General features: G+C 64.2%; 55 protein-coding genes. 34 read left to right on the top strand and 21 right to left on the bottom strand.

The window, feature by feature from the left end; genetic code table 11:
• Both CH262_RS14235 and CH262_RS14230 read left to right on the top strand, forming a co-directional pair.
• Window positions 1–3,602 (top strand): condensation domain-containing protein (locus CH262_RS14235; protein WP_179275005.1); only part of this gene is annotated, 3,602 nt, incomplete at its 5' end.
• Between the two features lie 111 nt (window positions 3,603–3,713).
• Window positions 3,714–9,572 (top strand): amino acid adenylation domain-containing protein, encoded by a 5,859-nt coding sequence (locus CH262_RS14230; protein ID WP_080732004.1) that lies wholly within the window; start codon window positions 3,714–3,716, stop codon window positions 9,570–9,572.
• A 70-nt stretch (window positions 9,573–9,642) separates the two neighbouring features.
• Here CH262_RS14230 and CH262_RS14225 read toward each other — a convergent pair whose 3' ends face one another.
• The 8 genes from CH262_RS14225 to CH262_RS14190 all read right to left on the bottom strand — a co-directional run bounded on the left by CH262_RS14225 (window position 9,643) and on the right by CH262_RS14190 (window position 16,882).
• Window positions 9,643–10,578, bottom strand: coding sequence for an esterase/lipase family protein (locus CH262_RS14225; protein ID WP_032365693.1), 936 nt, complete (start codon window positions 10,576–10,578; stop codon window positions 9,643–9,645).
• A gap of 148 nt (window positions 10,579–10,726) precedes the next feature.
• Window positions 10,727–11,581: a glycosyltransferase gene (locus CH262_RS14220; RefSeq protein ID WP_179275004.1), complete on the bottom strand. Its 855-nt coding sequence runs from the start codon at window positions 11,579–11,581 to the stop codon at window positions 10,727–10,729.
• An 81-nt stretch (window positions 11,582–11,662) separates the two neighbouring features.
• On the bottom strand, window positions 11,663–12,517 hold the full coding sequence (locus CH262_RS14215) for an ABC transporter permease (RefSeq protein WP_032365640.1): 855 nt from the start codon (window positions 12,515–12,517) through the stop codon (window positions 11,663–11,665).
• A gap of 10 nt (window positions 12,518–12,527) precedes the next feature.
• On the bottom strand, window positions 12,528–13,385 hold the full coding sequence (locus tag CH262_RS14210) for an ABC transporter permease (RefSeq protein ID WP_032365639.1): 858 nt from the start codon (window positions 13,383–13,385) through the stop codon (window positions 12,528–12,530).
• Window positions 13,382–14,353 carry a daunorubicin resistance protein DrrA family ABC transporter ATP-binding protein gene (locus CH262_RS14205; protein WP_027496305.1) on the bottom strand — a complete coding sequence of 324 codons (972 nt, stop codon included), beginning with the start codon at window positions 14,351–14,353 and terminating at the stop codon, window positions 13,382–13,384. The genes CH262_RS14210 and CH262_RS14205 overlap by 4 nt, the downstream gene beginning before the upstream one ends.
• Window positions 14,354–14,480: 127 nt before the next feature.
• Complete coding sequence (locus tag CH262_RS14200) at window positions 14,481–15,434, bottom strand: AurF N-oxygenase family protein (protein ID WP_032387115.1); 954 nt, start codon at window positions 15,432–15,434, stop codon at window positions 14,481–14,483.
• A 32-nt stretch (window positions 15,435–15,466) separates the two neighbouring features.
• Window positions 15,467–16,375, bottom strand: coding sequence for a prephenate dehydrogenase dimerization domain-containing protein (locus CH262_RS14195; RefSeq protein WP_032386992.1), 909 nt, complete (start codon window positions 16,373–16,375; stop codon window positions 15,467–15,469).
• A gap of 12 nt (window positions 16,376–16,387) precedes the next feature.
• A complete protein-coding gene (locus CH262_RS14190; protein ID WP_032386993.1) occupies window positions 16,388–16,882 on the bottom strand; it encodes a hotdog fold domain-containing protein in 495 nt (164 codons plus the stop codon).
• Between the two features lie 488 nt (window positions 16,883–17,370).
• On the opposite strand from CH262_RS14190, the gene rpsJ reads away from it, so the two are divergent.
• From rpsJ to rpsQ, 11 genes are read left to right on the top strand one after another with little or no spacing between them, the layout of a single operon-like run.
• Entirely contained in the window at window positions 17,371–17,676 is a 306-nt protein-coding gene (rpsJ, locus tag CH262_RS14185; protein WP_003938093.1) for a 30S ribosomal protein S10, read from the top strand.
• 14 nt (window positions 17,677–17,690) lie between these two features.
• A complete protein-coding gene (gene rplC / locus CH262_RS14180; RefSeq protein ID WP_094717865.1) occupies window positions 17,691–18,356 on the top strand; it encodes a 50S ribosomal protein L3 in 666 nt (221 codons plus the stop codon).
• Window positions 18,353–19,030 (top strand): 50S ribosomal protein L4, encoded by a 678-nt coding sequence (gene rplD / locus CH262_RS14175; protein WP_008718317.1) that lies wholly within the window; start codon window positions 18,353–18,355, stop codon window positions 19,028–19,030. The genes rplC and rplD overlap by 4 nt, the downstream gene beginning before the upstream one ends.
• Window positions 19,027–19,332 (top strand): 50S ribosomal protein L23, encoded by a 306-nt coding sequence (rplW, locus tag CH262_RS14170; protein ID WP_027496310.1) that lies wholly within the window; start codon window positions 19,027–19,029, stop codon window positions 19,330–19,332. Before rplD ends, rplW begins: the two co-directional genes overlap by 4 nt.
• Window positions 19,333–19,371: 39 nt before the next feature.
• The gene (rplB, locus tag CH262_RS14165; protein WP_008718311.1) at window positions 19,372–20,208 is read left to right on the top strand and encodes a 50S ribosomal protein L2; all 837 of its coding nucleotides are present in this window, start codon (window positions 19,372–19,374) and stop codon (window positions 20,206–20,208) included.
• Between the two features lie 13 nt (window positions 20,209–20,221).
• Window positions 20,222–20,503, top strand: a complete 282-nt coding sequence (rpsS, locus tag CH262_RS14160) for a 30S ribosomal protein S19 (RefSeq protein ID WP_008718309.1) — start codon at window positions 20,222–20,224, stop codon at window positions 20,501–20,503.
• A complete protein-coding gene (rplV, locus tag CH262_RS14155; protein ID WP_027496311.1) occupies window positions 20,500–20,922 on the top strand; it encodes a 50S ribosomal protein L22 in 423 nt (140 codons plus the stop codon). The genes rpsS and rplV overlap by 4 nt, the downstream gene beginning before the upstream one ends.
• Entirely contained in the window at window positions 20,922–21,731 is an 810-nt protein-coding gene (gene rpsC, locus CH262_RS14150; protein WP_027496312.1) for a 30S ribosomal protein S3, read from the top strand. Before rplV ends, rpsC begins: the two co-directional genes overlap by 1 nt.
• A gap of 3 nt (window positions 21,732–21,734) precedes the next feature.
• Window positions 21,735–22,151 carry a 50S ribosomal protein L16 gene (gene rplP / locus CH262_RS14145; RefSeq protein ID WP_027496313.1) on the top strand — a complete coding sequence of 139 codons (417 nt, stop codon included), beginning with the start codon at window positions 21,735–21,737 and terminating at the stop codon, window positions 22,149–22,151.
• Window positions 22,151–22,396 carry a 50S ribosomal protein L29 gene (gene rpmC, locus CH262_RS14140; protein ID WP_027496314.1) on the top strand — a complete coding sequence of 82 codons (246 nt, stop codon included), beginning with the start codon at window positions 22,151–22,153 and terminating at the stop codon, window positions 22,394–22,396. The genes rplP and rpmC overlap by 1 nt, the downstream gene beginning before the upstream one ends.
• A complete protein-coding gene (gene rpsQ, locus CH262_RS14135; protein WP_027496315.1) occupies window positions 22,393–22,671 on the top strand; it encodes a 30S ribosomal protein S17 in 279 nt (92 codons plus the stop codon). The genes rpmC and rpsQ overlap by 4 nt, the downstream gene beginning before the upstream one ends.
• A 65-nt stretch (window positions 22,672–22,736) precedes the next feature.
• Here rpsQ and CH262_RS14130 read toward each other — a convergent pair whose 3' ends face one another.
• Genes CH262_RS14130 through CH262_RS14115 form a run of 4 tightly spaced genes read right to left on the bottom strand, consistent with a single transcriptional unit; the run spans window position 22,737 to window position 28,919 of the window.
• Window positions 22,737–24,062 (bottom strand): AIM24 family protein, encoded by a 1,326-nt coding sequence (locus tag CH262_RS14130; RefSeq protein ID WP_080729321.1) that lies wholly within the window; start codon window positions 24,060–24,062, stop codon window positions 22,737–22,739.
• 32 nt (window positions 24,063–24,094) lie between these two features.
• The gene (locus tag CH262_RS14125; RefSeq protein ID WP_094717864.1) at window positions 24,095–27,214 is read right to left on the bottom strand and encodes a helicase HerA domain-containing protein; all 3,120 of its coding nucleotides are present in this window, start codon (window positions 27,212–27,214) and stop codon (window positions 24,095–24,097) included.
• A gap of 17 nt (window positions 27,215–27,231) precedes the next feature.
• On the bottom strand, window positions 27,232–27,885 hold the full coding sequence (locus CH262_RS14120; RefSeq protein WP_032386996.1) for a hypothetical protein: 654 nt from the start codon (window positions 27,883–27,885) through the stop codon (window positions 27,232–27,234).
• Window positions 27,882–28,919 (bottom strand): endonuclease domain-containing protein, encoded by a 1,038-nt coding sequence (locus tag CH262_RS14115; RefSeq protein WP_032386997.1) that lies wholly within the window; start codon window positions 28,917–28,919, stop codon window positions 27,882–27,884. Before CH262_RS14115 ends, CH262_RS14120 begins: the two co-directional genes overlap by 4 nt.
• Before the next feature lie 235 nt (window positions 28,920–29,154).
• Between CH262_RS14115 and rplN the strand changes: the two genes are divergently transcribed.
• From rplN to CH262_RS14095, 4 genes are read left to right on the top strand one after another with little or no spacing between them, the layout of a single operon-like run.
• The gene (gene rplN / locus CH262_RS14110) at window positions 29,155–29,523 is read left to right on the top strand and encodes a 50S ribosomal protein L14 (protein WP_027496320.1); all 369 of its coding nucleotides are present in this window, start codon (window positions 29,155–29,157) and stop codon (window positions 29,521–29,523) included.
• On the top strand, window positions 29,524–29,841 hold the full coding sequence (gene rplX / locus CH262_RS14105; protein WP_008718278.1) for a 50S ribosomal protein L24: 318 nt from the start codon (window positions 29,524–29,526) through the stop codon (window positions 29,839–29,841).
• A gap of 1 nt (window position 29,842) precedes the next feature.
• Window positions 29,843–30,415, top strand: a complete 573-nt coding sequence (gene rplE / locus CH262_RS14100; RefSeq protein WP_008718275.1) for a 50S ribosomal protein L5 — start codon at window positions 29,843–29,845, stop codon at window positions 30,413–30,415.
• Window positions 30,416–30,419: 4 nt separating this feature from the next.
• Window positions 30,420–30,605, top strand: coding sequence for a type Z 30S ribosomal protein S14 (locus tag CH262_RS14095; RefSeq protein WP_008718273.1), 186 nt, complete (start codon window positions 30,420–30,422; stop codon window positions 30,603–30,605).
• Between the two features lie 91 nt (window positions 30,606–30,696).
• Here CH262_RS14095 and CH262_RS14090 read toward each other — a convergent pair whose 3' ends face one another.
• From CH262_RS14090 to CH262_RS27595, 8 genes are all read right to left on the bottom strand, one after another.
• Entirely contained in the window at window positions 30,697–31,395 is a 699-nt protein-coding gene (locus CH262_RS14090; protein ID WP_032386998.1) for a DUF6885 family protein, read from the bottom strand.
• A 1-nt stretch (window position 31,396) separates the two neighbouring features.
• Window positions 31,397–32,764 carry a glutamine synthetase family protein gene (locus tag CH262_RS14085; RefSeq protein ID WP_052057189.1) on the bottom strand — a complete coding sequence of 456 codons (1,368 nt, stop codon included), beginning with the start codon at window positions 32,762–32,764 and terminating at the stop codon, window positions 31,397–31,399.
• Between the two features lie 250 nt (window positions 32,765–33,014).
• On the bottom strand, window positions 33,015–33,254 hold the full coding sequence (locus CH262_RS14080) for a DUF7683 domain-containing protein (RefSeq protein WP_032386999.1): 240 nt from the start codon (window positions 33,252–33,254) through the stop codon (window positions 33,015–33,017).
• Window positions 33,255–33,524: 270 nt separating this feature from the next.
• Entirely contained in the window at window positions 33,525–33,770 is a 246-nt protein-coding gene (locus CH262_RS28505) for a DUF7683 domain-containing protein (protein WP_441344382.1), read from the bottom strand.
• A 135-nt stretch (window positions 33,771–33,905) separates the two neighbouring features.
• A complete protein-coding gene (locus CH262_RS14070; protein WP_032387001.1) occupies window positions 33,906–34,145 on the bottom strand; it encodes a DUF7683 domain-containing protein in 240 nt (79 codons plus the stop codon).
• Between the two features lie 107 nt (window positions 34,146–34,252).
• Window positions 34,253–35,455 carry a colicin E3/pyocin S6 family cytotoxin gene (locus tag CH262_RS14065; protein ID WP_218829304.1) on the bottom strand — a complete coding sequence of 401 codons (1,203 nt, stop codon included), beginning with the start codon at window positions 35,453–35,455 and terminating at the stop codon, window positions 34,253–34,255.
• Window positions 35,455–35,742, bottom strand: coding sequence for a WXG100 family type VII secretion target (locus CH262_RS14060; protein ID WP_032387002.1), 288 nt, complete (start codon window positions 35,740–35,742; stop codon window positions 35,455–35,457). The genes CH262_RS14065 and CH262_RS14060 overlap by 1 nt, the downstream gene beginning before the upstream one ends.
• Window positions 35,742–36,047 (bottom strand): WXG100 family type VII secretion target, encoded by a 306-nt coding sequence (locus tag CH262_RS27595; RefSeq protein WP_179275003.1) that lies wholly within the window; start codon window positions 36,045–36,047, stop codon window positions 35,742–35,744. Before CH262_RS27595 ends, CH262_RS14060 begins: the two co-directional genes overlap by 1 nt.
• 506 nt (window positions 36,048–36,553) lie before the next feature.
• Here CH262_RS27595 and rpsH point away from each other — a divergent pair.
• From rpsH to map, 9 genes are all read left to right on the top strand, one after another.
• Complete coding sequence (gene rpsH / locus CH262_RS14050; protein WP_008718266.1) at window positions 36,554–36,952, top strand: 30S ribosomal protein S8; 399 nt, start codon at window positions 36,554–36,556, stop codon at window positions 36,950–36,952.
• 13 nt (window positions 36,953–36,965) lie between these two features.
• Complete coding sequence (gene rplF / locus CH262_RS14045; RefSeq protein ID WP_027496323.1) at window positions 36,966–37,505, top strand: 50S ribosomal protein L6; 540 nt, start codon at window positions 36,966–36,968, stop codon at window positions 37,503–37,505.
• Between the two features lies 1 nt (window position 37,506).
• The gene (rplR, locus tag CH262_RS14040) at window positions 37,507–37,923 is read left to right on the top strand and encodes a 50S ribosomal protein L18 (protein ID WP_032365631.1); all 417 of its coding nucleotides are present in this window, start codon (window positions 37,507–37,509) and stop codon (window positions 37,921–37,923) included.
• 34 nt (window positions 37,924–37,957) lie between these two features.
• Window positions 37,958–38,632 carry a 30S ribosomal protein S5 gene (gene rpsE / locus CH262_RS14035; RefSeq protein ID WP_032365630.1) on the top strand — a complete coding sequence of 225 codons (675 nt, stop codon included), beginning with the start codon at window positions 37,958–37,960 and terminating at the stop codon, window positions 38,630–38,632.
• Window positions 38,632–38,811, top strand: a complete 180-nt coding sequence (rpmD, locus tag CH262_RS14030) for a 50S ribosomal protein L30 (protein WP_008718256.1) — start codon at window positions 38,632–38,634, stop codon at window positions 38,809–38,811. Before rpsE ends, rpmD begins: the two co-directional genes overlap by 1 nt.
• A gap of 2 nt (window positions 38,812–38,813) precedes the next feature.
• Window positions 38,814–39,257 carry a 50S ribosomal protein L15 gene (rplO, locus tag CH262_RS14025; RefSeq protein ID WP_027496326.1) on the top strand — a complete coding sequence of 148 codons (444 nt, stop codon included), beginning with the start codon at window positions 38,814–38,816 and terminating at the stop codon, window positions 39,255–39,257.
• Between the two features lie 314 nt (window positions 39,258–39,571).
• Window positions 39,572–40,894: a preprotein translocase subunit SecY gene (gene secY / locus CH262_RS14020; protein ID WP_027496327.1), complete on the top strand. Its 1,323-nt coding sequence runs from the start codon at window positions 39,572–39,574 to the stop codon at window positions 40,892–40,894.
• Entirely contained in the window at window positions 40,891–41,445 is a 555-nt protein-coding gene (locus CH262_RS14015) for an adenylate kinase (RefSeq protein WP_027496328.1), read from the top strand. The genes secY and CH262_RS14015 overlap by 4 nt, the downstream gene beginning before the upstream one ends.
• Window positions 41,445–42,242 (top strand): type I methionyl aminopeptidase, encoded by a 798-nt coding sequence (gene map, locus CH262_RS14010; RefSeq protein ID WP_027496329.1) that lies wholly within the window; start codon window positions 41,445–41,447, stop codon window positions 42,240–42,242. The genes CH262_RS14015 and map overlap by 1 nt, the downstream gene beginning before the upstream one ends.
• Window positions 42,243–42,259: 17 nt before the next feature.
• Here map and CH262_RS14005 read toward each other — a convergent pair whose 3' ends face one another.
• A complete protein-coding gene (locus CH262_RS14005; protein WP_032387004.1) occupies window positions 42,260–43,147 on the bottom strand; it encodes a glycosyltransferase in 888 nt (295 codons plus the stop codon).
• 298 nt (window positions 43,148–43,445) lie between these two features.
• On the opposite strand from CH262_RS14005, the gene infA reads away from it, so the two are divergent.
• From infA to truA, 8 genes are all read left to right on the top strand, one after another.
• Complete coding sequence (gene infA, locus CH262_RS14000) at window positions 43,446–43,667, top strand: translation initiation factor IF-1 (protein ID WP_005140011.1); 222 nt, start codon at window positions 43,446–43,448, stop codon at window positions 43,665–43,667.
• An 88-nt stretch (window positions 43,668–43,755) separates the two neighbouring features.
• A complete protein-coding gene (rpmJ, locus tag CH262_RS13995) occupies window positions 43,756–43,869 on the top strand; it encodes a 50S ribosomal protein L36 (protein WP_025347279.1) in 114 nt (37 codons plus the stop codon).
• A gap of 204 nt (window positions 43,870–44,073) precedes the next feature.
• Window positions 44,074–44,448: a 30S ribosomal protein S13 gene (rpsM, locus tag CH262_RS13990; protein WP_027496330.1), complete on the top strand. Its 375-nt coding sequence runs from the start codon at window positions 44,074–44,076 to the stop codon at window positions 44,446–44,448.
• On the top strand, window positions 44,448–44,861 hold the full coding sequence (gene rpsK, locus CH262_RS13985; RefSeq protein ID WP_027496331.1) for a 30S ribosomal protein S11: 414 nt from the start codon (window positions 44,448–44,450) through the stop codon (window positions 44,859–44,861). The genes rpsM and rpsK overlap by 1 nt, the downstream gene beginning before the upstream one ends.
• A 21-nt stretch (window positions 44,862–44,882) precedes the next feature.
• The gene (gene rpsD, locus CH262_RS13980) at window positions 44,883–45,488 is read left to right on the top strand and encodes a 30S ribosomal protein S4 (protein WP_008718223.1); all 606 of its coding nucleotides are present in this window, start codon (window positions 44,883–44,885) and stop codon (window positions 45,486–45,488) included.
• Between the two features lie 99 nt (window positions 45,489–45,587).
• Window positions 45,588–46,652, top strand: coding sequence for a DNA-directed RNA polymerase subunit alpha (locus CH262_RS13975; protein ID WP_027496332.1), 1,065 nt, complete (start codon window positions 45,588–45,590; stop codon window positions 46,650–46,652).
• A 34-nt stretch (window positions 46,653–46,686) separates the two neighbouring features.
• Complete coding sequence (gene rplQ / locus CH262_RS13970; protein ID WP_027496333.1) at window positions 46,687–47,274, top strand: 50S ribosomal protein L17; 588 nt, start codon at window positions 46,687–46,689, stop codon at window positions 47,272–47,274.
• A gap of 5 nt (window positions 47,275–47,279) precedes the next feature.
• Window positions 47,280–48,176 carry a tRNA pseudouridine(38-40) synthase TruA gene (truA, locus tag CH262_RS13965; protein ID WP_032365628.1) on the top strand — a complete coding sequence of 299 codons (897 nt, stop codon included), beginning with the start codon at window positions 47,280–47,282 and terminating at the stop codon, window positions 48,174–48,176.
• Window positions 48,177–48,293: the final 117 nt, after the last annotated feature.

Below are 48,293 nucleotides of genomic sequence, written 5' to 3'. Positions count from 1 at the left end.
GGTCGACCGGGCGACCCAAGGGCGTCGCGGTGCCGCACCGCGCGATCGTCAACGAGATGGCGTGGATGATCGACCAGTATTCGCTCGACGAGAACGACGTCTACCTGCAGAAGACGGCGACGACGTTCGACGTGTCACTGTGGGGCTTCTTCCTCCCACTCCAGGTCGGTGCGAGCGTCGTTCTCGCGACCCCCGACGGCCACCGCGACCCGGCGTACGTCGCGGAGCGCATCGCCCGGCACGGCGTCACCGTCACGGACTTCGTGCCGTCGATGCTCACGGTGTTCGCCGCGTACGCCACCGAGGAGCAGTGCCGGTCGTTGCGACACGTCTACGTGGTGGGTGAGGCACTGCCCCCGGAGACGGTGACGGACTTCCGTGCGATCACCTCTGCCGGGATCCACAACCTGTACGGCCCCACCGAAGCCGCAGTGAGTGTGACGTACTGGGAGACGTCTGCCGACGAGGGCGCGACCGTCCCGATCGGTGCACCGGAATGGAACACCCAGGCCTACGTTCTCGACGGCAGGCTGCATCCGGTTGCCGCAGGGACCGCGGGTGAGCTGTATCTGGCGGGAACGCAGCTCGCCGACGGATACCTCGGGCGCGTCGACCTGACGATGGACCGCTTCGTCGCGAACCCGTTCTCGGCTGCCGGCGAGCGCATGTATCGCACCGGAGACCTCGTCCGATGGCGATCGGGGCCGGGCGCTGCAGGAGTCCTGGAGTACATCGGCCGCACCGATTTCCAGGTCAAGTTCCGTGGCCAGCGGATCGAGCTCGGTGAGATCGAGACCGCACTGTTGGCCCATCCCGACGTCAACCAGGCCACGGCCGTGGTGGCGACCACCGGTGCCGGCGACCAGCTCGTCGGATACGTGGTGCCCGCGCCGGGTAGAACGCTGGACCCGGCCGAGGTACGCACCTTCGTCGGCGGCGCGCTGCCGAAGTACATGGTGCCGGCGACGGTGATGGTGCTCGCGGAATTCCCGCTGAACACCAGCGGCAAGCTGGATCGAAAGGCACTGCCGGAGCCGGTGTTCGAGGTTCGCGAGTTCCGTGCTCCCGCAACGCCGGTCGAGGAGATCGTGGCGGAGATCTACGCGGAGCTGCTCGGCGTGCAGCGGGTCGGGTCGGACGACGACTTCTTCGATCTTGGTGGTAACTCGCTGATCGCCACGCGAGTGGCGGCACGGGTGTCGGCTGCGCTCGGGAAGAAGGTCGGTGTCCGAGACCTGTTCGAGGCCTCGACGGTCTCGGCACTCGCCGCGCGTGCCGAATCACGCATCGACGACGCGAACGATATGCCGCTGCGTCGCCGACCGGCCGGACAGACCGTTCCGTTGTCGCTCGCGCAACAGCGCATGTGGGTACTGAACCGACTCGACCCCGAGTCCGGGGCCTACAACATGCCGCTGGCGCTCCGTCTGCGAGGCGAGCTGGATGTCGCGGCACTGCAGAGCGCCGTGTCCAGCACCGTGGAACGCCACGAGGCATTGCGCACGCGCTACCCGGAAGATGCGAACGGTTCGCCGTACCAGGAGTTCGTCGACGCCGGATCGGTCGTACCCGATCTGACTCCCATCGACGCGACCGACGACTCCGACACCGCCGAACGGATTCGCGCACTCGTCTACGAGGGCTTCGACGTCACCGTCGCACCCCCGGTCCGGGGAGCACTGTTCCGCTTCGGCCCGGACGAGTACGTCTTCGTCATCGTGATGCACCACATCAGCGGAGACGGCGCATCGATGGCACCACTGGCCCGTGACGTCATGACTGCGTACCTCGCTGCCGCGTCGGGAACCGACTACACGCCCGAACCGCTGACGGTGCAGTACGCGGACTTCGCGGTATGGCAGCGGCAGGTTCTGGGCTCGGACAGCGACCCCACGTCGATTCTGTCGCAGCAGTTGGCCTTCTGGGCGGACGAGCTCAGCGGGATCACCCCGGTCGTGTCGTTGCCGTGGGATCGGCCGCGAGCGGCTACCGCCAACCTGCGCGGAGCCAGTGTGAGTGTCGAGTTGGACGAGTCGGTACACACCGGGCTCGCGGCGATCGCCCGCGAGAACAACGCGACCCTGTTCATGGTGTTGCACGCCGTACTCGGGGTGCTGTTGTCGCGGATGAGTGGCTCCCGCAGCTTCGCCGTCGGCACGCCCATCGCCGGCCGCGGGCACGAGGCGCTCGACGGACTGGTGGGCATGTTCGTCAACACGTTGGCGCTGCGCACGGACGTGGACCCGGATGCGACGTTCGCAGAGCTGCTGACCGCCCTACGCGAGACCGACCTGCGGGCCTTCGCGAATTCGGACGTCCCGTTCGAGCGGGTCGTCGACACGATCGCACCGGACCGGAACGCCGGGTACACCCCGCTGTTCCAGACGGTTCTGTCGGTGGAGCCCCACGGCGAGGCGCGCTTCGAGCTGCCGAACCTGGTGGTCGAACCCGTCAGCGGCTTCGAGCCGACGGCGAAATTCGACCTGCAGGTCACGGTGGAGACCCAGCACGCCGACGGGAACAGCGGCACCGGAAACCTGAACGTCGAATGGGTGTATGCCGCCGATCTGTTCGACGAGTCCACGGTCGCGTCGCTGGCGGAACGATTCGCACGCATCGCCGGTGCAGTGGCGGCAACACCAGCGGTCGTCGTCGGCGACATCGACGTGCTCGACGCCGCCGAGCGGGCGGCACTGACCGAGACCCCGCAGACCGCTGACTCCACTGCGGCACCGGTTCGGTCGGACCTGACCTTGCCGCAGGTACTCACCTCGACGGTGGACGCAGATCCCGATGCGCCCGCGTTGTCGTCGGACGGTGTCGAGACCACCTACCGTCAGCTCGACGAGCAGTCCTCACGTATGGCTCGGGTACTGATCGAACGTGGCGTCCGAACCGGAGTCGTGGTCGGCGTCTTCGTCACCGACGCTGTTGCAGCAGTCGTGACGCGGTGGGCGGTGGCCAAGGCAGGCGGAGCCGTGGCTCCGGTCGCCCCGTCGAACTCCTCCGACGTTCTGGAGCGGGCAGGCGCATCCGTCCTCGTCCTGGACGGTGACGACGCGCCGAGCTGGGCCGGGTCCGTCACGACCATCAATCTCGGGCATCCGGACGTCGTCGACGCCATCGCCGCGAGTTCTGGGCGGCCGGTGACGTATTCGGACAGAACGGCGGTTCTGGGACCCGACAGCCCAGCGTTGGTCGTGGTCGACGACGGCACCGTGATCGACCACGGAACACTCGCAGCACTGGCGACGAGCGCAGTGGCGGAGTGGGCCGTGGCCTTCGATTCGCGGCTGGCCGTCCCCACCCGGTTCGATTCCGGTGCAGCAGTTCTGGCCGGTGTGGTCGCCGTGACGGCAGGTGCAGCCCTGGTGACCGATCGGGCGGAGTCCGCCGAGGACGCCGCCGATATCGTGTCCGCAGAATGGGTCACCCATGCGTTCCTTGCCACAGCAGACATCGCCGCGGTCGATCGACTGCAACCCGAGGACATCGAGGACCTCGTTGCGATCGTGTCGGTCGACGGTGACGGTGCCGAGATGAGCGGTGTCGACATTCCGGTGCATCGTCTGCCCGGGTCGATAGGAACCGCCGCCCGATAAGGTGAGGCGAACTGCAACGCTCGCCGCGTCGTGGACGATGAACGGTCGGATCGGCCGACGCGTCGTCCACGACCGAGCGCGGGGCAACACTGGTGAGGAGTCATAGTTCAGATGAGTTCGGATGGATCGACCGGCACACCGTCCGAGTCGGGCGGCCGAGTGGGTGGACGGTCGAGCCGCCCCAGGCCTACCCGTGCACGACCCACCCGACAGCGACCGGCCCGTACGGTCGCGCTACCGACTCTGCTCGCCGCGGCGGTGGAAAAGAACCCGGACGGTATAGCGGTGGAGTGCGGCACCCGGTCGCTCACCTATCGGGAGATCGACTCCCGGTCGTCCAGGCTGGCCCGGCTGCTCATCGAACGCGGGGTCGGCCCCGAGGATTTCGTGGCACTGGCACTGACCCGTTCGATCGAATCTGTCACGGCCGTGTGGGCCGTGGCGAAGACCGGTGCTGCATTCGTGCCCATCGACCCCAACTACCCGGCCGCCCGCATCACGCACATGGTGAACGACTCCGGCGTGCGAATGGGTGTCACTGCAACACAATTCGAAGAGGCGATGCCGACGTCCGTGTCGTGGATCAGTCTCGACTCGTCCGACACCGAAGGCGCACTCCAGGGGTTGTCCGACGATCCCGTCGTGGCGGACGATCGACGGGCACCGATTCGCCCGTCCACGCTCGCGTACGTCATTTACACCTCCGGCTCGACCGGTCTGCCGAAGGGCGTCGCCGTCTCCCACGCCGGGCTGGCACCGCTGACCTCCACTCAGGTCGAGATCTACGGGCTGGACTCCGATTCGCGCACACTGCATTTCGCGTCCCCCAGCTTCGATGCGTCCGTGCTGGAGCTACTGATGGCTGTGGGCGCAGGTTCGACGATGGTCATCGTCCCGCCCGGTGTCTACGGCGGTTCCGATCTGGGTGACATGCTCCGCCACCACCGCGTCAGCCATGCGTTCATCACCCCGGCGGCGCTGGCCTCACTCGATCCGGCGGAGGTGCCCGACATGCGAGTGCTCGCGATCGGCGGCGAGGCCTTCACCTCGGAACTGATGTCGAAGTGGGCACCGGGCAGACGTTTTCACAACGTCTACGGCCCCACCGAAGCGTCGATGGTGTGCAACATCTCGCCGCCCTTGAACGCGGGCGAAGCCGTGCTGCTCGGGCCGTCCACCAAGGACATGGGCTACCACGTGCTCGACGACCGGTTGCGGCAGGTGCCCGCCGGGGTGCCGGGGGAGTTGTATCTGACCGGTGCCGGCCTTGCGCGGGGTTACCATCGACGCTTCGCGCTGACCGCGGCGCGTTTCGTCGCCAATCCGTATGCAGCCGAAGGTAACTCGGAACAGAGCCGACTGTACCGCACCGGTGACCTGGTGCGCTGGCGGGAAGTGGCGTCCGGACGGGCCATCGAATACCTGGGCCGCAACGACTTTCAGGTCCAGATCCGAGGCTTCAGAATCGAACTCGGTGAAATCGACGCCGTTCTCACAGCGCAGGACGGGGTCGATTTCGCGGTGACCCTCGGTCACCGCAGTCCCACCGGCGCAACCGTTCTCGCAGCGTACGTACTGCCGGTGGCAGGGACGGACGTCGACCTGGACCGGGTGCTGGACGAGGCCGGGCGGAGTTTGCCTGCGCACATGGTGCCCTCGGTGATCACACGGATCGATTCGATCCCGCTGACTCCCACCGGCAAGCTGGACCGAGACGCACTGCCGGAACCGGTGTTCGAGGCCGCGGAGTTCCGGTCCCCGTCGACCCCTACCGAACATGTGGTGGCCGATATCTTCGTCGAGCTGCTCGGGGTCGAACGGGTCGGCCTGGACGACGACTTCTTCGCGCTCGGGGGTAACTCCCTGATCGCCACACAGCTTGCGGCTCGATTGGGTTCGGCTCTGGGCGTCCATGTTCCGGCGCGCTCGGTGTTCGAGTCCTCCACCGTCGAGGCCTTGGCGCAGGCCGCCGATTCGGCGGACGGTCCGGTTCGAGCTGCGCTGGACACGTCGAGGCAGCGGCCCGAGCGCATCCCGCTCTCGTCCGCACAGCAGCGCATGTGGTTTCTCAACCGCCTCGACACCGACTCCGCCCTCAACAACGTGCCGGTCGCTCTGTTGCTGCGCGGAGAACTCGATGTCGACGCGCTGCAGGCTGCCGTGGGGGACGTGGTCGGTCGACACGAATCGTTGCGCACCGTGTACCCGGAGATCGACGGTGTCGGGTATCAACAGGTGCGGGACGAGGCCGAGACGCACGTCGGGATGGACGTGGTCCGCATCGCTCGTGACGACGCGCTCGCTGCGGTCACACAGTTCTTCACCCGGGGATTCGACGTCACCGTCGAGATCCCGTTTCGTGTCCGGCTGTTCCACATCACCGACCCCGCCGGTGCAGCACCGGAGTACGTGCTGGCCTTCGTTGCCCACCACATCTCGGCGGACGGGCTCTCGATGGCCCCGCTGTCCCGCGACGTCATGACTGCGTACCTCGCGCGGCACGGCGGATCGGCACCGCAGTGGGCACCGCTGCCGGTCCAGTACGTCGACTACACACTCTGGCAACTCGACATGCTCGGCTCCGAATCGGACCCGAAGTCGGTGGCCCGCAAGCAGATCGACTATTGGCGTCGCACGCTCGACGGCCTCCCCGAGCAGTTGGATCTGCCCTCCGACCGCCCGCGCCCGTGGGTCGCATCGGGGCAGGGGGCGGTGACGGCGTTCGAGATCGACGCTGCACTGCACGCCCGCGTACTCGAGTGTGCACGCGCGCACGACGCCACCGCGTTCATGGTGGTGCACGCAGCGTTGGCGGTGCTGCTGGCCACGTTGTCCGGGACGTCCGACATCGCCGTGGGAGCACCTGTGGGTGGTCGCGGCGACGCACGGTTGGACGACCTGGTGGGCATGTTCGTCAACACGGTGGTCCTGCGAACAGAGATCGCTCGAGACGCCTCGTTCGGTGCGGTACTCGATGCCGTACGTACCTCCGACCTGGAGGCATTCGACAATGTGGACGTACCCTTCGAGCGTCTCGTCGAGGTACTCGATCCGGTGCGTTCACAAGGGCGGCATCCGCTGGTCCAGGTAGCGCTGTTCTTCCAGAACTTCTCCCAGGGATCGTTCGAGCTCCCCGATCTGGGCGTCGAGGCATTCGGGTCCGGGGCGGCGTCGGCAAAGTTCGATCTCCAGGTGACGCTCACCGAACTCAACGACGGCGCAGGTCTGGCCGGCGAGCTGATGTACGCGACGGATCTGTTCGACGAGTCGACGGTGGCGTCGTTCGGGCGACGGTTGGTGGCTGTACTCGAAGCGGTGACCGCGCGTCCGGATGTCGTGGTCGGTGATATCGACGTTCTCGATTCGGCCGAGCGTGAACGAATCATGGTGCGCGGCAACGGCGGCGAGGTGGCCATCGAATCCGCCGAGGTGTTGTTGGACGGCTTCGATCGCGTGGTGGCCGACACGCCCGACGCGGTTGCGGTGGTGTTCGGCGAACGGTCGCTGACGTATCGGGAATTCTCGGCTCGGGTGGACGCGACTGCGCAGCTGTTGCAGGCGCACGGTGCCGGGCCCGGTGTTCTGGTGGGGCTCGCGATGCGGCGGTCCGTCGAGTTGGTCGTCGGCATGTATGCGGTGCTGCGATCGGGCGCGGCGTACGTTCCGGTGGACCCGGATCAGCCGACCGAACGTAACGACTACATTCTCGACACGGCCGCCCCGGTGGTCGTGTTGTCCACGGCCAGAGATGGTTTCGTCACGGCGACCGCTGTTCCGGTCGTCGACATCACCGATCCACCGGAGCCGTCCGGGTCGGTGGTGTTTCCGCGCGCCGCCGGGGACGACCTGGCGTACGTGTTGTTCACTTCCGGGTCGACCGGTCGTCCGAAGGGCGTGGCGATCGAACACCGGGCCATCGTCAACCAGATGGCGTGGATGGCGCAGGAATACGGTCTCGATGCGTCGGATGTGTACCTGCAGAAGACGGCGACGACGTTCGATGTCTCGCTGTGGGGTTTCTTCCTGCCGCTGCGAACCGGCGGTCGGTTGATCGTGGCGGCCCCGGGCGCGCAGCGTGACGTCGAGGCGGTCGCCGCCGATATCGCGCGGCACGGGGTGACCGTGACGGACTTCGTGCCGTCGATGCTGACGGTGTTCGTCGAAGCGGTGTCGGCGCAGTCGATCTCGTCGCTGCGGCATGTTTTCGTCATCGGTGAGGCGCTGCCCGCGGGTACCGTCGATGCCTGGCGGGCAGTGTCGGATGCGCGGGTGCACAACCTGTACGGGCCTACCGAGGCGGCGGTCAGCGTCACTTATCGCGATGTCTCCGAGGACGGGGCGGGGTCCGGATCGGCGTCCATCGGTGTGCCCGAGTGGAACACCTCGGTGCACGTGCTGGATTCGCGTCTGCATCCGGTACCGGCGGGCGTTTCGGGGGAGTTGTACTTGGCGGGTGTGCAGTTGGCGCGGGGTTACGTTGCGCGGCCGGACCTGTCGGCGGAGCGGTTCGTGGCGAACCCGTTCGACGGCGTGGGGACGCGGATGTACCGGACCGGTGATCTGGTGCGGTGGTCGATGGATGCCGATCGGCTCGAGTACATCGGTCGCACCGATTTTCAGGTCAAGTTCCGTGGGCAGCGAATCGAGTTGGGAGAGATCGAGACTGCGCTGACGGCGCGGTCGTCGGTGAGTCAGGCTGTCGTCGTGGTGTCGCACTCGGCGGTCGGTGAGTCGTTGGTGGCGTACCTGGTTCCTACTCCCGGTACCGACATCGATGTCGAGCTCGTTCGGGCGGAGGCAATTTCTGCGCTGCCGTCCTACATGGTTCCGTCGGCCTTCGTGGTGCTCGACGCTCTACCGCTCAACGCTGCGGGAAAGCTGGATCGTCGGGCGCTGCCGAGTCCGGAGTTCGAGACCCGCGAGTTCAGGTCGCCGCAGACACCGGTGGAGGAAGCTGTTGCCGGTGTGTTCGCGGACGTTCTGGGAGTCGAACGCGTGGGACTCGACGACGACTTCTTCTCGCTCGGCGGCAACTCGCTGCTGGCCGTCAAGTTGGTCTCCGCGCTGAAGGGGGCCCTCGGTGGTCGGCCTGTTCCTCTGAACTGGTTGTTCGTGGACGCGTCCGTTGCCTCCCTTGCGGCACGGATCACTGCTGCCACGGCATCGGGAGTCGACGGAGCGGAAGCAAGCGGGCTCGAGGTCCTGATACCTCTACGGGTAGGTGGTTCTTCGGCCCCGCTGTTCTGTATCCACCCCATCGTGGGTCTGTCCTGGGCCTTCGGTGCCCTGGCGTCACACATCGGCGACGACCGTCCGATCTACGGATTGCAGTCGCCCGCGCTGTCCGGTGCAGAACCTGTGCCGCAGTCGATAGAACAGTGGGCTGCGGTATTCGTGGACAAAATTCGCGCCGTGCAACCGTCGGGCCCGTATCACTTGCTGGGGTGGTCCATGGGCGGACTGATCGCGCATGCGATGGCCGTGCAACTGCAACGTGAGGGCCACGAGGTCTCGACGTTGGCCATGATGGACTCGTTCGTTGCGGGTGGGTCGGACCACCTCGTCGACAGACCGGTATCGGCGGACGAGATTCTCGGCGGGCTGGGTATCGGTGCGGACGACCACCTCGAGCTCGGTGAACTCACGGTCGACTCCGTGGCCGAACTGTTGAAGTCGATGCCGGCGCCTTTCGACTCGATTTCCCGCGAACGGGTCGCCGGGATACTCGACGGGATCGCACAATCGGCAGAGCTCATCGAAACCTATGTGCCACAGACCTTCACAGGACGGGCGCTGCTGTTCGCATCGGTCACCGACGATCCCACGGGCAACGTGGCGGCGGCGACGTGGCGCGGTGCGCTGAGCGAGGGCATGACGGTCGTCCCGGTCCATTCGACCCACTGGCAGATGGCGTCGTCGCCGGCATCGACCGAGATCGGGCCTGTGCTGGACGCGGAATTGCACCGGTAGTCCGTTCGGCAACGACGAAGGCCTCACGACATCGTGTCGTGAGGCCTTCGTCGTTGCGTGTGGAGAATGTTCAGCAGGGTGCGGGCGTGGTGGTTGCGTAATCGGGATCGAGTGCGGTCTTCACCATGTACAGGGGAGCGGGATCGGCGACGAGACCGACGTGGGACGTCGTCGCCGTGGGGCACACGTCCTGAACCCAGACGTTGTGCACCATCGCAGGGTCGCCGGACTTGAGGAAGGTGTTCGCGGGCGGTGTCGAGACAGTGTCGTTGCGCGTGGCGATGACGGTGTACTCGACCCCTGGTTCGACGTCTCCGCCTTCGTTCAAGCTCGTCAGCGTCGTCGAACCGACGAGTTGCTGGGCACCCGCCATGTTGTATGTCAGGGGGGTGAGTGCGTCGCCGGGCAGGCCGAGAGAGGTGAGCAGTTCGGAGAGCTGCTGCAAACCACCGAAGGTCGTGCCGTGGTTGGTGGCACCCAGTGTGACCAGTGTGTGCACCTTGTTGCGGGCGGGATCCTGCGCATCGGTGCCGCCATCGAACTTCATGTACTGCCGAGTGGCGGTGCCACCCTGCGAATGGCCGACCATGTCGACTTGCTCGGCACCGGTCGCCGCGAGTACTTCGTCGACGAAACGGCCGATCTGACGGCCCGACTCAGCGATGTCGCCGGAGCCCCAGATGGTCGTGCCCGGGTCGAGCAGCAGCGATACTCCGCCGTAGTTGGGTGCGAAGACGCAATAGCCCTCGCTCTTCAGCTGCGGTGCCAGGATCTTCCACGTGGACGCATCCATCTTGGTTCCGTGGACGAGCACGACCGGACGGGGATGGGCCGCGCTGGGAACACAGCCGAAGTCGTTGGCACCCTCGAGCGTAGGCGTGGCGGAAACCGAGGTGCCGGTGGGCGAGGGTGCAGCGACCGCTGTGCCCGTCCCGGTGAAGGACAGGGCACCGGCCACCGCGACAGCAATCGCCGTGGGCAACACTCTCGTGAACTTCTTCGGCATGGCCTCTATCTCGTCCGGGGCGTGGGAATCCGCCGCTGTCACCTGCATCTGCGTCACCGACCGTAACAGCCGGACACACAGGCGTAACAGGCGTGCAGGTCAAGGGTGCCGGTCGGGCAGGCCGGTCGGCGAGCCCGTGTGGTGGACATCACCAACCGATGGCTCCGTATCTGATTCCTGCGCGAAGCTCGCCGACCCGGATGACGAACGCACGCAGCCAATGGCCGCGTGACATCCCGGTCAGCGACGTCGGCAGCAGGGGATTGCGCAGCAGCAGAGCCATCCACCAGGACGCGACTCGGCGCACTTTCAGTGCCGGGCACCCTTGGGGCCGGTAGATTCCGCGAAGCTTGGCGAAGCCGAACCCGAGGCGGAAAGACTGGCGCAGGAGAGGGCGTAGCTCGTCACGCAGTCGATACGCCACTACTGCCTCGGTACTGAACCCCAAGGTGTAACCCGCCAGTTGCGCCCGCCAACTGAACTCGACATCCTGGCTTGCTCGGTAGCGGTTGTCCATGCCGCCGAGATCGCTGTAGACCGATGCCCAGCAGGCCATACTCGCGCCGATCGCGAACGGCAGGAAGTCGGTGCGGCCCTGGTTCTCCGGCGCTGTCGTGGGAGTCCACGACAGCGCCCGGACGCTGTTCAGCGTGTCGGTTTCGACCGCAGTACCGACCACATCGAATGACGACGCCTCCTCTACGAGCGTGGTGAGCCACGACGAGTGCACGACATCGTCCGAGTCGCAGAACGCCAACAGATCGCCGGACGCCTCCCGGGCACCGCAGTTGCGTGCGTAACCCGCTCCGGTCTCGCTGGAAGCATCGACCGACCTGAGCCGCAGCCGCTCTCGCAAAGGATGGGTGAGTACGTATTCGCCGAGGTCCCCGTCTCGCGTGTTGTCCGCAACGAGCACCTCGAACGGAAACCCGACATCCTGATCGGCCAGAGCCTGCAACTGTGCGTCCAAGTGCGGATCGAGGCCGCCGACAGGAATGATCACCGATACCGACGGATGCTCAGGTCGTGCCCGGTCGACCACAACGAATCCCCCAACGTAGAAATGTCGGCCCGGACGACGCGATCAGCCCGACGCAGATGCCTTCTTGTACCCCCGAATCGCAGGGTAGAGGAAGATCACGACCATTCCCAGAGACCACGCGAGAGTTTGGAGAATCGGAGTCATGACGGGCCCTCCGAGTGCCAGCGCGCGCATCGCGGAGACCGCAACCGACATCGGCTGCGCTGCAACCACCGGCTGCAGCCAGAGCGGATACGCGAGGACGGGGACGAACCCCGCATTGAAGAACATCAACAACGTGCAGAAGATCGACACCACTTCGACCAGTGGTGCGTCGCCGGCCACCGTGGCGAGGAACGTGACCATGACTGCGAACCCGATACCGAACACGACAGGAATCAGCAGCAACAGGATGCCGGCCTGAATTCCCTGGGTGAACCTGAACCCCAGCGCTACACCGGCACAGATGATGACCACGGTGGTCACGAGCACCCGAACTGCTTCGGCGATCATCCTGCCCAGTAGGCCGGCCGCACGGTGAGTGGGCGTTGTCCAGAACCGAGCCAACAGACCCGACTTTCGTTCGCCCTTGAGGCCGACGGCGCTGACGATGGACCCGAACATGGCTCCGACCAGAGCGATCATCGGCACCTGGCCGTAGATCGCCGGCGATCCGGTGGCCGCGGAAATCGAGTTCCCGAGCACGACACGGAACATGACCAGCATCAACGCGGGGTACAGCAATGCCTGAATCATCGTCGACGGATCGCGCATCCACCGCATCAAAAGTCGTTTGGCCTGGATCAGGCTGTGTGTCCCGAGCGCACGAATCGACCCTTCTCGCAGGGCCATGTTGGGTTCGGGAAAGGTCAGGTTGGATACGCGTGCAGCGTTCACCGACGCTTCTGTCATCGTCATCTCGGACTCGTCATTCTGGTCTCGAGCTCGCCCAGATGGCGAGCGGGACGAAGAACAGGAGCAGGCCGGCCACCCAGGCGAGGGATGGCCACAACACCTGGAAGCTGACTCCGCCCTCGGCCATGTCGCGCATAGCGAACGAGAACTGCGAAATCGGTTGATTGCGAACGAACGGTCGGATGAGTTCCGGGAAGCCGCTTTCGGGAACGAATCCGCACGAGGCCATGCCGAGGATGAGCTGGGGCAGGGTCAACACCTGGCTGGTCGCTTCGGGGCTCTTCGACAGCGTTCCGATTGCGTCGGCACCGATCGACAACGTGGTGCTGATCAGCATGGCGAGCGCGCAGAACAACAGGGCCTGACCGAATCCTGCAGAGAAGCGAAAGCCGATGACGTAGCCGAAACCGAGTGCGGATACGAGCGATACCAGTGAACGGACGACACCGCTCGAGATTCGCGACACCAGCGGGACGCCGCGTACGACGGGCATCGTCTTCAACCGAGAGTTGAGTCCACTCATCGCCTCCGTCGATGCCCTCTGCGCGGCGGAGATGGCGGTGAACGCCATTGCCTGCAGCACGATGATCGGCATCAGAAACTGTGCGTAGTCGATGCCCTGCAGGCCCATCACGAACTTGAGCGGAAGGTAGAAGCCGATAGTGAAGATCAGCGGAGCGATCACCGCGATCAGCAGCTCACCCTGGGTGAGCATCGTCCACAGTGCACGCCCGGTCAGTGCCTGCCACTGCACGAAGCCGGACGGCCGCGTTCGTGACCGGCGTTTGGGCTGCTGCGTCGTCGACCCGGTGGTTGTCCGAGGAGCGGTGACCGCACGCGTATTCGAGACGCCTCGCGTCGTGGCCGTCACGGCGTGGGGCTCGCTTGCGAATGGCCGGTGAGGGTGAGGAAGACGTCGTCGAGCGAGGGGCGGCGCAACGCGATGTCGGCCAGCACGATGCCACGGGCGTCGATACGGCGGAGGATCTCGGACAAGGTTGCGGCACCGTCGGGGGCAGGCACGGACAGGCGGTCGGATGCGGCAGTGATCTCGGCGTGCACCGCCGGAGGCACCATCTCACCCAGCGCCTCGGCCGCTGCTCGTAGCTGACCTGGATCGAGAGGCACCACTTCGCAGTAGCTACCGCCGGTCATGGCCTTGAGCTGATCGGACGTACCTTCGGCGATGACCGTGCCCTTGTCGATGACGATGATGTTGTCGCTCAGTACGTCTGCCTCTTCGAGATATTGCGTCGTCAGCAACACGGTGATGCCCTGGGCCTTCAGTGCCTCGACCAACGACCACACACCCTGTCGGCTCCGAGGGTCGAGTCCGGTGGTCGGCTCGTCCAGGAACACGACTTCGGGACGCACGACCAGGCCACATGCGATGTCGATACGACGGCGCATGCCGCCGGAGTAGCCGCGGACCGGACGCTTGCCGGTATCGGACAGGTCGAATTCGTCGAGCAGGGCCTTGGCGCGAGCCTTGGCAGCCTTCTTGTCCAGACCCATGAGGCGGCCGAACAATTCGATGTTCTCGCGCCCCGAAAGAGTGTCGTCGAGGGCGGCGTACTGACCCGTCATCATGATCGACCGCCGCACCGCGGGAGCGTCGGCAGCAACATCGTGGCCGGCGACGAAGGCCCGGCCGCTGTCGGGCGCGATCAGCGTCGACAGCACTTTCACAGTCGTGGTCTTGCCCGCACCGTTGGGGCCGAGGATGCCGAGTACGGTTCCCCGCTCGGCCGAGAAGCTGATGCCGCGCAGCGCATGCACATCGCCGAAGGACTTGTGCACGTCCTCCACGTGTACGGCTGCGTGCTGAGCTGACGACATCGGATCTCCGAGCTGTGGGGTGAATGGGGCCGGGGCAGTGCCGGGGCCCGTGGAGGGAGGGCCACTACTTGATACGGGAACTGCCGGGAAATGTTACCTGTGGATTGCAGTCGCAGATGTTCTGCCGTCAGCCCCAATCGATATCGATACTGTCCTCGACGTCCAGCTTTCGGCACAGGGATCGCAGTCCGCTGTAGTCCTGAACCAACGCTCGACGGCTCTTGTCGGCCTCGACGTCGGCGATCATGGCCTCGGCTCCGCGGACACCTTCGAGTTCGAGAATGCGCGCCCACGTCGAGAAGTCGCTGCTCGAGAACGCATCCATGCCGTCGACGAGACCGTCGAGAAACTTCTGTCGATCGTTGGATCCGAGCCTGTCGAAGACGATCGCCGCCATGTCGTCGGCAATCGATGCGTGGCAGTACTCGTCGCGATTGTGGAGCTTGACCGTCGCCCGATTGATCGGCTGAATGACGTCGTCGTCCTCGATCAGATCGAGGTACGACGTGATGGAAATCTCTGCGACCGTCATGAAGGCGAGCGAGCTGATCGCCGCAGACCACGGGTCGTCGCTGGTCGCCTGAGCGGTCCGCTGGCGACGGACGGTGGAACTGAACGGCAGGGATCGTTCGGACAACGCCCAACCGCGACCGCGACGGGTCGCCGCACTGGCGTTGAGGTGCATCAGCGTGTGGTACTGCTCGTCCACCATGGCCTGAGTCACCGCGACCGCGAGGGTGTCGCCCATCCCGGTCTCGAACACATCCTGGGCGAGCAGGGAAAATCCCGGGTGAACGACGTGCTGCTCGACATCCATCACGTTCTTGTTGAACGCGATCCAGCCCCAGGCCCGCAGCCGATCCTGCTGTTCCGGTTCGGCACCGAGGAATGTGTCGTGTTCTCCGAACGGGATCAAGGCGTCGGGAAAATCTCGCTTGGTCGTGTCGAACAAATCGTCCAACTGGGGTTCGGGCTTCTTGACGGTGGCACGCTGCGACCAGTTCTTCGCCAACCGCGCTACGACCGCGCTCTCGACGACATCGTGGGGGTCGTGCTCCGGCAAGGTCGGCTGTTCCAACATCGTGTGCCCCGCCTCCGCGTCCGGACCGGCGATCACGAATTGTCGCCGGAACCTCGAACGATACCGAACAACTCGGCACAGACGGATCGATAGCGATCGGCGGAGCTACCGAGGGCGCTGCCTGCTCGGTTCATCAGTTCGGCGAACTCGGACTCCGAGCCGGATTCGACGGTCTCGCCGAGCAGTTGCGTCGCGCGGTGGAGCGCCGCCCGCGCGTCGGCGGCGTGCGGGTTACCTGCCTGAACGTCCCAGTACACCTCGGGCTCCCCACCGGTGATGCGTGCGAGGACGGCGAGCATCGTCGTGTGCGGGGGAGGAGCGACGGCGTCGATGTCGGCGAACGGCAGATCGAGCTCGGCCAGGGCGAGCCCGAACGCGAGAACACTGGCGTGGGTGAGCGCTTGGGTCGCCGCAGCGAGTCGGTCGTGACGCTCGGCGTCGAGGAGAACGGTCCGGCCACCCCAGTGCTGCAGTCTGTCGACGAACGCGTCGGCCGAGCTGCCGGGTCGGTGCACGACGACGGCAACGGGGCGTCCGTTCATGCCCAGGGACGGCGCGAACATCGGGTTGATGCCCAGCGTCGGGCCGAGGTGTCCGCCGCGGCCGGCGTACTGCGAGTAGCCGGACTTGACCGACAACGTCTCCACCAGCAGTGCGTCGGGGCGTACCGCACTCAGATCGGCCGACAGTGCCACGGACTCGGGCACAGCGAGCACGATCGTCGACGCAGTCGACAGTGCAGCTGTGACGCGGTGGTCGGGTGCGGTGATGTCGCCGACGAGCGTCGCGGCGTCGACCGATGTCGAAGCGGCTCGGGCGTCGACGACGGTGACCTGCACGCCGTCACTGCGCAGGAGGTCGACCAGTAGCCGGCCGACGGCACCGGAGCCCCCGACCACCACTACCGAGTTCTGCTGCTCCGACCGCGTCACCGTGTCCATCGGTCGAGTATGTCAACGAGAGGCTGCAGATACCCAGATCGTGATGTCGGCGTGCACCACCTCGACGCCCGCGGAGTCACGGATGGCAACCGGCACGACGATCTCGCATCCGTCGGTGATGGTCGCGAAATCGGGAATGGTCTCGAGTTCTGCCACCGCGCGCAGTGACGTGGTCGCCTTCGTCAGGTACTGGACGGTCATCGACTTGGGGATCCAGCGGTGCGACGTCGGAACGGTGGCCTCGGCGAGCATCCCCATCGCAACCTCGGCGAGGTTGCACGCGGCGATCGCGTGGAACGTGCCGAGGTGGTTGCGGATACCCAGCCATTTCGGGGCAGTGACCTCGCAGCGCCCCGGTTCCAGCGCAACCACCCGCGGCAGCACCGACGCGAAGTAGGGCACACGTAGACACATGCCGATGGAGAACACGGTGGATCCGATAGTGTTGTTCGGGAGCTTCGACCAGGCTCGATACGTGGCCCCGGTGGTGGTTGCGACTGTGTTCATGGGCTTACCTTACTGCTGAGTAAGGTCGTGCGGAGCGTATGGATCGACCCAGAGTTGATCTGTCGCGCACACTGCGGCATACTGGTCGGGTTGCCTGGACACGGGACGCGCTTGCGTGCGGCCTGAACCAGGTGAGTCGATCGAGAGATCGGCTGAGCAGAACATGAGACCAGCGCTCCACGTGAGCGCGTCCGGACCACCAGCTCGATCGGTGTGGGTTTCCTCCCTCGGATGGTTGAAGCGAAAGTTTCAGCGCAGAAGAATGAGCGGAATCGCGACACGCCCGACCGCGTGGACCGGAGAACCATGACAGATGAAGAGCGGCAACGGATACAGGTCACGCCTGGTCGTCAACGTTTTTCACTGTCGTGTGTGCACGAAGGCAGTTCGAGTCGGAGGGATTCCCCCGGCTCGGGGACTGTGCAGACGAGGTGGAGCAGGCCGAACGGCCCGTTCTACGACCAAGCGGCAAGAAAAGGACACTAAGCGTGGCGGGACAAAAGATCCGCATCAGGCTCAAGGCCTACGACCATGAGGCGATCGACGCGTCAGCGCGCAAGATCGTCGAAACGGTCACCCGTACGGGTGCCCGCGTCGTCGGACCGGTGCCGTTGCCGACAGAAAAGAACGTGTACTGCGTCATCCGTTCGCCGCACAAGTACAAGGACTCGCGCGAACACTTCGAGATGCGTACTCACAAGCGGCTCATTGACATCCTCGACCCGACACCGAAGACGGTGGACGCGCTCATGCGCATCGACCTCCCGGCCAGTGTCGACGTCAACATCCAGTGAGCGCGGAGACAACGATGACTGACAACAAGAACCGGCCTGCGACAGGAATTCTGGGCACCAAGCTCGGAATGACCCAGGTCTTCGACGAGAACAACCGCGTCGTTCCGGTGACCGTGATCAAGGCAGGCCCCAACGTGGTCACCCAGATCCGCACCCAGGAACGTGACGGCTACAGCGCCGTCCAGGTCGCATTCGGTGCGATCGACCCGCGCAAGGTGAACAAGCCCACCACCGGCCAGTTCGAGAAGGCTGGTGTCACGCCGCGTCGCCACATCGTGGAGATTCGCGTTGCCGACGCCTCGCAGTTCGAGGTCGGCCAGGAGCTCACGGCTGCAGTGTTCGAGGACGGCGCATACGTCGACGTCACCGGCACCAGCAAGGGCAAGGGCTTCGCCGGAACCATGAAGCGTCACGGCTTCCAGGGACAGGGCGCGAGCCACGGTGCACAGGCTGTGCACCGTCGTCCCGGATCCATCGGTGGCTGTGCAACGCCGGGTCGCGTGTTCAAGGGAATGCGCATGTCCGGACGTATGGGTGGCGACCGCGTCACGACGCAGAACCTCTCGGTCCACAAGGTGGACAGCGAGAACGGTCTGCTGCTGATCAAGGGAGCGATCCCGGGCCGTCGCGGCAACGTCGTGATCGTCAAGTCTGCATTGAAGGGTGGTGCACGGGCATGACCAGCCTCGAGAAGAACACCGAGACCAAGCTGACGCTCGATGTCAAGGAAGCCGGCGGCAAGACCAACGGCACCGTCGATCTCCCCGCGGAGATCTTCGACGCACCGGCGAACATCGCGCTGCTGCACCAGGTCGTCATCGCACAGCTGGCAGCTGCTCGTCAGGGAACCCACTCCACGAAGACTCGTGGCGAGGTTCGCGGCGGCGGCAAGAAGCCGTACCGGCAGAAGGGCACCGGCCGCGCCCGTCAGGGCTCGACCCGCGCTCCTCAGTTCGTCGGCGGTGGCACGGTCCACGGACCGCAGCCGCGCGACTACAGCCAGCGGACCCCCAAGAAGATGAAGGCCGCCGCACTGCGCGGAGCCCTCTCCGATCGGGCCCGCAGCGAGCGCCTGCACGTCATCACCGAATTGGTTGCCGGACAGGTTCCGTCCACCAAGGGTGCGAAGACGTTCCTCGCCGAGATCTCGGACCGCAAGAAGGTCCTGCTCGTCGTCGGCCGCGAGGACATCGCAGCCTGGAAGAGCGTTCAGAACCTGGACGGCGTGCACCCCATCGCACCCGACCAGCTCAACACGTACGACGTGCTCAACGCCGATGATGTCGTTTTCAGCGTGGAAGCGCTGAACACCTTCATCGCTGGGCCTGCAAAGAACGAGGAGGCAAGCAAGTGACCACGATCGCCGATCCCCGCGACATCTTGCTGGCACCGGTCATCTCCGAGAAGTCCTACGGACTGATCGAAGAAGGCACGTACACGTTCCTGGTGCACCCGGACTCGAACAAGACGCAGATCAAGATTGCCGTCGAGAAGATCTTCGACGTCACCGTGACCAGCGTCAACACGATGAACCGTCAGGGCAAGCGTAAGCGGACCCGGTTCGGTTACGGCAAGCGCAAGGACACCAAGCGCGCGCTCGTAACGCTCTCCGCCGACAGCAAGCCCATCGAGATCTTCGGAGGTCCGGTCGCGTAAGCGACTGGGACTCTTCGGATATAGAGGACGAGAAGACTCATGGCAATCCGTAAATACAAGCCGACAACCCCGGGCCGTCGTGGCTCCAGCGTGTCCGACTTCGCTGAGATCACGCGTTCGACCCCCGAGAAGTCGCTGATCCGCCCGCTGCACGGTCGCGGTGGACGTAACGCACACGGTCGTATCACCACCCGGCACAAGGGTGGCGGTCACAAGCGTGCGTACCGTCTCATCGATTTCCGTCGCAACGACAAGGACGGCGTGCCGGCCAAGGTCGCTCACATCGAGTACGACCCCAACCGCACCGCGAACATCGCACTGCTGCACTTCGCAGACGGCGAGAAGCGCTACATCGTCGCACCCAAGGGCATCGCCCAGGGCTCGCCGATCGAGCAGGGTGCCAATGCCGACATCAAGCCCGGCAACAACCTGCCCCTGCGCAACATCCCGACGGGTACGACCATTCACGCGGTCGAGCTCCGTCCGGGTGGTGGCGCGAAGATGGCCCGCTCCGCCGGAGCGAGCATCCAGCTCCTCGGTAAGGAAGGCCCCTACGCCACGCTGCGTATGCCGTCCGGTGAAATCCGTCGCGTCGACGTGCGCTGCCGCGCAACCGTCGGCGAGGTCGGCAACGCCGAGCAGTCGAACATCAACTGGGGCAAGGCCGGCCGCATGCGCTGGAAGGGCAAGCGCCCGACCGTTCGTGGTGTCGTGATGAACCCGGTCGACCACCCGCACGGTGGCGGCGAGGGCAAGACCTCCGGTGGACGCCACCCGGTCAGCCCCTGGGGACAGCCTGAAGGCCGTACCCGCAAGAACAAGGCGAGCGACAAGCTCATCGTCCGTCGTCGTCGTACCGGCAAGAACAAGCGCTAGGAGGGAGTTCAGAATGCCACGCAGCCTGAAGAAAGGCCCGTTCGTAGACGATCACCTCCTCGCGAAGGTTGACGTCCAGAACGACAAGGGAACCAAGCAGGTCATCAAGACCTGGTCCCGTCGATCGACAATCCTCCCCGACTTCATCGGTCACACTTTCGCCGTCCACGACGGTCGCAAGCACGTACCGGTGTTCGTGTCCGACTCGATGGTCGGCCACAAGCTCGGAGAGTTCGCACCGACCCGCACGTTCAAGGGTCACATCAAGGACGACCGGAAGGCGAAGAGGCGATGACCAACTTCACCCCCACCGCCAATCCGACTGCCAAGGCCGTAGCGAAGCACGTTCGCGTCACGCCGATGAAGGCACGTCGCGTCGTGGATCTGGTTCGTGGGCGCTCCGTCGAGGACGCGCTCAACATCCTCAAGTTCGCGCCGCAGGCAGCGAGCGAGCCGGTCGCCAAAGTGATCGCGTCCGCAGCCGCCAACGCCGAGAACAACCTGGATCTCGATCCCAGCACGCTGATCGTCGCCACTGCATTCGTCGACGAGGGCACCACCCTCAAGCGATTCCAGCCGCGTGCTCAGGGCCGGGCATTCCGGATCCGCAAGCGCACCAGCCACATCACGGTGATCGTCGAAAGCCTGCCCAAGACCGGCGGAACGTCTCGTAACCGTCGTAAGGGCCAGGCGTCCAAGGAAGGGGCTCAGTAGTGGGTCAGAAAATCAACCCGCACGGCTTCCGCTTGGGTATCACCACTGACTGGAAGTCGCGTTGGTACGCAGACAAGCAGTACTCGGAGTACGTCAAGGAAGACGTCGAGATCCGCAAGCTCCTCGCCACCGGCATGGAGCGCGCGGGTATCGCCAAGGTCGAGATCGAACGCACTCGTGACCGTGTTCGCGTGGACATCCACACGGCACGTCCGGGCATCGTCATCGGTCGCCGTGGTGCCGAGGCCGACCGCATCCGCGGAGCTCTCGAGAAGCTGACCGGCAAGCAGGTTCAGCTCAACATCCTCGAGGTCAAGAACGCCGAGTCCGAGGCTCAGCTCGTGGCCCAGGGTGTTGCCGAGCAGCTCAGCAACCGCGTCGCATTCCGTCGCGCAATGCGTAAGGCCATCCAGTCGGCCATGCGTCAGCCGAACGTCAAGGGCATCCGTGTTCAGTGCTCCGGCCGTCTCGGTGGCGCTGAAATGTCTCGCTCGGAGTTCTACCGCGAGGGACGCGTTCCCCTGCACACGCTCCGTGCCGACATCGACTACGGGCTCTACGAGGCCAAGACCACCTTCGGCCGCATCGGCGTCAAGGTCTGGATCTACAAGGGCGACATCGTCGGCGGACGGCGTGAACTCGCTGCCGCTGCGGCTCCGGCCGCCGGTGCAGACCGTCCCCGTCGTGAGCGTCCCACTCGTCCGCGTCGCAGCGGTGCCTCGGGCACCACGGCGACCAGCACCGAGGCCGGCCGCGCGGCATCCGCAACCGAGGCTCCGGCCTCGACCGAGCCCACTCAGGAGGGCTGACGCATGTTGATCCCCCGCCGGGTCAAGCACCGCAAGCAGCACCACCCGAAGCGTTCGGGTGCCGCCAAGGGCGGAACTCAGGTGACATTCGGTGACTACGGCATTCAGGCTCTCGAGCCCGCCTACATCACCAACCGTCAGATCGAGTCCGCTCGTATCGCGATCACTCGCCACATCAAGCGTGGCGGCAAGGTCTGGATCAACATCTTCCCGGACCGCCCGCTCACCAAGAAGCCTGCCGAGACCCGCATGGGTTCCGGTAAGGGTTCGCCCGAGTGGTGGATCGCGAACGTCAAGCCGGGTCGCGTGCTCTTCGAGCTGTCGTACCCCGACGAGACCATTGCGCGTGAGGCACTGACTCGCGCCATCCACAAGCTGCCCATCAAGGCACGCATCATCACCAGGGAGGAGCAGTTCTGATGGCTACCGGAACCCCAGCCGCAGAGCTCCGCGAGCTCACCGGTGAAGAGCTGGTCACCAAGCTGCGTGAGTCGAAGGAAGAGCTGTTCAACCTTCGTTTCCAGATGGCTACCGGCCAGTTGGACAACAACCGTCGACTGCGCACCGTCCGTCACGAGATCGCGCGCATCTACACCGTCCTGCGCGAGCGTGAGCTCGGCTTGGCATCTGGTCCTTCCGAGGACACTGCAGGTGACGCGGCATGAGCGAGGAAAAGACTGTGACTGAAGAGCGCAACAACCGCAAGACTCGGATCGGCTACGTCGTATCCGACAAGATGGAGAAGACGATCGTCGTCGAGCTCGAGGACAGGGTCAAGCACCCCCTCTACAGCAAGATCATTCGTCGCACCACCAAGGTCAAGGCACATGACGAGAAGGGCGACGCCGGCGTAGGCGATCGCGTTCAGCTCATGGAGACCCGTCCGCTGTCCGCCACGAAGCACTGGCGACTGGTCGAGGTTCTCGAAAAGGCCAAGTAGTACCTGCACAAAAATGCCCGCTCCCTTCCCGGGGGCGGGCATTTGTGCTTTCCGAAGCATGCGGCTTACCTGCCCAGCAAGCCGCCCAGCGCTCCGCCGACGCCTGCTTGCTCGCCGCCACCGGTGCCGCCGATCAGTCCACCCGGCGGCTGTTCCGACGGCTGCACCACCACGAACCCTTGGCCGGCGAATTCCAGCGTGAACCTCTCTCCGGTCGAGCGGCCGATCAATGTTCCGAGCCCGAACGAGTCGTTCTTCTTCACTCTCGTCTGCAGAGACGACGACCACGCAACTGCGGCCTGCGGGTCGGCGAACGTCGGTTGGTCGACGTTCAGGACGACCGGCACTCCGTCGGTGGTGATGGCGATACGGCCCCGACCGGTGAACACACAGTTGAAGAACCCCGCGTTTCCACCCGCAGCGGCACCCTGGACTCGCTTGATGTCGTAACTCAGCGAGGAGTCGAACGCGAGAACGTTGGCCCCGTTGATGGTGAGCCCGTCCGTACCGTCGAGATCGATCAGATGAACGTCCTGTGCGGCGTTGGCGAGGAACAGGTCGCCCTGGCCCGTGACCTTCATCAGGGGGACGCCTTCGCCGGACAGGGCTTGTTTGAGGGCTCGACCTATACCCCCGGAGCCCTTGGCCTCGAACTGAAGAGTGCCCTGGTACGCGACCATCGAGCCGGCCCGAGCCATGATCTCGCCGTTCATGCCGACCCGGCACATCTTGCTGCCCTGTTTCTGAATCCCCGATCCGGGAACTTCGGCGTGGGCGGGCGCGAACAGTTCACTTCTCATGGCCAGGACTCCTTGTGGGACAGGTGAATTCACGATCGCTTCGCTTCGGTGCGAGGGCGGTGCCGTCGGTGCCTCGGGTGTGGGCGGATCGTCGTCCTCGACGCTGATACCGAACGCGGTGGCCAGGCCCGCCAACCCATCGGCGTACCCCTGGCCCACCGCCCGAATTTTCCATTGCTGGTTGCGGCGATAGAACTCCAGGATGACGAGAGCACTCTCGTCGCCGAGTGCGTCGGCGGTGAATCCGACGATCGCACCGCCCGACGCGTCGGAGACGGTCACCGATGTCGGGCCGGCGGCAGCGAACGTTGCCGGACCGGTACCGTCCAGCGATGCCGCGATGGCAACGGTCTCGATATCGGCTGGAATCGCGGAGGGATCGATCAGGACGAGATGGCCGGACGGTCCGCGCTGGTACTCGAGGCCCGCGCCCTCGGGTTGGTTGTAGAACACCAGATCCGCGTCCGAACGCACCCGTCCGTCCGGCCCCAACAGCAGCGCGGAGACGTCGACCGACGTCGAGGCGGCAAGTGTCACCGTCAGCCGGCCGGTCGGAGCGGGGCAGTTCTCCCCGCGAGCGAGGTTTTTCATCGGATCCAGTGTGCCAGTGTCGACGCGTGCTGTCAGGAACGCGCGAGTTCGATGACTTCTTCCTCGGTCGGCGGGCTCTTCGGGTGGTAGGACAGGCACAGGGGAGTGGCGGTTCGCCGGAACTCTGCGCCCTCGACGGCAGCGTAGAACTGCCCCGCGGGCAAACGGCCGACATCGGGTACCGAGCCGCCTTTGACGCGGGCCATCTCCTTGGCCGCCTCGACCTGGGACGGGCTGTTGAGCAGTCCGTAGAACTGCGTCGACGCGTTTCCGGCGATGCGGTTGTGCAACCCCTTCGGTGCCTGCGTGGCAAACACGAGACCGAGACCGTACTTGCGCGCCTGCGACGCCAGCGCAAGTGTGCTGTGTGTCGCCGCGGTCGTGCGATCGGAGGGGGCGAAATTCTGCGCCTCGTCCATCACGAACAGTCCGCCGAGCGGCCGGTCACCCGCGGGGTTCTTCTTGATCCAGGAGAACAGGCCCATCTGCAGCTGATTGACGAAGCTCTGCTTCTGCTCGTCGGTGGTCAGGCCCGCAAGATTGATCACCGATACCCGGGCCTTCTTTCCGTCGGCCGGAGTCAACAGCACTGCCGGGTCGACGGGGGTGCCCGCCCCTGCGAACATGGGGTCGTTGGCCACGGCTGCCTTCAGATTTTCGGCCAGTCCCTGCGCGATCCGTACGGCATCGCGCAGGTCGCTGGTGTCCTCGGGCAATTCTTCGAGCAGGTCGATGAAGTCCGCCAGCGTGCCGCCCTGTGGGCGTCGACCGAAGAGATCGAGCGCCGACTTCAGCACTGCGCGGCCGTGTTTCGCCTTCTGGGAAGTACCCAGGACGCCGGCGGCGGGCTCGAGCGACGCCAATGCGGATTCGACGGAGGAATCGAACTCGTCGGCATCACCGAGAACGCTGACGAAATCGGGCAGTGGCTGAAAGCTCAGCGGTCGGCCCGCCGACTTGCGGGGCGTCCACACCACGACGTCGGTGTCGCGTAGATACGCCGCCGCCTTGGCCTCGTCGCCCGGCGGCCACGTCCGTTCGTCCTCGGGCCACGCGGTGCCCAGGCGAGCCAGGTCGTTGTTGACGTCCAACACGATCGCCGAAACACCCTGCAGCGCACATTCTTCCACCAGTCGGCGAATCAGTACCGTCTTCCCCGATCCGGAACCCGCAAAGATCGCTGTGTGCTTACGGAGCGCTTCGAGTTGGATCACGACGTCCGCACCGGTACTCACTTCCGAACCGGCGACGATCGACGGCCGGCGGCTCGCAATCGGCTCGGCCGCGACGGTGTTCTCGGGTTCGATCAATGCGGTGTCGTCGTCGACGACGCTGACTGCCGGCAAAACGGAGGAGAACAGTTCGACCTCGTGTGCGGGCTTGCGCGCGAGCAACCACGACGTGAGAGCGGGGGAGTTCTCGGCCAGCAGGACCGACAGAGCCGCCAAGGCCCTGCGGTCCTCGTCGCCGAACGGCACGACGATGCCGCCTGCACGTCGCAGAGCGGCGACGGTCTGCTCGGTCTTCGCGCCATTGGGCCACGGGTCGTTTCTGATGAGGATCAGTCGCCGTTTCGGCATGTCTGCCCTGAGGCCGGCCGTGGTCACTGCACGCTCCACACGGGCCAACGCGGCCCTGGCGTTGCCGGAGGTGACCGCGCGGAAGCACCAGTGCTCCTCGTCGTCCGTATCGGTGTCGACGGTATGTCGCAGCCTGGCATGCAGGGCAGGCTTGCCGCTCGGAGGTGGGTCCTGGGCAAGGCTGTCGTCCGAGGACTGATGCTCGTGGATCCACGCGGTCAGGCCCGCAGACAGGAGTGCGGGGACGATCGAGTCCTCACTGTCGGGCTTCAGCGGAATGGAGACGTCGACCTGTTTGCGCAGTTCTGCGTAGCGATCGTCGAGTATGTCGAGTTCGTCGACCCGTGCTTTGGGGAGGTCCTGCGCATCCGCGGGCCCGGACTTGTCCGTGAAACTCTCCAACTCCGACGCGACGCCGGTGTCTAGGCAGTGCCTGATGTGACGGTCGACCGCGATCAGCAGCTGCCGCGGAGTGAAGTCCGGGGCCTGCTCGAATGCGTCGGGTGCCACCGGCCACGTCGGATGCGGCGGGGTGAAGCCGGCCTCGAGAAAGCATGCCGCCAGACGTCGGCCCAGTAACAGGCGTCCGATGTCGGACGACGGAATCGGCTTGAGAGGCTGCGTCACTCGGAAGCGGTCGCGCATCGGTGCCACGCCGCGGGCAGCGATCAACTCCCACGCGCTCGACAGTGCCGATAGAACCGACGCGGTGCGCGGAAGCGTTTCGCGCAGCGACATCAGACCGTGCGCCAGTTGCTCGACGACCTTGTCTTCCTGTGCGTCGGCGAACTCCTGATCCGATCCCGTTCGGGATTGCGCGACCAACGTGTCGATCTGGTCTATCGCAAGAATTGTCGGACCGGTGATGGCCAGCAGCCGTGAGATGTTCTCGGCAATGCCTTGGTGACCGAGCTCGGCCCGGCGGATACCCCAGGGCGAGAATTCTTCGGCATCGACGTCGTCGATGGACTGCAGGTATGCGTCACCGAGATCCTGGACGGCCGAATCGGGGGCGATGGACAGCACCAAGGCGCGCAGAGTGTGCTGCGAGGTGCGCCTATGTCGGGGGTGAACCTTGTATACGGCGGTGACGAAGTCGTTGAGCGTCTCGGCGTCGATCATGTTCTCGCCCATGACCTTTGCGCGTTGTTCGTCGGGAATGTCGCCGATCGTGCACAAGCGACGCAGCAGAAGTGCGAGTTGGCTGTCGGATCCTTGGCCGGAGGGCCGCATCAGGTCGTCGAGCATCCCCATGAGAGTCGACCGCCAGAAGCCCGCGGCGTCGAGCAGCCTGATCAGGAAGAAGTACCCGCCCTTCTGCTGCACCTCCTCGCGCACCTGCCCCAGCAGATGCGTCTTGCCGGATCCGGCCGGCCCGCGTACGACGACTCCGAGCGGACTGGCGTCATCCGACGTCTCCGCGTCGTCGTAGGCGTTCATCACCTCGAGGAACACCCGCTCGTGCATACCGGGAACGTGCACGTTGGACTGCGAACGCCACACGTCGTCGGGGGTCGGGGCCCAGCTCAGCCGTACCGATTCCAGAGCCCGGATCTGCTCGTTGTCCGTCATCGTGGAGTTCACGCCCATCATGATTCGATCGAGAGAAGGTGGTTCTGCTGATTACCGACGACGACGGCGGCAGCGCGTTCCTCGTCGGTCAGCGTCTTCTGGTTCTCCTCGGGTATCAGCGAGACGTCCGCGGCGCGGCGCAGCCGTGCGAGTGCATCGTCGAGATCGCCACGAGGTATGTCTCGCAACTCGTTTCGCAAGCGAGACAGCCGAACGGTGCTACCGGGTTCACGTGCGAGCGACGCGTACGCGGCGCGAATCGAGGCCTCGATGTCGACGGTCTTGTCGGCCTTCTCGGAGCTGTCGAGGGGTGCGGTCTCGTCCCCGCGGGGCGAGAACACATCGGCCGGACGGCTGTCGGTGCGATCCAGCCAGCGACGTAGCCCTGCCAACACGGTGAACATGGCCTTGCCTGCGCCTGTCGACCGAGCCGGTGGTTCACCGCCGATGAGCTCACCGCAGGTGCGCCACCCTTTGTCGGTCAGCTCCAGAGTCATCGGGCGCACCGAAGAATCGACCTCGATCAATCCCGAGTTCTTCAGTTTGTCGCGGGAAGCCTTCGGTAGTTCGGGGCCGAGTGCCTTGAGGGCGCTGTTCTTCACCGGACTCGCTTCGGCCATCAGAACGAGCAGTACTGCTGCTTCGGTGCCGTTCAGGTCTTCGGTACTCATCGAGGATCCCCCTTCGATCGTCTTCTCGATACTGCCTCGCGGATGGTAGCCACAGCGCGGTGCGGGTCGTCCATCACCTGAGCGTTGGTGAACCGCAACACCATGTACCCGTGTGTCTGCAGCTGGTTGTCGCGCACGCGGTCCTCGGCGAAGCGCTGGGCGGCACGGTGCTCGTCGCCGTCGATTTCCACGATGACTCTCTCGGTGCGCCACAGTACGTCGACTGTGAACGGACGGCTGAGTTCGCCGAGCCGAATCGAGCGATTGTGCTCTCGACCGGTGGCCCATTCGTGCTGGTCCAACGCTCTGTACAGGCGCTTCTCCGGATCGCTCGCCGGGTGTGGGTGTCCGGCGATCGGCGGATAGCTCAACGGCCGGAAGCGATCGAGGACAGTGCTGACGCCGGCAGGCACTTCGGGTGCGCGCACCGATACGGACGGGAATCTGTCCATCCTCGACGACCCACCGCCGGTGAGCCACACGCCCGCCCGTGCGTGAGCACACAGCCATTCCGCTGCGGTCGACACGAAGTCGGCGTCCACGGCGTCGGGTACGACCAGCACAAGAGCGACAATGTTGCGGCCGTGAGCTGCCGCGAGAGCTCGCGCCGAACCTGCCGCGCGGGTCTCGACGGTGAACACCGCCCGGCGTATCGGCCGCCCCGAGGAGGCCGACTCGGCCAGAGCCGCTATGTAGGGGCCGAAGTGTGCCGAGTCGGCAGCCAGGCGAACGGCGGACGTGCGAGCGGCACGCCGCTCCAACGTGGAGGTCCCTGCGTTGTGCTCGAACTCGGGGAGCCACAGCGCGGTCGAGTCGACCGCTGCGGTCTCCAGCGACGTGACCACCATCTCGACCAGGTCTGCCGAACGATGAGATGCCGACGCGTCGACAGTGAAGAAGACGATCGCAGGTGCGTCGGCGGGGAGCGGGTTCGCGGATTCGGCGAGCTCGCGTTCGGACGCCCCGCGAAGTCGAGTCACTCGATCTGCGGGAAGACTCGACCACCAGCCTGCGGTCTCACCGTTCCCGGTCACAGCTGCTCCCCGCCCACCCCTGTTGCCCCATCTCCGAACCGTACCGACAAGGTCCGACACGTAGGGGGCGAGCACGTCTCCGTGACGGCGATTTGGCTCTGGCATCGGCGTTCCCCTACACTTGACCGGTTGCCTGTGGCAGCGGTGTGTCTTCGTGCGCCCGCTCTCGGCAGCCGACCGCGCGTGTCGGGACGGAAATCCGGCACGTACGTACATCCAGGTCAAGGAGAAGTTAGTGATTCAGCAGGAGTCGCGAGTACGCGTCGCTGATAACACGGGCGCGAAGGAAATCCTTTGCATCCGCGTTCTCGGTGGTTCGTCACGTCGCTACGCCGGAATCGGCGACATCATCGTAGCTACGGTGAAAGACGCCATTCCCGGTGGAAACATCAAGAAGGGTGAGGTCGTCAAGGCCGTCATCGTCCGCACCGTCAAGGAGCGTCGCCGTCCGGATGGCTCGTACATCCGTTTCGACGAGAACGCTGCGGTGCTGATCAAGCCGGACCACGACCCCCGTGGAACCCGCATCTTCGGCCCGGTCGGCCGCGAGCTGCGTGAGAAGAAGTTCATGAAGATCGTCTCGCTCGCCCCGGAGGTGCTGTAAATGAAGGTGCACAAGGGCGACACCGTTCTCGTGATCGCAGGCAAGGACAAGGGTGCCAAGGGCAAGGTCATTCAGGCCTACCCCGCTGACTCCAAGGTCCTGGTCGAAGGCGTGAACCGCATCAAGAAGCACACCGCGGTCTCTGCCAACCAGCGCGGCGCATCCTCGGGTGGCATCGTCACTCAGGAAGCCCCGATCCACGTATCGAACGTCGCAGTTGTCGACTCGGACGGAAACCCCACTCGCGTGGGCTACCGGACCGACGAAGAATCCGGCAAGCGCGTTCGTGTTTCCCGCAAGAACGGGAAGGACATCTGAGATGACTACCACCGAGAACATCGCGGGCGAACAGCCCCGCCTCAAGGCGCGCTACCGCGCTGAGATCAAAGACGCCCTGAACACCGAGTTTGCATACGAAAACGTCATGCAGATCCCCGGCATCGTCAAGGTCGTCGTCAACATGGGTGTCGGCGACGCCGCCCGTGACGCCAAGCTGATCAACGGCGCAGTTGCAGACCTCGCTGCCATCACCGGCCAGAAGCCGGAGATCCGCAAGGCTCGCAAGTCCATCGCACAGTTCAAGCTGCGCGAAGGAATGCCCATCGGCGCACGCGTCACCCTCCGTGGCGACCGCATGTGGGAGTTCCTCGACCGTCTGGTTTCCATTGCCCTTCCCCGAATCAGGGACTTCCGCGGCCTCTCGGGCACGCAGTTCGACGGCAACGGAAACTACACGTTCGGCCTCAACGAGCAGTCGATGTTCCACGAGATCGACGTGGACAAGATCGACCGTCCGCGCGGCATGGACATCACCGTAGTAACCACCGCAACCAACAACGAAGAAGGCCGCGCGCTGCTCAAGCACCTCGGCTTCCCGTTCAAGGAGAACTGAGTCCATGGCGAAGAAGGCATTGGTCAACAAGGCCAACAAGAAGCCGAAGTTCGCGGTGCGTGCATACACTCGCTGCAACCGCTGCGGCCGTCCCCATTCCGTGTTCCGCAAGTTCGGCCTCTGCCGTATCTGCGTGCGCGAGATGGCACACGCCGGAGAGCTTCCCGGAGTTCGCAAGAGCTCCTGGTGATCTGAAGCCTCCGGGCTTCACCACACCACGCTGATGGGCGTGGGTTCCGAAAGGAACCCACGCCCATTTTGCGTTGCTCAGGTCCTGACTTTCACACCGACCACACGTCGTGTCGTAGACCCAGAGAGCGGACCAGATCCACCGCCGCATGATGATCCTGGCTGTCGACGAGCAGCAGCAGGCCACGCTCGGACATCGCCGACGCGAGGGCATCGGTGGAGACGGTTCTACATCCAGGCGGCATGTCCGGGTCTCCGAGTTCCCGGTAGGTGTCGGCAATCGCCACTACGTCCTCGACTGGATCGAATCCCCAGACGGTCACGAAATGTCCTACGTTCCAGTCAAATTCGGTCAACTCTGCAGTATGTACATTCGCCAACGATCCGAAGCGGAAAGGCCCGTCGGCAAGATGGTCGAGCAACAGACGCAATCTCTCGACGGAGGGCCCCACGATGGGAACCACGGCGACGCGGTGGTCGGTCGCGGTCTCGATGCCCTCCGTGAGACCTGCTGCCGTGGTCCCGGCTGCGTCGATCGATGCGGCTCTCGGCAGTAGATCCCACCCGTCGGTGATTCGGGGGGTTCCGGGAGGACGGGCCGAGTCGATTGCACCCGGCCAGATCGCGGACCTCGACGCGACCGCGAGGGCCGTCACGCCCGGTGCGTCGTCGCCCATGACGGCCGCCAGCGCAACCGATGCCGAGAACGGTCCGCAGAGTTGATCCGGTTGCGGCAGAGCATGATCGAGGGCCGAGACGATGGTGGTTGCCCCGGCGAACCTGCGCAGCATCTCAGTAGATCCAACGCAACGATTCGAGCAGTTCGTCCTCGGTATGACTCTCCGCCCACGTGGCATCGGCGTCCCGGCAGGCGACGAACGCGCCCAGAAGTTCCATGCCCAACACGTCTCGGACCAGTGCCGACGACAGGAGGTCTTCGCGCTGCTGCGCGTGGGTGGTCGCGAGTGGGGAGATCCCCGCGGCATCCCGACGAGCATCGTCCCAACCTCCTACGTCCTCCTGGACCGGAGACGGCAACTGCGCCGAATCCACCACTCCCGCCAGACCGGCCGCGATCGTGACGGCCAGCGCCAGATACGGATTGGCGGACGCGTCGCACGCCTTCAATTCGACGTTGGTGTGTTCGGGGCCGAGAAGGGGCGTGGCCGGTACGAGTCGCACTGCAGCCTCGCGGTTCTCGACGCCCCAGAATCCGAAGGCACCTGCCCAGTACCCCGGTCGACGACGCAGCAGTGACCCCGAACTCGGTGCCGTGATGGCAGTGAGTCCCGGGAGTTCTCGAACGAGGCCCGCGATGTACGCCTGCCCGGTGTCGGACAGTCCGTACTCTCCGTCGCCGGTCAGAGCGTTGTGACCGTCGCGAACCAGTGATGTGTGTAGGTGCCAACCGTTACCCGCACTGCTCGACGAGGGCAGGGGAGCGAAGCTTGCCCTCAGGCCCAGGGCTTTGGCCGCTGAGTGGATGGTCTGCCGCGCGAGTACCTGCGCGTCGGCCGCAGCAAGTGGATCGAGTGGACTCAATGCGATCTCCAGCTGGGAGCCGCCGTACTCGGCATGAATCTGCCCGATGTCGAGGCCATTCGCAGACAGCGCCTCGAGCAGCAGTACTACGAATTGATCGACATCGCGGAGTGCGTTCGCCGAGTAGGCAGGTCCGCGATGAGCGGACAGTCCGTCCGACTCGCGACTCAGGGCGAACTCGATCTCGAATCCGGCCCGTACCTCGAAACCGGCATCGGACGCCTTCTGCACCTGCCGCTCGAGAACTGAGCGCTGATCGTAGGGCCACGGTGTGCCGTCCGCCGAGACCTGTCGTCCGTGCGCCCAGGCCAGCCCCGGCTGTCCGGACAGGGCGACCACGCTCGACGCGGTCTCGATCACCGGAATCAACCGCACATCGCCGGACGGCGTCGACAGTCTTTCGTGGGCGAATGTGATCCCGTCATGCGAATCGAATACCGCGAACACCGCGGTGACTCCGACTCCGCGACGTGCGACTGCAGTCAATTCTGCGGTGGGCACGGTGCGTGATCGGACAATCCCGTTGTTGTCGACCCAGCCGATGGTCACCCCCGCGATGTTGCGGTCGCGCAGAGTGTGGGTGAGGTGGTCGATGTCGACTGCCTTCGAGTCCGTCATGGTCCGACGTTAGCGAAGAAGTGGGAGTTCGGGTGTCCAACTGGGTCTGCGGATTGCGGAATGGCTTGGCTGCGCGCGTGCCGCGCCGAACTGAGCGGTTGCCCGCGCTTCATCGTCTCTGCGGTGGAGTCCAGAGCGGCGTCGACGCGGCGTGAGTCTCACGGACGACATTGGAACAGGGTTGGAACGTGCCCGAGGCTTTTATCTGAACCTCCAGGCCGCCGCGTCGTGGCGCGCCTTCTCCTTGGATTCAGTCTGCGAAGAGGCCTACGAAATAGCTGCAGCTGAAGTCGATCGAAAGCTCGCCATCAATATATTTCGCAAATTTTGCCAAATCCGTGGGCGCAACCTCGTGCATTGCCGCTTCAACTGGTCCGTATCCTTCGTCTACTTCGATCAACTCTTTTATGATCGTGGTGGTAACACCCCGAAGCGGGTAGCTCTTGGTAAGAAGCTCAGATTTTTTCTCGTACGCGTCCAGGTACCACACTTGTCATCTCCGTAGGCTTCGGCCGGGCACCGGCGTTTTTGTCATATCGCCGGTGACTGGGTCGAACTCATCGAGGCGGTGTCCGTTCCTCGTGTGCATTCGGACCCCCATGTCGGTATGTGCATACGAATAGATATCCTCTGTTGCCTTTCGGATGTGGCCGATTGTCCGGTGGACGTTCATCGCTGAGGTGCGGACACTGAGATTGAGATCCGGCCAGAGCGATAACGATACCGAGGTCTACTCTGCATGACGTGTTGTTGGTCATCGTCAATCTGAAGAATAGCCAACTTCGTACTCGCAGTTCTCGTCCAGAGTGATGACTTCGTCCAGGAAAGCTGCAAACTCTGACGCCTTGGACAGCGGAACGTCGTGTTGACGAATCCCAATGGGAAGTTCGTTCTCGTCATCTGCTATTCCGAGAATCCTCCCGACTACCGCGGCTGACATGTCGTGAAGGACATGTTCGCCCATAAGGAGTTGGGTAGTCTTATCGAATTTCTCTAGGTGCCACATCTTAGTTTTCAGAAGTTAGTGAGAACAAGCGCGTTCCGTGTGACCGGCAATCGCTTGATCAGTCGAATAGATTCTGGTATCACGTGTGCTCCAGTCTCAGGTAGTTCACCACCCACGTATCGAATTTCCCATTCCTCAGTCGGTGAACAAGCCGATGAAGTATTCATTATCGGAGCTGACTCTGAAATCGCCCTCGATGTACTTGGCGAACTTCGGCACGTCGGCCAATGCGACTGGGTACGGTCCCATTTCGAGTGGAAGTTCACTTTCATCGACGTCAATCAGTTCTCTGATTTCGTCTCCGGTGATAGCAGTCAGGAGGTAGCTGTCCGCGATCAAATCGGTTTGGTTATCGTATGATTCCAAGTACCACATTGTCTTCTCCTTGTTGGTAGTAGTCAGACCGTGCTGCCTTATTCTCGAGCGGTCGTGAACCGGCGTCGTGTCAGGTTCGAGTTGCCAGGATGTCGGGCCTCGGTTGGTCATCGACCAGGCTTTCTAGTGGGATCTGGGGGCTTGGTTTGTGCTCCGGTATTCGGATCGAATTCGCCTAAGTGCTTGCCGTTCTTGCTGTATTTCTCGACTGCGCCGTGCTGGCTATCCCATTCGTAGATGTTCCCTTTGTCGTCAGTCCACCGCGTTCTGCGGTTGAGCGGTTTTCCTCGTGTGGCGTTTGGAAAGCCTGGCAGACCGCCCCGGGGCGCGGGATGGTAGTGCCAATTTCCTCCACCAGTGTTTGCGTGGAATGTCGTCGGACTCGCTTCGAGGAGCGGTTGCACGTCCGATGCGATTCCGATGGCCGCCGCCCCGGTTGCCACGGTGACACCGACGGCAATTGCCGACGCCGCTTCCACTCCGGTGAGGACGGCGATGACACTTCCGGCAATGACGCTGCCCGTTGCGCCCGTGACGGCGACCGTTCCCACACCGAGTGTGAAGAAGCCGGCAACTGCACCGGCGATCGTGCCGGCAACGATGGCCGTCCCCACGATATCGATGACGCTCTGGTGAGCCTCCTGAATGGTGGTGGCCCATTCGCCGCAAGCGCTCGCGAGAATGTCGAATTGGTCGGCGACGTTGTGCGCAGCGATGTAGACGCCGTCCATCTGGGCGAGGACCTGCGGCAATTCGTCGGAGGCAAGTTCCTCGATGCCGGTCCATGCGGAGTTCGTTTCGTCGCTCGCTCGGCGTAGCTCCTCGGCGGCGGTGCGCCACGCGCTTCCGAGACCCCGCAACTTGTCCGGATTGCCGTTGGGCCACATGTGGCCCTGTAGCCATCGCGTGATCAGGCCCCACCCCATCGGAGCGTCGGTGTCGCCGCCGTAGGAACCGTTGAAGCGCGGTGTATCCGTATGAGGAAGTTGTGGGGGAGTGGGTAGCGGTGGGGGCGGCGGAACGGTGTTCGCATTCTCCGCGTTGGCGTGGTTGACGCCGGTTGCCGCCAGCAGATCATGAAGTTTGCCGAACGCATTCGTGATGTCGGTTCCTGTGGAAACCGCGTCGAATGCCGCGGAATCGTAACTGTCTGCCCAAGACTTTCCTGCGTTGTCGGTGCCTGCGCAGCCCCAGTTGCGGTCGAGTTCCGCGGCGAGTTCCGCCATCGCGCCGCTCGATATGGTCTTGGCACTGCCGTACCGGGAAGCCGCATCGGCAAGGATGTCCGGGTCGACGCTGATCGGGCCCATCAGGGCCACATTCGTTTGTTGTGGTCCACGGCTGCGCGGTAGCGATCATGGGCGCCTCGTGCCAGCGTGCCGAGTTGGGCGAGCGCGGTTCGCATATCGTTCAGTTCCTGCCGTAGTAGCTCGTGCTTCGAGCGGTGCGCCTCGGGCGCTTCGCCCTCCCATTCGATGCCGAGATCGTTCACCTCGCGCTCGACATCGGCGATCGCGGATTCGATCGTGGCTCCAACTACATGCGCGCGATCGACAAGAGCGAGAATCCGCTCGACGTCGGCGACATAGCGTGCCATCAACGGTCCAACCGCAGGCCGGAATTCATCACGTGCGCGTCGATCTTCTTGTCCGCTGCGGTGTAGTCGATTGCAACGCGATCGAGCAGCGCAGCGTCCTCGGTCAGCGCGCCACACATCTTCCGAGCCGAATCGACCCATTCCGCCCACAGAACTGCGTGGGAATCGGCCGCGTTGCCCGTCCAGGAGGAATCCATCAACTCCTCGGCGTCACGGCGGATGAGGTCGATGTCGTCCCACAGCGCATCGGCGAGACCGGATATTCGGGCTGCGGCTTGACGTATGCGGTCCGGATCGGCTCTCACAGCGTCTTCCGGGACGGACCCGGCCACGGTCGGACGCCGACCGTTTCGAAAAGACCATTCGAATGCATCGAACCCCCCGGAGCGATGGAATGATGTCGGAAGGCTACTGCATCGAACCGACGAACGCGGTCGTGTTTGCCGCCTCGCACCGGCAGCGTGCCCTCGAGCACTACCACGATCGATTTTGAGAATGGCACCCGGTTCCCTACACTAGAGCGGTTGCCCGGGCTTCGTCGTGCCTGCACGCGAGTCCTTGCAATACAGAACGCAACCTCGAGTTCTCCGTACGTCAGCATTGAACATGCGGAAGCTCGTAACACCTGGCAGTGCAGCGATGCATTGCTTGGAGCGCAACCCCTGACCGGCAACAGTCGGTCAGGACATGTTCACTTCGCTGTAGGCCCACGATGTGACGAGCCAGGCCCGATGGGTTCTCCGGAACCCCAAGGCACCAGCCCGCGCGTGCTGCATGGGAACCGCTGCGAGAAAGGTGCACAGGTCACACCATGACGATGACCGATCCAATTGCAGACTTCTTGACCCGTCTGCGCAACGCCAACTCGGCGTACCACGACGAGGTGAAGCTTCCCCACTCGAAGCTCAAGGCGAACATCGCCGAGATCCTCAAGCGCGAGGGCTACATCTCCGATTACCGCACGGAAGACGCCGAGGTGGGCAAGACCCTCATCGTCGATCTGAAGTACGGCCCGAGCCGTGAGCGCAGCCTCGCCGGCGTGCGACGCGTCTCCAAGCCCGGTCTCCGGGTGTACGCAAAATCCACCAATCTGCCCAAGGTTCTCGGCGGCCTGGGCGTGGCGATCATCTCCACGTCCACCGGTCTGCTCACGGAGCGTCAGGCTGCCAAGCAGGGTGTGGGCGGAGAAGTCCTCGCCTACGTCTGGTAGGGGAGGCCACACCATGTCACGTATTGGAAAATTGCCGGTCGCAGTCCCCGCTGGCGTCGATATCACCATCGACGGCCAGGACGTTGCGGTCAAGGGCCCCAAGGGTGCCCTGAGCCTGACAGTCGCCGAGCCCATCAAGATCGCCCGCGCCGACGACGGCACCATCGCCGTCACTCGGCCCGACGACGAGCGTAAGAGTCGCTCGCTGCATGGTCTCTCGCGCACTCTCGTCGCGAACCTCATCACCGGTGTCACCAACGGTTACACCACCAAGATGGAGATTCACGGCGTCGGTTACCGCGTCGTACTCAAGGGCAAGGACCTCGAGTTCGCACTCGGTTACAGCCATCCCGTGCTGATCGAAGCACCCGAGGGCATCACGTTCACGGTCGAGTCGCCCACGCGATTCACCGTTGTCGGCATCGACAAGCAGAAGGTCGGTCAGATCTCTGCCAACATTCGTCGTCTGCGGCGTCCGGACCCGTACAAGGGCAAGGGCATCCGCTACGAGGGTGAAGTGATCCGCCGCAAGGTCGGAAAGACGGGTAAGTGATATGAGCCAGCAAACAGCAGACAAGGCGAACGTCGTCAAGCGCACACCGCGCGGCACCGACGTCTCGACGAAGCGTCGCCTGTCGAAGGCACGTCGTCACTTCCGCCTTCGTAAGAAGATCTCCGGAACGCCCGAGCGTCCGCGCTTGGTCGTCAACCGGTCCTCGCGTCACATCCACGTGCAGTTGATCGACGACCTGGCGGGCCACACGCTGGCCAGCGCGTCGAGCATCGAAGCCGATGTGCGCGCACTCGAGGGCGACAAGAAGGCCGTCAGCGCGAAGGTCGGCGAGCTCATCGCCAGCCGTGCGAAGGCAGCCGGCGTCGAGGCAGTCGTGTTCGACCGCGGCGGCAACAACTACAGCGGCCGCATCGCGGCACTCGCAGACGCTGCCCGCGAAGGCGGGTTGACGTTCTGATGATGACAATGACTGACAACGGAAGGACAGCCTGATGCCGGGACGTCAACGGCGTGACGGCGGAAGCGGCCCCGCCGGACAGAACAGTGGCCCCAACGCAGGTGGCGACAACAACCAGCGCGGCGACAACCGCGGTGGTGGCGGTCGCGATCGTCGTGACAACGGCCGTGGCGGCAACGCTGCGGACAAGTCGAACTTCATCGAGAAGGTCGTCACGATCAACCGCGTCTCCAAGGTGGTCAAGGGTGGTCGACGCTTCAGCTTCACCGCCCTCGTCATCGTCGGTGACGGCAACGGACTGGTCGGCGTCGGCTACGGCAAGGCCAAGGAAGTTCCCGCGGCCATCCAGAAGGGTGTCGAGGAGGCTCGCAAGAGCTTCTTCCGCGTCCCGATGATCGCCGGCACCATCACCCACCCCATCCAGGGCGAAGCCGCTGCCGGCGTCGTCATGTTGCGTCCGGCCAGCGCCGGTACCGGCGTCATCGCCGGTGGTGCTGTTCGCGCAGTGCTGGAGTGCGCCGGTGTCCACGACGTGCTGTCGAAGTCGCTCGGTAGCGACAACGCCATCAACGTCGTGCACGCGACCGTCGCAGCCCTCAAGGGTCTGCAGCGTCCCGAGGAAGTTGCGGCTCGCCGCGGCCTGACCCTCGAAGAGGTTGCACCCGCCGGAATGCTGCGCGCACGCGCACAGGCAGGAGCGGTGAAGTAATGGCTCAGCTGAAGGTCACTCAGATCAAGAGCACCATCGGCCAGAAGGCGAACCAGCGTGACAGCCTGCGTACTCTCGGGCTCAAGGGCATCCGCCAGACGGTCGTCCGCGAGGACAACCCGCAGAACCGCGGACTGGTCAACACGGTGCGCCACCTCGTAACTGTTGAGGAGGTCTAACCATGACCATCAAACTGCACCACCTGCGCCCCGCAGCCGGATCCAAGTCGACGAAGATTCGCGTCGGCCGTGGTGAAGGTGGCAAGCGCGGCAAGACCGCAGGTCGCGGTACCAAGGGAACCGGCGCACGCAAGAACGTGCCGGCACGCTTCGAGGGTGGCCAGATGCCCCTCCACATGCGGCTCCCGAAGCTCAAGGGCTTCACCAACCGCAACCGTGTCGTGTTCCAGGTCGTGAACCTGCGCGACATCGAGCGCCTGTTCCCCGAGGGTGGTCAGATCGGTATCCCCGAGCTGATCGCCAAGGGAGCTGTTCGCAAGAACGAGCTCGTCAAGGTTCTCGGAGACGGAAACCTCACCGTGAAGGTCGATATCTCGGCCAACAAGTTCACGGGCTCCGCCAAGGAAAAGATCGCCGCTGCCGGCGGTTCTGCAACCGAGGTATGAGCATTGCTTCGATGTGCTGAGTAGCAGCGCGTCGAGCAGCAGTTCGTGACGATGGCCGCAGCCACAGCTCTCGTAGCTGAGCTGCGGCCATCGTTGCCTACACGGAATGTCGTGTGTGTCGACCGATCGGCCAGGGTCCAACACTGACCGTCGGTCCGGTCGATGCGCACTGTTAGAGTTCTAGAGTTCAGAGAAGTTCGTATCGATGCGGTCGATGTATGTCGTCCGCAGTCCATGCTCGTGAGGCTCACGGGAGCATCAGTCGCTCCCGACGAAGCACTCGCGGCGTCAACGCAGTCGTGCCAGGAGGATCTTTGCTTTCCGCCTTCGTGTCGGCCCTCAGGACTCCTGACCTGAGACGGAAGATCCTCTTCACGCTCGGTCTGGTGGCCCTGTATCGCTTCGGTGCAACACTGCCGTCGCCGGGTGTCGACTACGCCAATGTCCGAGCATGCATCGACCAGGTCTCCGGTGGAGATTCGGCGGGCATCTACTCGTTGATCAACTTGTTCTCCGGTGGAGCGCTCCTCCAGCTCTCGGTGTTCGCGATCGGCATCATGCCGTACATCACCGCCAGCATCATCGTGCAGCTGCTCACCGTCGTCATCCCCAAGTTCGAGGAACTCCGCAAGGAGGGACAGTCGGGCCAGGCCAAGATGACGCAGTACACGCGTTACCTGTCGATCGCACTGGCCATCCTGCAGGCGACCGGCCTGGTGGCCCTCGCTTCGCGCGGCCAGTTGCTCCAGGGATGTCAGCAGGACATCATCGCCGACCAGTCCATCTTCGGGCTCGTCATCATCGTGCTGGTCATGACTGCAGGCGCAGCCGTCGTGATGTGGTTCGGCGAGGTCATCACCGAGCGCGGTGTCGGCAACGGAATGTCGCTGCTGATCTTCGCCGGAATTGCGTCGCGCATCCCGTCCGAGGGCAACTCGATTCTGGAGAGCCGCGGCGGGTTGGTCTTCGGGTTCGTCTGCTTCGCAGCGTTCCTCATCATCACCGGTGTGGTCTTCGTCGAGCAGGGTCAGCGCCGAATCCCGGTCCAGTACGCCAAGCGCATGGTCGGGCGGAAGATGTACGGCGGCTCGTCCACGTATCTGCCGCTCAAGGTCAACCAGGCCGGCGTCATCCCGGTGATCTTCGCGTCCTCGCTCCTCTACCTACCCAATCTCATCGCCCAGCTCACGTCCGCCAGCACCGCAACCGATCCGAGCTGGTGGCAGCGGATCATCAACGAGTATCTGGTGAACCCGGCGAACCCGGTGTACATCGCTATCTTCTTCGGGCTGATCGTCTTCTTCACGTACTTCTACGTGGCGATCACGTTCAACCCCGAAGAGCGGGCCGACGAGATGAAGAAGTTCGGTGGATTCATCCCGGGCATTCGACCGGGTAAGCCGACAGCCGATTACCTCAACTACGTTCTCAGTCGCATCACGCTGCCCGGTGCGGTGTACCTGGGCACCATTGCGGTGCTTCCCAACCTGTTCCTCGACATCGGCAGTTCGGGCGGAGCTCAAAACCTTCCGTTCGGTGGTACCGCCGTGTTGATCATGGTCAGCGTGGGCCTCGACACCGTGAAGCAGATCGAAAGCCAGCTGATGCAGCGTAACTACGAAGGGTTCCTCAAGTGAGACTTGTTCTGCTCGGTCCCCCCGGTGCCGGCAAAGGCACTCAGGCCGTCCTCCTCTCCGAGAAGCTGGGCGTGCCACACATCTCGACAGGCGATCTCTTTCGCGCCAACATCGGCGAGAAGACCCCGCTCGGATTGGAAGCGAAGAAGTACCTCGACGCGGGCGACCTCGTGCCGAGCGAGCTCACCGTGGACATGGTGCGCAGTCGACTCGCCGAGCCCGACGCCGTCAACGGATTCCTGCTCGACGGTTTCCCGCGTTCGGTCGGTCAGGCCGAAGCTCTGGTCGACATCCTCTCCGACCTGAACGCGCATCTCGATGCAGTGCTGTCCTTCGTCGTCGACGAGGACGTCGTCGTGGACCGCATGCTGGCGCGCGGCCGTGAGGACGACAAAGAGGACGTCATCCGTAATCGGCTCAAGGTGTACCGCGACGAGACGGCACCGCTGTTGGACTACTACTCCGACAAGCTGGTCACCGTCGATGCGATCGGTGAGGTGGACGAAGTCAACGCCCGCGCGCTGAAGTCCATCGAGGACCACGGCAAGTAATGGCGTTCGGCCGTAAACGAAAAGTCGTCCCGTTCAAGAGCGCTGGTGAGCTCGACGCGATGGCGGCAGCCGGTGCCGTGGTAGGTGCCGCTCTCGTCGCCGTACGAGATGCAGCCAAGCCCGGGGTCTCGACGCTCGAACTCGACCGAGTTGCCGAGGCGGTCATCCGTGATGCCGGTGCGGTGCCCTCTTTCCTGGGGTACCACGGTTTCACCGGCAGCATCTGCTCCTCGGTGAACGACCGCGTGGTGCACGGCATTCCTTCGGCGGACGAGTTGTTGGTCGCCGGGGATCTCGTGTCCATCGACTGCGGTGCCGTTCTGGACGGTTGGCACGGAGATTCGGCGTGGACGTTCGGCGTCGGCGACATCATCGAGGCCGATGCGTTGCTGAGTGATGCGACGAGGCTTTCCATGGAGGCCGGGATCGCAGCGATGATCCCCGGCAATCGTCTGACCGACATCTCCCACGCCATCGAGTCCGGTACGCACGCGGCCGAGGATGCTCACGGTCGTAAATACGGAATCGTCGACGGTTACGGCGGCCACGGAATCGGCCGCGAAATGCATATGGACCCGTTCCTCGCGAACGAGGGCGCGCCGGGCAAAGGCCCGGAGCTCGTGGTGGGTTCCACGCTGGCCATCGAACCGATGTTGACGCTCGGTACCTACGAGACCGACATTCTCGACGACGGGTGGACTGTGGTGACCACCGATGGTTCACGCGCGGCGCACTGGGAACACACGGTCGCGGTGACCGAGGACGGCCCGCGAATCCTGACGGTTCGGCCTCGCTAGAACTACCAGGTCAACGCTCACCAGGTGAGTGACGAGTACCGGCGGCCCCCTCGGATGAGTCCGAGGTGGGCTGCCGTCAGGCGCAGCCAGAGGCGAGTCGGCATCCGAGTCAGTGCGGTCGGCAGCAATGGGTTTCGTACCGCGAGCGCGAGGAGCGCTACGGAAATTGTGCGGATTCGGAACGGCGGGCATCCGGCAGCCCGATACATTCCGCGGACGTGGGCCGATCCGTATCCCAGTGCCCCCGCCTGTTTCCAATTGTCCCGGTAGCCGGTACGCAGACGATATTCGACCAGCGGCTCGGCTATGAAGTGCAGGCGGGCACCCGATTGCTGTGCGCGCCAGGAGAATTCCATGTCCTCGCTGGCATGAACGAATTCGAGCATCCCACCGAGATCTCGGTAGGTCGACGCGCGGCACGCCATACTCGCCCCGATGACGAACGGGCGAAAGGGCGACTTGCCCTGATTCGAAGGTGGGGCGAACGGAACTGCGGCGCGCGTCGCTTCGGAGTTCAGCGCCTCGGTGCTCAGGCCGGTTCCCACGAGGTCGTAGCTGTTCAGTTCGGCGGTGATGCGCCGCAGCCATGTCGGGTGTACGACGTCGTCGGCATCACAGAAGGCCAGCAGCGGGCCCTCGGCTGCTTCCGCACCGCGATTGCGGGCATGCGACGCGCCCGGGGTGCCGGACGAATCGACGTACTTCAGATTCAAGCGGGCCCGTAGTGCGTGGTCCTCCACGAACTCGCGCACTCCGTCGGTCGAGCCGTTGTCGCTGACGACGACCTCGAACGGGCCGTCGTAGTTCTGGTGGGCGAGCGCGCGTAGTTGCTCGTCGAGCACATCTCTGGCGTTGTGTACGGGAATGATCACGGAGACGGCTGGGCCGGACGGGTTGGAACTCAAGAGGGCACCTTGCGGGCTCGGTGGCTGAACGATGGCGGGCGGACGAAAGGTTAGCTCAGTTAATCTAACGTCGCCATCCGACGCGTTTCGTGCCCGCTTCGCGCGCATTTGGCCAGATGTGTCTTTGCCGGTAACATAGATCGACGGTGCGCCCTGCGTACCGGATGTTCGCATGCCTCGAGGGCTGTGCGGCCCTCCGGCGATACTCCGACTCGGTTCCGAGGAGTCGGTCAGTGGGCATCACGGTAACGGAAACAGATGCAATCAACCAGGTGTGAGAGCCAGGATCGCGGAGGATATGGCCAAGAAAGACGGTGCTATCGAGGTAGAGGGCCGAGTTGTCGAACCGCTGCCCAATGCGATGTTTCGCATTGAGCTCGAAAACGGCCACAAGGTACTCGCCCACATCAGCGGAAAGATGCGTCAGCACTACATCCGCATCCTTCCCGAGGATCGCGTCGTGGTAGAGCTTTCGCCCTACGACCTCACGCGTGGACGCATCGTTTACCGCTACAAGTAAGAGCTTCCTCGGCCATGTCCGGTCGGGGAGAACCATGCTCGGTCCGCTGCTCGCAGCGCGTCCGAGCTACACACAGGAGATCAACGACGTGAAGGTTCAGCCGAGCGTCAAGAAGATCTGCGAGAAGTGCAAGGTGATTCGTCGTAACGGACGCGTCATGGTGATCTGCGACAACCTGCGTCACAAGCAGCGTCAGGGATAACCACCGAGCATCACGCACGTCGGCTTGGCAACAGCTAGAAGATGACCTCCCAGCACCAACCGCAACACACGCGTTGCGGCAGACCCCCGGCACGGAGGCCGGGGCCCCACTGAGTTTGTTGAAAGACGCTTCCCACCCCAGCGGTGAGAAGGACACAGGGGACGGACTGGGAGCAGACCTCCGGACAAGAAAAGGAAATGCCACATGGCACGTCTCGCAGGTGTGGATCTGCCGCGCGAAAAGCGCATGGAGATCGCACTGACTTACATCTACGGCGTCGGCCGTACCCGCTCCAAGGAAATTCTCGCAGCAACGGGCGTCAGCCCCGACCTGCGCAGCAAGGATCTCGGCGACGACGATCTGCGCAAGCTCAGCGATTACATCAACGAGTCCCTCAAGGTCGAGGGCGATCTGCGCCGCGAGGTGCAGGCCGACATCCGACGCAAGATCGAAATCGGCTGCTACCAGGGTCTTCGCCACCGTCGTGGTCTGCCCGTCCGTGGACAGCGCACCAAGACCAATGCGCGTACCCGTAAGGGACCCAAGCGCACCATTGCCGGCAAGAAGAAGGCGAAGTAATGCCCCCCAAAGCACGCGGTACCGGTCCGAAGAAGGCGCAGAAGACGCGTCGCAGGGACAAGAAGAACGTCCCGCACGGATCTGCGCACATCAAGAGCACGTTCAACAACACGATCGTGTCGATCACCGACCCCGCCGGAAACGTCATCTCGTGGGCGTCCTCGGGACACGTGGGCTTCAAGGGCTCGCGCAAGTCGACTCCGTTCGCCGCACAGCTCGCAGCCGAGAACGCTGCGCGCAAGGCTCAGGAGCACGGCGTCAAGAAGGTCGACGTGTTCGTCAAGGGTCCCGGCTCCGGCCGTGAGACCGCGATCCGCTCACTTCAGGCCGCAGGCCTCGAGGTCGGCACCATCTCCGATGTCACCCCTCAGCCGCACAACGGCTGCCGTCCGCCCAAGCGGCGTCGGGTCTAGCGGGAAGGAAAGGTTTAGAAAATGGCACGTTATACCGGTCCTATCACCCGCAAGTCGCGTCGTCTGCGCGTCGACCTCGTCGGAGGCGACCAGGCGTTCGAGCGTCGTCCCTACCCGCCCGGCCAGCACGGCCGCGCGCGGATCAAGGAGAGCGAGTACCTGCTCCAGCTGCAGGAGAAGCAGAAGGCTCGCTTCACCTACGGCGTCATGGAGAAGCAGTTCCGTCTGTACTACAAGGAAGCCAACAGGGCCGCCGGCAAGACCGGTGAGAACCTGCTGACCATCCTCGAGACTCGCCTCGACAACGTCGTCTACCGTGCGGGTCTCGCACGTACGCGTCGTCAGGCACGCCAGCTGGTCACCCATGGCCACTTCCTCGTGAACAACAAGCGAGTGGACATCCCCAGCTACCGCGTCTCGCAGTACGACATCATCGATGTCCGCGAGAAGTCCGCGCAGACCCTGCCGATCCAGATCGCTCGTGAGAGCTACGGCGATCGTCCGGTGGCTCCGTGGCTGCAGGTCGTCCCCAACCGTCTTCGCATCCTGGTTCACCGGGTGCCGGAGCGCGCACAGATCGATGTGCCGCTCCAGGAGCAGCTCATCGTCGAGTACTACTCGAAGTAAGGCGCAGCACGCATGTGAGTCTCCCCGCGAGGCTCACATGCGTCTTCGCCTCCACACGTGGGCGTCAAATAGCGGACGCCCGTACAGGAGGAACACAGAATGCTCATTTCACAGCGCCCGACGCTGACCGAAGAGGTCATCGCCGACAACCGCTCGAAATTCGTCATCGAGCCGCTCGAGCCCGGCTTCGGTTACACACTCGGCAACTCGCTCCGCCGCACCCTGCTGTCGTCGATCCCCGGCGCTGCTGTCACCAGCATCCGTATCGACGGCGTCCTCCACGAATTCACCACCGTTCCCGGAGTCAAGGAAGATGTCACCGACATCATCCTGAACCTCAAGGGACTCGTGGTGAGCTCCGAAGAAGACGAGCCGGTCACCATGTACGTCCGCAAGCAGGGCCCCGGCGCTGTCACCGCAGGCGACATCGTGCCTCCGGCCGGCGTCACGGTGAACAATCCGGATCTGCACATCGCGACCCTGAACGACAAGGGCAAGTTGGAGATCGAGCTCGTCGTCGAGCGCGGTCGCGGCTACGTCCCCGCCGTTCAGAACAAGGCATCGGGTGCCGAGATCGGCCGTATTCCGGTCGACTCGATCTACTCGCCCGTGCTCAAGGTCACCTACAAGGTGGAGGCCACCCGCGTCGAACAGCGCACCGACTTCGATCGGCTCGTTCTCGACGTGGAGACCAAGAATTCCATCACCGCGCGGGACGCGCTCGCTTCGGCGGGCAAGACCCTGGTTGAGCTCTTCGGCCTCGCCCGTGAGCTGAACGTCGAAGCAGAAGGCATCGAGATCGGACCCTCGCCCGCCGAGGCCGATCACATCGCATCCTTCGGACTCCCCATCGAGGATCTGGACCTGACGGTTCGTTCCTACAACTGCCTCAAGCGCGAAGGTGTTCACACCGTCGGTGAGTTGGTTGGTCGTACCGAGTCCGATCTGCTCGACATCCGTAACTTCGGGCAGAAGTCCATCGACGAGGTGAAGGTCAAGCTGCACTCGCTCGGCCTTTCCCTCAAGGACAGCCCCGCGTCGTTCGATCCGAGCACCGTGCCTGGCTACGACGCCACCACCGGCACGTGGAGTGACACCGACGCAGGCTCCTTCGGCGATACCGAAGGCGCCGAGCAGGACTACGCCGAGACAGAACAGCTGTAATCAGCTCGCTGGAGCTCTTACTAGGAGATTCATCATGCCCAAGCCCACCAAGGGCCGCCGTCTCGGCGGGTCGGCGTCACACCAGAAGGCCATCCTGGCCAACCTGGCGACGTCACTCTTCGAGCACGGCCGCATCACCACCACCGAGTCGAAGGCCAAGCGCCTTCGTCCCCACGCCGAGAAGCTCGTCACCCATGCCAAGAAGGGTGATCTGGCCCATCGTCGTGAGGTTCTCAAGACGATCAACAACAAAGATGTCGTGCACAAGCTCTTCGCCGAGATCGGGCCTTTCTTCGCCGATCGCGACGGTGGCTACACGCGCATCATCAAGACCGTCCCCCGTAAGGGTGACAACTCGCCGATGGCCATCATCGAGCTCGTCAACGAGCAGACGGTGTCCAACGAAGCCGACCGCGCACGCCGCGTGAAGGCATCGAAGGCTGCTCCCGCCGCAACCGAGGCTCCGGCCGAGGACACTGCAGACGACAACGTCGTCGAGGCTGTCGAAGCCGACGCGACCGACGCCGAGGTGGCCAACGCCGACGCAGTCATCGAAGGCATCGAGGACAACGACGCTCACGCGTCGGACGCCCCCGAGGCCGAGGATGCGAAGAAGGACTAGTCCTTGTGAGCTCCGAGCACGACCGAAGCGGGCCCGCCATTTCCTCAGGAGATGGCGGGCCCGCTTTGTCGGTCCCCACCAGATATCGGCTCGACATCTCGTACGACGGCACGAACTTCTCCGGCTGGGCTCGGCAACCCGGTATCCGAACCGTGTGTGGCGTGCTCGAGGAGGCTTTCTCCACTGTGCTCCGTCAACCGGTCGAGCTGACCGTGGCCGGTCGAACCGACGCCGGAGTGCACGCGACCGGTCAGGTTGCACATTTCGACGCCGTGGGTGTGCCGGACGAGCACGACCGGTTGATTCGAAGAATGGCGCGCTTTCTTCCCTCCGACGTCCGGGTTCGTGCGATCACGAAGGTCTCGCCTGACTTCGACGCTCGGTTCTCGGCATATCGCCGTCACTACGAGTACCGATTCGGCACAGCGCTCTACGGCGTAGATCCTCTGGATGTCGCCGGTGTCGTGTCCTGGCCTCGGCCGATCGATCTGGACGCGGTACGCGAGGCGTCGCAGGCACTGATCGGACTGCACGATTTCGCAGCGTTCTGCAAGAGGCGAGACGGTGCCACGACGGTGCGAGAACTGCAGCGCTTCGACTGGGAACGCGAGGGGGATCGATTGACCGCGTACGTCAGCGCCGATGCGTTCTGCTGGTCGATGGTGCGCAGTCTGGTCGGGGCGATGCAGGCCGTCGGTGAAGGACGACGAACCCCCGACTGGGCACGTTCCCTGCTCGGTCGTCGAGAACGCGCGAGCGAGGTGGCAGTGGCCCCGGCCCACGGACTTGCCCTGGTGCGGGTCGACTATCCACCAGCCGACATGTTGGCCGCGCGCAATGCTGCCACCCGGGAGACTCGACCGGCAATCGTCGGCGACGAATGTTGTGGAGGAGAAGGATGAGCGACGATCGCGCCGGGTCCGGTGCCGACACGATGCAGCCGATTCGTCTCGCGGTGGTCACCGGCAGTGTTCGGGAGGGGCGGGTGTCCGTCACTCTGGACGTACGGGCCAACGCCC

Origin of the sequence: Rhodococcus sp. 05-2255-1e, assembly GCF_002259025.1 — a bacterium.
Taxonomy (GTDB): Bacteria; Actinomycetota; Actinomycetes; order Mycobacteriales; family Mycobacteriaceae; genus Rhodococcoides; species Rhodococcoides fascians.
Note: the sequence above shows the minus strand (reverse complement) of the source record. Positions and strands in the feature narration are given on the sequence as shown.

What these genes read in the sequence shown, in the direction of transcription:
- rpmD (WP_008718256.1), top strand. Translation starts at nt 38,632, where the DNA reads ATGGCTCAGCTGAAGGTCACTCAGATCAAGAGCACCATCGGCCAGAAG.
- CH262_RS14225 (WP_032365693.1), bottom strand. Translation starts at nt 10,578, where the DNA reads ATGCCGAAGAAGTTCACGAGAGTGTTGCCCACGGCGATTGCTGTCGCG.
- CH262_RS14120 (WP_032386996.1), bottom strand. Translation starts at nt 27,885, where the DNA reads ATGAGTACCGAAGACCTGAACGGCACCGAAGCAGCAGTACTGCTCGTT.
- rplR (WP_032365631.1), top strand. Translation starts at nt 37,507, where the DNA reads ATGAGCCAGCAAACAGCAGACAAGGCGAACGTCGTCAAGCGCACACCG.
- CH262_RS14200 (WP_032387115.1), bottom strand. Translation starts at nt 15,434, where the DNA reads ATGTTGGAACAGCCGACCTTGCCGGAGCACGACCCCCACGATGTCGTC.
- rplQ (WP_027496333.1), top strand. Translation starts at nt 46,687, where the DNA reads ATGCCCAAGCCCACCAAGGGCCGCCGTCTCGGCGGGTCGGCGTCACAC.
- rpsM (WP_027496330.1), top strand. Translation starts at nt 44,074, where the DNA reads ATGGCACGTCTCGCAGGTGTGGATCTGCCGCGCGAAAAGCGCATGGAG.
- rpsS (WP_008718309.1), top strand. Translation starts at nt 20,222, where the DNA reads ATGCCACGCAGCCTGAAGAAAGGCCCGTTCGTAGACGATCACCTCCTC.
- rpsE (WP_032365630.1), top strand. Translation starts at nt 37,958, where the DNA reads ATGCCGGGACGTCAACGGCGTGACGGCGGAAGCGGCCCCGCCGGACAG.
- CH262_RS14230 (WP_080732004.1), top strand. Translation starts at nt 3,714, where the DNA reads ATGAGTTCGGATGGATCGACCGGCACACCGTCCGAGTCGGGCGGCCGA.
- CH262_RS14090 (WP_032386998.1), bottom strand. Translation starts at nt 31,395, where the DNA reads ATGCTGCGCAGGTTCGCCGGGGCAACCACCATCGTCTCGGCCCTCGAT.
- CH262_RS14190 (WP_032386993.1), bottom strand. Translation starts at nt 16,882, where the DNA reads ATGAACACAGTCGCAACCACCACCGGGGCCACGTATCGAGCCTGGTCG.
- CH262_RS14130 (WP_080729321.1), bottom strand. Translation starts at nt 24,062, where the DNA reads ATGAAAAACCTCGCTCGCGGGGAGAACTGCCCCGCTCCGACCGGCCGG.
- rplF (WP_027496323.1), top strand. Translation starts at nt 36,966, where the DNA reads ATGTCACGTATTGGAAAATTGCCGGTCGCAGTCCCCGCTGGCGTCGAT.
- rplC (WP_094717865.1), top strand. Translation starts at nt 17,691, where the DNA reads ATGACTGACAACAAGAACCGGCCTGCGACAGGAATTCTGGGCACCAAG.
- rplE (WP_008718275.1), top strand. Translation starts at nt 29,843, where the DNA reads ATGACTACCACCGAGAACATCGCGGGCGAACAGCCCCGCCTCAAGGCG.
- rpsQ (WP_027496315.1), top strand. Translation starts at nt 22,393, where the DNA reads ATGAGCGAGGAAAAGACTGTGACTGAAGAGCGCAACAACCGCAAGACT.
- map (WP_027496329.1), top strand. Translation starts at nt 41,445, where the DNA reads ATGGCGTTCGGCCGTAAACGAAAAGTCGTCCCGTTCAAGAGCGCTGGT.
- rplX (WP_008718278.1), top strand. Translation starts at nt 29,524, where the DNA reads ATGAAGGTGCACAAGGGCGACACCGTTCTCGTGATCGCAGGCAAGGAC.
- rplV (WP_027496311.1), top strand. Translation starts at nt 20,500, where the DNA reads ATGACCAACTTCACCCCCACCGCCAATCCGACTGCCAAGGCCGTAGCG.
- CH262_RS14215 (WP_032365640.1), bottom strand. Translation starts at nt 12,517, where the DNA reads ATGACGATGACAGAAGCGTCGGTGAACGCTGCACGCGTATCCAACCTG.
- CH262_RS14125 (WP_094717864.1), bottom strand. Translation starts at nt 27,214, where the DNA reads ATGACGGACAACGAGCAGATCCGGGCTCTGGAATCGGTACGGCTGAGC.
- CH262_RS14060 (WP_032387002.1), bottom strand. Translation starts at nt 35,742, where the DNA reads ATGGCACGCTATGTCGCCGACGTCGAGCGGATTCTCGCTCTTGTCGAT.
- rpsH (WP_008718266.1), top strand. Translation starts at nt 36,554, where the DNA reads ATGACGATGACCGATCCAATTGCAGACTTCTTGACCCGTCTGCGCAAC.
- CH262_RS14205 (WP_027496305.1), bottom strand. Translation starts at nt 14,353, where the DNA reads ATGTCGTCAGCTCAGCACGCAGCCGTACACGTGGAGGACGTGCACAAG.
- rplO (WP_027496326.1), top strand. Translation starts at nt 38,814, where the DNA reads ATGACCATCAAACTGCACCACCTGCGCCCCGCAGCCGGATCCAAGTCG.
- CH262_RS14195 (WP_032386992.1), bottom strand. Translation starts at nt 16,375, where the DNA reads ATGGACACGGTGACGCGGTCGGAGCAGCAGAACTCGGTAGTGGTGGTC.
- rplD (WP_008718317.1), top strand. Translation starts at nt 18,353, where the DNA reads ATGACCAGCCTCGAGAAGAACACCGAGACCAAGCTGACGCTCGATGTC.
- infA (WP_005140011.1), top strand. Translation starts at nt 43,446, where the DNA reads ATGGCCAAGAAAGACGGTGCTATCGAGGTAGAGGGCCGAGTTGTCGAA.
- rpsD (WP_008718223.1), top strand. Translation starts at nt 44,883, where the DNA reads ATGGCACGTTATACCGGTCCTATCACCCGCAAGTCGCGTCGTCTGCGC.
- CH262_RS13975 (WP_027496332.1), top strand. Translation starts at nt 45,588, where the DNA reads ATGCTCATTTCACAGCGCCCGACGCTGACCGAAGAGGTCATCGCCGAC.
- CH262_RS14085 (WP_052057189.1), bottom strand. Translation starts at nt 32,764, where the DNA reads ATGACGGACTCGAAGGCAGTCGACATCGACCACCTCACCCACACTCTG.
- CH262_RS14065 (WP_218829304.1), bottom strand. Translation starts at nt 35,455, where the DNA reads ATGGGCCCGATCAGCGTCGACCCGGACATCCTTGCCGATGCGGCTTCC.
- CH262_RS14070 (WP_032387001.1), bottom strand. Translation starts at nt 34,145, where the DNA reads ATGTGGTACTTGGAATCATACGATAACCAAACCGATTTGATCGCGGAC.
- CH262_RS14095 (WP_008718273.1), top strand. Translation starts at nt 30,420, where the DNA reads ATGGCGAAGAAGGCATTGGTCAACAAGGCCAACAAGAAGCCGAAGTTC.
- rplP (WP_027496313.1), top strand. Translation starts at nt 21,735, where the DNA reads ATGTTGATCCCCCGCCGGGTCAAGCACCGCAAGCAGCACCACCCGAAG.
- rpmC (WP_027496314.1), top strand. Translation starts at nt 22,151, where the DNA reads ATGGCTACCGGAACCCCAGCCGCAGAGCTCCGCGAGCTCACCGGTGAA.
- rplB (WP_008718311.1), top strand. Translation starts at nt 19,372, where the DNA reads ATGGCAATCCGTAAATACAAGCCGACAACCCCGGGCCGTCGTGGCTCC.
- rpsK (WP_027496331.1), top strand. Translation starts at nt 44,448, where the DNA reads ATGCCCCCCAAAGCACGCGGTACCGGTCCGAAGAAGGCGCAGAAGACG.
- CH262_RS28505 (WP_441344382.1), bottom strand. Translation starts at nt 33,770, where the DNA reads ATGTGGCACCTAGAGAAATTCGATAAGACTACCCAACTCCTTATGGGC.